This window comes from Rhodopirellula sp. UH5, assembly GCF_056839225.1.
In genome coordinates this window covers 4,465,001-4,522,671 of sequence record NZ_CM166390.1, presented here as the reverse complement: position 1 = coordinate 4,522,671, position 57,671 = coordinate 4,465,001, and the positions used below count along the sequence as shown (strand labels likewise).

The window sequence follows — 57,671 nt, the reverse complement described above, 5'->3', positions numbered from 1 at the left end:
TGCGAACGATCTCGCCGAGCGACATGCCAATGCGAGTGACGGCGATCACACGGCATCTGAAAGACCCGGAGAACATGGTGCACTACATCGACATGGAAGGCGCGATTTGGGAAGCCAACGTGCACTCCTTGGAGGTCCAACGCTTGTTCAAAAAGCCGGTTCCGGGTTGGCACGGGAAGGGTGGCTACACCTCGCAAGGACGTTTGGTGATTTCCAACAACGGGGAATTGCATGTGGGAAGTTACAAGGATGTCTTGGTGGGCGGCGAAGCCAAGACGGAGGAAGAACGCGGCGTGCTGGCGGAGTGGGATGGCGAGACGTGGAAGATCGTCGAGCGGCGGCAGTACACGGAAGTCACTGGGCCCAATGGGATCACCGGTGGCAGCGACGGGGACGATCCGATTTGGACGATGGGATGGGATCGGCGAACCGTTCGGCTGAAGGTGTTGGAAGACGGCAAGTGGCACACCTATTTGCTACCCAAGGCAGCCTATTGCAACGACGCCAGTCATGGTTGGTACACCGAATGGCCGCGAATTCGTGAGATCACGGATGGACGCTGGATGATGGACATGCATGGGATGTTCTTTGATTTTCCCAAGTCGTTCTCGGTGAAGCAGTCCAAGGGAATTCGGCCGATTGGCAGTCACCTCCGCTACGTTCCGGACTTCTGTGCTTGGAACGATCAGTTGGTTTTGGCAACGGATGAGACCAGCATCCAAGGCAATCCTTTGGCGGGCCAACCGCAGAGCAATCTGTGGTTTGGTGACTACCAAGACTTGAAGACGTGGGGACCTGCGTCGGCTTATGGTGGACCCTGGATTGATGATGAAGTGAAGGCCAACGAATGGTCCGATCCGTTTCTCGTCGATGGTTTCCAATCGCGAACCTTGTACTTAGCGGTTGGCCAATTGAAATTGAAGCCAATGGTCACGTTGCGAGCGACTGACCAACAAGAAATCACATCGATGCCGGAGAAATTGAGTGCGTTTCCGACCGTGACGGTACGACGTGGCAACTGGACTCGGCCGGCACCGGGCTACGCCTTCCAGGTCGATCAGCCTGTCACGGTTTACTTGGCCGTGGATCATCGAGGCGACCCGCCCATGTCGTCGGACTGGCAGTTGACGCAGATGGAAGTTCGGTGGGGCAATGGACACCACGATCGAGTTTACAAGCGTTCCTTCCCGGCAGGGGAAATCTCGATTCCAGCCAATGAAACCGAGCACACGCCTGGATCATTTGGGATGCCGCACACCGCGTTCGTTGATGGCAACGCAGCCGTGAAGATGATTCGTGGTGAGGGAGCGACGCTGAATCAATCGCAGGCTTCGCAGCAATCCAAAAACATCGTGGTGCCTGCGGATGCTTCCGTTCAGTTCACGATGCAACTTGATCCAAATGGAACGAACGAGTGGATTGACTTTTGTCAGTTTTCGGTGGCTGGTGAGAACTCGGTTGTCGAGATGCTTCCCGAACAGATGGACGCCGTTTGGGTACGGTTCAAAACGGATCGCGATTGCATGGCGACGGCGTTCTTGCATCAAACATCCGCTTATTCAAATCAGAAGCGTCACGAGGAGCTGTTCGCTGGCTTGGCTGAGGTGGATGATTCACAAGCCATCAATGCATTGGTCTATCCCGCTAAACACAGTCGTGACTTGCGACTGCTGACGGATGATGGAAAGGCATTTGAATTCACAAAGAGCGACTTTCAGTTTGTGGCGGACGAATTGGATCCGGAGTTGGCGGAGAAGCTGCAAGTGGAACCGGAGTTCACGGTGGATGACGCCTCCGTCATTGTTCGGTATCAGGGGAAACGTTATCGACTGCCCAAGGGTGATGCGATCTATGACAAACCCTTTGAGTCGGGTTGGCCTCGAGCGTTGCGAGAAGTGGAATCGGAACGCACCATCGCGAATATTCATGGGACGTTTTATGAGGTCCCGTTGGTGATCAATGGAGCCCCGCCGGCTTGGAATTTGATTCGTCCGATCGCCAGCCATCGCAAACAGATCACCGATTTTTGTTCTTGGAACGGTTTGTTGGTTTTGGCGGGTGTGAAGTCCGACGCGAAAGAGGACGGGCATGTCTTTCGTGATGCGGAGTCCGGGATGGGACTGTGGTTCGGCGGCGTGGATGATTTGTGGAAGTTCGGGAAACCGGTGGGGCACGGCGGACCGTGGAAGGACTCGCCCGTTCAGGCTGGGAAACCTTCGGACGCCTACTTGATGCGAGGTTATGACCAAAAGTCGGTGACGTTGTCGCACGAGCATTCGCAACCGGTTGGTTTCACCTTGGAAGTCGACCTCGATGGAGAAGGGCGCTGGGTTGTAGCCAAGCACCTGGTGGTTCCGAGTGGATCGCCGGTCCGGTACAAGTTTCCCGAGGGCTTTTCAGCGTGCTGGGTGCGGGCGATCAGCGATGCTGACACAACCGCAACCGTGCAGTTGGATTACCAATGATCCGATGGCGTCTTGTTTGACGAGGGTGTTTGATGGCGGGGAATGGAATGGCGAACGAGGCGTTGGATCGAGATGGATTCTGTGTGCTTCGTGGGGCGGTGACGTCTTCCGTGGTCGAGCATCTGTTGCAGGTGTGCACGCAAACTTTGGTCGCGGAATCCGAGTCCGTGCGGGCTCGGTCGAGTCGCGGGCATGTCTACGCCGCACGCAATTTGATCGCCAGCATCCCGGAGGTGACCACCGTTTGGCAGTCGGATCCGTTGCTGTCTTTCTTGCGAGCTGAGTTGGGTGACGGTCTGGGATTGGTGCGAGCGTTGTTCTTTGACAAGCCGCCGGATCGAACGTGGGCGTTGCCATGGCACAAGGACACTTCCATCGCCGTGCGTGACAACTCGGTGGAGTCGGCATGTTTTTCTCGGCCGACGAGGAAGGCTGGCGTGCCGCACTTGATTGCAAGCGACGATGTCTTGCGGCAAATGCTGACGCTTCGCATTCACCTGGACGAAGTCACCTCAGAGAACGGGCCATTGCAAGTCATCCCCGGTTCGCATCACTCGAGCGATTGTGAAGGAGACGGTGTGGAGTCGGCGGTTCCCGTCTATGCCGCGGGTGGTGACGTGTTGGCGATGCGTCCGATGATCAGTCACAGCAGCGGATCATCCCAGCCCGGCACGCGTCGTCACCGCCGAATCTTGCATCTGGAATTCGCGAATTCAGAGAGGTTGCCGGATGGAGTTCAGTGGCATGACTTTGTCACGCCGGGTGTTTGAGTCGCGATGAGTCGCGTGACGTTCACTTGGACTTCGAACTGGGGTGATCGTCAAAGTAGAAGTCGTACCAGTCTCGCTCTCGCATTTTCTTGCCTTGGGGCAAACCGGGCGGATCCAATTCCAAGGTCCAGGTTCGCAAGGAGGCGTGCAATTTGTTCCCAAGTTCTGGGTAGCTTGCGATCAGGTTGCGATGCTCGTGTTGGTCACTTTCCAAATCGAAGAGGTAACGTCGACCGTCGCCAACGAAGATGTACTTCCATTTGCCTTGCCGGACCGCGGCTTGGTCCCAGAAGCGAAAGTACAACGTGCGTGTGGAGGGGATTTGGATGTCGTTCAATCGCGGGATCAGGTTGATGCCATCGAAGGGTTCGCTTTTCGGATCGAGTTTTCCACCGGCGAGCTGCAAGACGCTGGGGGCGATGTCGAGGGTGCTGATGGGCCAGTTGTAAGTGATGGCGCTGGGCAGTTGGCTGGGCAGACTCCAGATCATTGGGACGCGAATGCCGCCTTCGGAAAGCATCCCTTTTTCGCCGACCCAAGGGTCATTGAGGGATCCGTCCCAACCGCCTGCGTCGCCATCGATCGGGGCGTCGACCTTGGTCATCTTCAGTGGTGCGCCGTTGTCGCTGGTCATGACCACCAAGGTGTTGTCCAGCAAACCATGCGTTTTCAATTGGTCAACGATCCGTCCGACGCCGTCGTCGATCGCGGCGAGCATCGCGAGTGCATAGCGCCGTCGCTTGGGCATCGATTTTGGGAACCGATCGAGGTACTCCTCGGTGGCCTCGAGAGGCGTGTGTGGTCCGTAGTAGTTCAACTGCAAGTAAAACGGTTGGTCATGATTGCGGTCGATGAAGCTCACGGCGGCATCGGTTTGTACGTCGATGCGAAATCGTTCGTCGCGAAGTTGCTTCATCTGTGGCAGCAGATCACCCGAGGCGAGGTCAAAGTTGGTGCGATAGTTCGTCATCGCTCCCCAGTAGTATTCGTCGAAACCTTGTTGAGCCGGAGAATACGGTTGGATCTTTGGCCATGGGATTCGGACTTGTCGTCGTGGTTTGTTCGCCATCGCCGGTAGTTCGCGGCGGATCCAGTCGGCGCAGGTGACGTTGGGTTCCAAGTGCCATTTGCCGACCATTCCAGTGCGGTAACCAAGTGGTTGCAAGTGCTCGGCAATGGTCACGGCTTCGGTTGGCAACGGCATGTCTGGGATCGTGTCGATGCCGAGACGTTGTTGGTAACGCCCGGTGATCAGCCCGGCACGCGATGGGCTGCACTGTGGCGAGGTCACGTAAGCATTCGTGCAGCGAACCCCGCGAGCGGCCAGGGCATCGATGTGCGGCGTTTGGATGTCGTCGACGACGTCCTGGCAACTCAGGTCGGCCCAGCCCTGGTCATCGGTGAGGATGATGACGACGTTGGGTTTGGTGGCGGGAATGACGGCTTGGGCGGTGCGGTCACCGACGCGAAAGTAGCCCAGTGGTTTGCCGGTGGCAGGTTCTCGGACCATCCACACCGCACCGGGGCGAGTGGATTGGGTTTGGGTTTGACCTGGTTGGATCGTGCCGTAGGGTTTGGGATTCGCTTCTTCATCCATCCAGCAGAGTTCGACCGGGTCACGTTGCTGGTTGAGGAAGTGCACTGGGAACTTGTTCCCGGCGGGTTTGGATGCCGGAGCGGCATCGTCATCGATCGGATGGAAAGAAAGTTTCGCGAGTGACTTCACCGATGGTTCGATCCGTTTCGCAAACTTGCTCGGTGCGATGGATCGAAAGTGGGTGAGTTGTGTGAGGGCAGTGGGCTTGCTCGCGAGATTCTCCCATTCGTAGGGATCAGATTGGATGTCATACAGTTCTTCGCTGCCGTCGGGGTAATGAACGTAACGATGAGTCCGTCCGCTGATCGCGTAAGCTCCGGGTTGGGAGAGATACGTGACGGAATCACGCGTCCAGTCCTTTGAGTCCGGATCGTGAAGCAACGGCAGTAGACTTGGTCCGTCGTTTTGCGGCCGCGAAGGCAGTTCACACAAATCGAGGAGCGTCGGGAACAGACTGAGTGTGTTCACGGGGGCATCGCAGACGACGCCGGAGGGTGTGCCTTCGGGCAGCGATGGGCTGAGCGATTTAGGCACGCGAACCATCAAGGGCACGCGGGTCACCGCTCGCCATGGGGTGTACTTTTGCCAGTGTTCTTTTTCGCCCAGTTGCCACCCGTGGTCCGACCAGAGAACCACGATTGTGTTGTCCGCGTTGGGGCCGGATTCCAAGGCGTCCAGGACGCGGCCCAGCATGGCATCGGCAAAGTGAATCGACGCGAGGTAGCCTTGGATGCCTTGCTTCCATTGGTCTTGTTCTTGAATGTGAGCGAAGTAGCGATTGCGAGCGGCGCGTTGGCCGGCGGCGGGCACGTCGTCCAAATCATTCTCAAGGTATCCCGGTGGAAGCTGGATGCTCTCGAGCGGAAATGGCTCGAAGTATTTCTTGGGAACAAACCAGGGTTCGTGCGGTCGGTAGATTCCACAACCAAGGAAGAACGGTTGGTCATGTTCGGCGAGAAGTTTGTCGCCAATCCACTGGCTGACCGCCCAGTCGCCACCGAATTCTTCATCCGTCACGTCGAGCGCGGCCCAGTCGGTTTCAACGTATTGCCACGGACCGCCTCGTTTCAAGCTGACGGGACGTTGGGTGGGGTAGAACGTTTGTGGCAAGGGATTTTCCGATTCGGCTTTGGGAAAGTACTCGTCCCAAGAATCGGCGTCGATGAAGTAGTGAAGCAGTTTGCCAGAACCCGAGGCGTGATAGCCATGATTGCGGAAGTACTGTGGCAAGATGACTTCGTCCGGCATGATCTCTCGCATCTGTTGGCGATTGTCATACAGCCCGGATTGATTGGGAGCTCGGCCAGTGAAGACGGCGGAGCGGCACGGGTTGCAAGCCGGTGCCGGGCAATGAGCGTTGGAAAACAGCACGCCGCTGGCCGCCAGTCGATCCAAGTTGGGCGTGATGGTTTGTGGGTGTCCTCCCAAGCAACCAATCCAATCGTTCAGATCGTCCATTGCGATGAACAGGACGTTCGGTTTTGTAGGCGATTGGGGGGACTCTGCGAAAGCATGCGGAATGGCGAGCAGCATCCAAAGCAGCAAGGTCGACAGTGGTCGATACATCATCGCGGAATTTTCTAGGTGCGAGTGAGAATGGGCAGCGTGAAAAAAAGTCCCGATTCGTTCCTCTGATTGGAACGCTATCCCGGAGGACGTCGATTGAATGAGTGACTCATTGGAGCGTGCTAGCCTCCATCGGGCGAAGGAAGGAGGCTTTGCGACGCACATCTGGCAATGACTTGCCTGAAGGGGGCGCTCATCTGCCGGAGCAGTGCCAAAGCGGCTCGATCCGGCCTGCCTGTTGAGCGTCGATGATACAATGCGCTTGGCAGCGATGTTTCACCGCAACGCCTGATAGGACGCAAACGCCCGCTAGCGGTGGATTATGCTGCGTTGGGGTGAAGTTTCGTCCCAGGAAGAATCGCTGGGTGACGTCGCTTTCGTTTTGACACCAGCACGAATGAACTTTGATTGCTCCAATGGTATAGGCAAGTGATGAGACGTGATTTTCTAGTCGGTGTGATTTTCGCCGCAGCAACAGTTGGTTGGAGTGGTTTCCAGGGCGGGACGCTGTCGGCGCAAGAGCCCACAGAAACGGCCTCGACAACCGAGGCGAATTCAAAAATTCAGATTGAACCGGGCGAGCAAACCGAGAACTTCTTTGCGATCCCGAAACCTGCGGAGGGGCGACCGGATCGGCTGCCGTACCTGCTGTACACGCCCGAGGACTACGATCCCGGTCAGCGCGTGCCGTTGTTGTTGTTCTTGCACGGGTTGGGCGAGAGCGGCGACGGGAACTTTCAGCAGATCGCAGTGCATGGGCCACCCAAGCGAGTCGGGAAGGAAGGCAAGGAGTTGCCCTTTGTGATCGTTTCACCGCAGAGTCCGATGCCGGGAAGAGATCGCAAAGAGGTCGTTGAGTCATGGAAAGCGGATGAGTTGATGGCGTTGTTGGATCATGTCGAAGGCCAACTCTCGATTGATACGCGGCGCGTTTACGTGACCGGTTTGAGCATGGGCGGATTTGGAACCTGGCGATTGACGGCGACTCATCCCGAACGCTTTGCAGCGGCGATTCCGATTTGTGGTGGTGGCAAAACGGAGTGGGCAGACGAACTTGCCAAGACTCCAATTTGGGTCTTTCATGGTGGCCGGGACTCTGTCGTGGCACTCAGCGGGAGCGAAGAGATGGTCACCGCGATCCAGCGAGCTGGCGGGGACGTGAAGCTGACGATCTACCCCGATGCGGGGCATGACAGTTGGACGGCAACGTATGCGAACCCCGAGGTCTACGCTTGGTTGCTGCGGCATCAGTTGGAGCAATCGAACTGAGCGTTTCGAAGTTGCTCAACCGTTTGTTTGTCGAAGAGCTGTTCGGAAACAAGCTTGGCAGTCCAGCGTTAGCCCCGGTTCTGTGACGGCGAAGCCGAGGCCAACGCCGAAGCGGCTCACTCAACCAACATCCCGCGAGCCCTCCGGTCACGCAGCGTATGGCTGGCACTGTATTGCGAAGTCGAGTTCCATCCCCCACCTGTTCCAGAGAGTCCCGTGAAAAGATTTGTCTTCCTATTGGCGTTGTGTTTCTTTGCAACGGCGACGTTGGCTGATCGCCCGAACGTGTTGCTTTTTTACATTGATGATCTGCGTCCGCAGACAAGTGACTACGGGCATTCGTCGATGCAAACTCCGAACTTTGATGCGTTGGCGGCGGCTGGTGTTCGGTTTGAAAACGCATACTGTCAGGTGCCGACGTGCGGTGCTTCGCGGGCCAGTTTGTTCACGGCCTTGTATCCCACGGTGGAGCGGTTCCCGAACTTCTTCACTTGGGCGGAACGCGATGCAGCGGATGTGAAAACGTTGCCGCAGCGATTCAAGGAAGCCGGCTACACGACGATCAGCAACGGCAAGGTCTTTCATCATAAGAAGGACACGGACGATCGGTCGTGGAGCGAGCCTGCTTGGCGGCCCAAGACGAGCGGTCGCACGTTCTACAATGACGCCACCAAGGAATGGAAGAAGAAACGTGAGCAGACGATCAAAGGCAAGAACGCTCAGGAACGCAAAGAAAAGGTGCCGATGTGGGAGGCCGGCGAAGTCGATGTGATGGACACGCACGACGGAACGATCGCCGCAAGAACAATGGCGGATTTGGAACGTCTGTCGAAGCAGGACCAGCCGTTTTTCTTGGCATGCGGGTTGGCGAAACCGCACATGCCGTTTTACTCGCCGAAGGAAACCTACGACCGGTACCCGTTGGCGGAGGTGAGGCTGGCTGAAAACCGGCGATTGCCACAGCCCATGCCGGACGAGTTTCGTTTGGTGCGGGAGCAGTTTGCATACGTCCCGATGACGCTGGATCTGTCACGCAGGGTGGAATACAACAGCGACGAGTACCATCAACGGATGCGTCAGGGGTACTACGCTTCGGTGACGCAAGCGGATGATTTGATGGGACGCGTGTTTGCGAAAATGCGAGAGCTCAATTTGGATCAAAACACCCTCGTGGTTGTCTTGGGGGATCATGGTTGGTTGCTCGGTGAGCACAATTCGTGGGCCAAGAACCAACTGCTGCACGATGCGCTTCGCACCGCGATGTGGATGAAGGGGCCAGGGATCGCAAAGGACGCGGTGATTCCTTCTCACGTTGAGTTTGTCGACGTGCATCCGACGTTGTGTGAGCTGGCGGGCATTGAAATCAAAGACGCAATTCACGGAAAAAGTTTTGCTTCTTTGTTGTCAAACCCAACCCAGGTTCATCGTGAAGACGCGTACACGCGGTTTGGTCCGGGGGATGCCTTGACCACGGAGGATCACTTCTTTGTGCGATGGCGAGCCGATGGGGCGAGTGATAGGGCAGGCGTTGAGCATGAATTGCTGGTTGATCGGAAAGCGGATCCGCTGCATCAGCACAACGTCAGTGGCCAGCCTCAGTACGAAGCGATTCAGAACCAGTTGCGGGAAAAGTTGATGGCCCGGATTGAGTTGGCAGAATCAGCGATGCCATAGACAACGCTGCCATCGGCTCGGAGGCTCGATTCCGGTGGCGGAGAGGCTCTCGCAAGGATTCGCGTTTGATGGTGAAATCAGTGATTTGGTATAGTCCCGTGAGCATTCATGGCGGATTATCGACGCTGGTCTCATTCTTTTCAACGCAACCCAGACGAAGCCACCCATGACAAACCGGCCTTCACGAAGCAACTCGGTTCAGGACGCCTGTTTGCTGATTCTCACCGCGATCGCCTTGACGGCGGCGGTGTACTGGCTGCGCTCGGTGTTGGTTCCATTTGTGGTGGCGTTGTTCATTGTCAGCGGAATCACGCCGATTTTGGATTTCCTGCAAGCGCGATTGAATGTCAATCGTGTGGTCGCGGCAGGCGTCACGTTCGTGTTGGCAATCGGTGGCACGTGTTTGGTTGGAATGAGCATTTGGTTGTCGATCGCCCAAATGTCGGAGGAGGGCAAGTTGTACCGGATGCGGGTGTCGGAGATCGTTTCGAACGCGGAAGGCTGGCTGCACGACAACGTTGCCGAGCGATTTGATTCCAAGGAAGTGACGGAGCGATCCGAAGCCGCGGTCGCCGATTTGGTGGAGGGAGTCGAGGCACCAGTTGTCTCGACGAACCAGGCGGAACCCGATGAGTTGCTCGCCAACGCAGCGGCGGATTTGCGGGCTCAACTCGAGGAGTTTTTGCGAAACGGTGTCGCGTCTTTGTCGAGCGAACTGTTTCAGTTGGGATCGACCAGCATCGTGATTTTGATCTACGTGTTCTTCCTGCTGCTGGGCAACTTGAGCGGCTACGGCGAAAACACGTTGGCGTATCAAGTCAATCGGCAGGTTCGCTCGTATCTGTTTGTGAAGACGATGATCTCTTTGGCAACCGGCATCGTCTTTGGGATGGCGCTGTGGTTGTTTGGGGTGCCGATGGCGCTCACGTTCGGACTGCTGGCTTTCTTGCTCAACTACATTCCCAACATCGGTCCGATCTTGGCCAGCATTCTGCCACTGCCGTTCATCTTGCTGCATCCCGACGGCAGTCTGACTTGGATGATTACCGCGATTGCGGTGACCTGCTCGATTCAGGTTGCCAGCGGCAATTTGCTGGAGCCGAAGTTGATGGGGAACTCGGCGGATCTGCACCCGGTGGTGATTCTGTTGGCATTGATGTTTTGGGGAACGCTTTGGGGCATCACCGGGATGTTCTTGGCGACGCCGATCACAGCAGCGATCAAGATTGCCTTGGACCGGATGGATGTCACGCGTCCGGTGGCGCAAGTGATGGCGGGACGCTTGGGACCGCGTTCCGACGACCCGATCGTGGCGAACTGAAGACACCGTGGACGATGCCATCCAAGTCGGATTGTCGGGCCGTGAGATCAGCTGTCGGACTTGCCAGCCATGCGTTCGGAGAGTGTTCGGAAGACGACGAAGAACGTGGGGACGAGCAACAGTGCAAAAATGGTGGCGGCGATCATGCCTCCCACCACGGCGGTGCCGACGGCTTGTCGGCTGGCGGCGCCTGCACCGGAGGCGACCAGCAACGGCAGGAAGCCCAGAATCGAGGAGAACGCTGTCATCAAGATGGCTCGGAACCGGAGTTTGGCAGCTTCTGTCGCGGCTTCTCGAGGCGATCGACCCGCGGAACGCAGTTCGCTGGCAAACTCCACGATCAGGATCGCGTTTTTGCTGGCCAACGCGACCAACAGCACGATACCGATTTGCGTGTACGTGTTGTTATCGCTTCCTCGCAGCATCAATGACAGGGCGACACCGAGTGCGGCGAGCGGCACCACGGCAATCACGGCCGCGGGGCTGGTCCAACTTTCGTACTGAGCGGCAAGGACCAAGAACACAAACAGAATGGCCAATCCAAAGATCAGGTACTGGCCACCGGAGGCCTGTTTCTCTTGGAATGACATCCCGGTCCATTCATATGAGAAGGACGCGGGCAGCGATTGGTCAGCGGTCTGTTCCATCAGTACCAGAGCCGAGCCTGAGCTGACGCCTGGGGCGGCGGACCCGTTGATCGCGGCGCTGGGATACATGTTGTAGCGTCGCACAACATCGGGACCAAAGTCATCACGGACGGTCACGATGGAGCCCAGCGGCACCATGTTGCCGTTGCTGTCTCGAACATCCAGTTGCGTGATGTCGGATGCCGTTCGGCGGAACGGAGCCTCGGCCTGCGCGCGAACTTGGTAGGAACGGTTGTTGAGCGTGAAGTCGTTGATGTAGGCCGATCCGAGGGAGGTCTGCAAGGTCGAGAAAACGCTGCTCAATGGGATGTTCTTCGTCTTCGCTTTTTCGCGATCCACATCCACATAGAGTTGGGGAACGGTGGCTCGGAAGGAAGTGTTCAGGGCTGCCAAGCTGGACTGGGTGGAGGCGTTGGCAACCAGTTCTTCGGTTGCATTTTGCAGTGGCAGGTAGCCGTTGCTGCCTCGGTCTTGGACTTCCATTTGAAATCCGCCGGCAGTTCCTAAACCGTCGATGGGTGGAGGAGCAAACGTGAACAACATGGCCCGTTGTTCGCTCGCAAATTTTCGTTGCAGGTATTGTTGAATCGCAGCGACACTCTCGGTGGTTGCATCGCGATCATCCCAGGGTTTCAGGACCAGCACCGAGAACCCGACGTTGGGCCCACCGCTGCCGCCCAGCAAGGAATATCCCGTCACGGACAACCAGCCTTGGACCCCTGGGGTTTGCGAGTAGACCTCATCCAAGTGTCGGATCACTGCATCGGTGCGTTCTTTGCTGGCCGCATCAGGCAGTTGGACGTTGACGAACAGCACGCCTTGGTCTTCGTCCGGGACGAAACCGGTTGGCAATTGGGTGAGCATCCAGCCGGTTGCCATCACCAAGGCGATGGAAGCCACGGAGACGATCAATGTCAGTCGCACCAAACGTGCGACCGTCGCACCATAGATGGCGGTGGTTCGGTCAAAGATTTGGTTGAACCAACGAAAGCCAATGAATCGCGTTTCCGTGGCGGGGCGCAGGAAGATTCCGCAGAGGGCAGGGCTGAGTGTCAACGCGTTGATCGTGCTGATGACGACGGCCGCGGAGATGGTCAGAGCGAATTGCCGAAACAGCTCGCCGGTGATGCCGGGCATGAACGCACAGGGCACAAACACGGCCAGCAGCACCAAGGTGGTGGCGATTACCGGGCCGGTGATTTCGGACATGGCTTTGACGGCCGCGTCGCGGCTGGACAAACCATTGGCGATGTGTCGAGAAACATTTTCGACGACCACGATCGCATCGTCCACCACGATCCCAATGGCCAACACGATGCCGAACAACGACAGCATGTTCAGTGAGAATCCAATGCCTGCCATGATGGCGAAGGTGCCGATCAGCGACACGGGGATCGCTGCGACGGGAACAATCGTGGCACGCCAGTCTTGCAGGAAGATGAAGATGACAAGCACAACCAGTGCGATCGCCGTTGCCAGCGTTTTGTAGACCTCGCTGATGGAGGCGTTGACGAATTCGGTCGCGTCGTAGGCGATTTGATACGCGACGTCGTCGGGCCAGTTGGATGCCGATGAAAGCTCTTCCATTTTGACATGGATCGCTTTTGCGGTTTCCAAGGCGTTGGCACCGGGAAGTTGGTAGATCGCGATGGTGGCGGCAGCGTCGCCGGAAAAGGAACTGGAGTACGTGTAGGCTTCGGAACCGAGTTCGACGCGAGCAAGATCGCCCAATCGCAGGACTTCTCCATTGTCGCCGGTGCGGACGATGATGTTTTGGAATTGTTCGACGCTGGAAAAGCGACCTTGCGTGTTGACGGAAAACTGAAACGAGGTGCCGGATTGAGCGGGGGGAGCGCCGATTTGTCCCGCCGCGACTTGAACGTTTTGTTCCGAGATGGCCGCGACAACATCTTCGGTGGTGAGTCCACGTTGTTTCAGCAAGCGTGGGTCCAACCAGACCCGCATGCTGTAGTCGCCATCGCCAAAGGATTGGACATCGCCCACCCCTTTGATGCGGCTGATCTCGTCTCGAATGTCGAGCGAAAAGTTGCTCAGAAACAATCCATCATGGCTGCCTTCAGGGGAAGTCAACGCGATGAACTGAAGGGTTTGCGTGGAACGTTTCTTTGTCGTGATGCCTTGTTGCCGGACCTCCTGTGGCAGGCTGGCCTCGGCACTGCCGACCAGGTTTTGAACCAGCACCGAGGCAATGTCCAAATCCATGCCCAGCTCGAACGTGACCGTGAGCGTGTAGAGGCCTTCGTTGGTGCTGGTGGAAGACATGTAGATCATGCCTTCGACGCCGTTGACCGCTTGCTCGATGGGAGCAGCCACGGTTTCGGCGACGGTTCGAGCGTTCGCACCGGGATAGACGGCGGTGACCTGGACCGTGGGCGGCGTGATCGGCGGGAACTTTTCAATCGGCAGGCCGAAGAACGAAACCGCGCCGGCGATCACGATCACGATGGAGATCACCGTGGCAAAGATCGGACGGTAGATGAAGAACTTTGACATGGATCAGTCCGCAGTGGATGAATCGGAGACGGGTTCATCGTCGGTCGGATTGACCGTGGGTGTCGGTTCAGCAGCGGCTCCCGAGGTGGGGGCTCCCGAGGCAGCGGCTCCGGCGTTGGAATCGATCGCGGCTTGCAGCATGGGGCTGCCTTGGGTCGACAGTTCCGTTGGCTTGGGAGAGACCGTGCTTCCCGGTCGGGCTCGCTGCAGACCTTCCAACACAAAGGTGTCGTCGGCGGACAGTCCCTCTTTGACCAACGCCCATCCATCGAGTGTTTGGCCGACGGTGATCTCGCGTTGCTCAATTTGGTTTTCGGAGCCCACCAGCATCACGTACGATCCCGTTTGATTTCGAACGATGGCACGTTCAGGGATCAGAATGGCGTTTTCAATTTCGCGAACCGGCAACCGGATGATCACGAACATCCCCGGCAGCAACTTGCCGTCTTGGTTGTCGAAGTCAGCACGCAGTCCGAACGTTCCCGTTTTTTGGTCGATGCCACGTTGGTCGACGTAGTCCAGTTTTCCAGACAGCCATTGCCCGGAGTCCCCGTCGCGTTGCAGGTAGACCGGGATCTTCGACCAATCTTCGGGTGAGTCGGCAGGTTCTTCGGTTTCTGGTCGAGCTTCGACCAGTTCCAGCAGTTTGCGATCACTGATGCTGAAGTTGGCAAAAATCTTTCGTTGGTCCACGATCGTTGCCAGGGTGCTACCGACTTGGACGAGGTTGCCGAGTTTGACTTGTGTTTTGGAGACACGGCCTTCGATCGGGGCACGGACCACGGTGTATTTCAGATCCAATTCCGCTTGAGCCAGTTGGGCTTGGGCCTGCAGCAGTTTGGCTTTGTCTGCCTCGATGTTGGCTTCGGCTGCTTTCGCTTGAGCCATGGCCGAGTCTCGAGCTGCCACTGCGGCATCGAAGGTCGCTTGCGATCCCGCGTTGGACGCTTTCAAACGTTGTTCGCGTTTGAGATCGTTTTCAGCTTTTTGAACGGAGGCGAGTGCGGATGCCAGCGCGGCTTCGCTGACTTGGATGGAAGCCTTGGCGGCTTCCACCGAAGCGGCGGCGGCATTGCGATTGGCTTGATAGGTATCTGGTTCGATTCGGTAGAGCTCCTGGTCCTCATTGACAAATTGTCCGGGCTCAAAGGACAGCTCTTCGACGAATCCGCCGACGCGGGCCCGCACATCCGCCTGCTCCACCGCTTCGGTTTCACCATTTTCTTCGATGAAAATGGTGAGGCTTTGTTGAACGGGGTTTGCCGTTGTCACGTCGGGAGGCGGCGGGGCTTGGTACTCGTTGACGGCGGGGGTGCAGCCGATCAAGGACAGCCAGCACAGCGGGGCCAACAGCAGGGACGCCAGCGAGCGAAGGCCATTTGCCTGACGAGCAGCCATGCTGACCCGAGCAAGCATCCGGAGGGCTGGTGAAGGATGGATTTTGTTCATGCGTCAAAAGGGGACTGCGTGATGAACCATTGCAAAGAAAGGGAGCGGCAGGAGCCGTGACCCTTCGTATTGGGAAGTGGGGAAACCTCACGAAACGATGTGAAATCGGCTGGGTGGCGGGATCCCCGTAGCATCCTACACGACGGGGAATGAACGTCCTACGCGAGAAAGTCTCCGCTGGAGAGTTCTCACACTACAATTTGAGACCCACTTTCCTCGTTCCACGATCCGTCTGCATGATTCCTACGCTCCAACCTGAAACGCATCGCTGGCGGGGACGACCTCGTCACGGGGAGTTGTTGCTCGCTCTCGTTTCCCTGATTTTCATTCAATCGTGTTTGTCGTCCGAGAACATGATTCATCGAGTGGCCCTCAACGCACTGTTCTTTCTGGTGGTCCTTTCCGCGATTCGTTCGCTGACCGGATCGGCGTCCCGAATGTGGTGCACCTTGCTGGCTGGGGGTGTGGCCTACGCAACCTCTTGGGCCAACGAGATCACGGGGGCGATGTGGTTGGCGATCGTCAGTGATTCGTGCTTCGCCCTGGTTTTTCTGATTCTGATCTACGCTGTTGGAGAACACGTGTTTGGTGAAGGGCCGATCGATGCCAATCGAATCATTGGCGCAGTGTCGATCTACTTCTTGCTCGGGTTGCTTTGGGCTTTTCTTTACACGTTGGCCGAACTCGTTCAACCCGGCGCGTTTTTGTTCCCGGTTGTGAACACGGGATCTGTTCAGAACACTCGGTTGATCAGCGAGTTCATTTACTTCAGCAACGTGACGCTGACAACGCTTGGCTACGGTGATGTGGTGCCGTTGTCCCGTCCTGCGAAAATGCTATCGGTGCTGCAAGCCATGGTGGGGCAGCTCTACGTGGCGATCGTGATTGCACGGATGGTTGGCCTTCAGGTGTCACAAAGGTCGGCCGAAAAAACTGCCTGAGGTGAAGGTTGGTTGCTTCGCAAGCATCGGCTGATCGCTCAAGCTGCGAAACGTATTCAATCAACAGCCTGTTAGATCAGGACGCCGTCGATTGGTTGCAAGACCGCCGGTGTGTCGGTGTCGCCAAGCATCTGGCGGGCATCAATTTCGATGTTTCGGCACAAGGCCAGCATGGGGGTGCACGAGGGCGTGTCTGCAAACGGCGTTTCGAGAACCTGGGCGACCTTCTCCATTGCCAAAAAGACAATGGAGACAGGGACGGTGAACGCGATCAGTCCCAACGCAGGCATTTCCAAAAGTGCAAACGGGAGAATGATGATGAACGCAAACACGAGATAGTGAATGAGCATCGCGTACATCGGTGGGAACGGTGTATGACGAATGCGTTCGCAACCACCCATGTGATCGGTCAGGCGACGAAGGCTGCGGTCCAGTTCCAAGGCTTGCCATCGGTCCAGTGCTTCGGACTGGTGGAGTTGTTGCAGGTCAATGGCTTGTTGCAGAAGAATTCGGTTCGCTGCGTTGCGGCACTGTCTATAAGTCTGCAGTTCGTAGGATGCGATCTTTCCTTCGGGATTGGAGGACACGTCTTCGTCTCGCAACGACGCGGCCAACGTGTGGCACCAAAGAATGTGTCGGTTGACGATGCGGCGTATCGTTTCGCTGTTGTCACCCGGGGAAGTCGCAGGCTTCGTGAAGCTGATCAATTGTCGGGTGAATGTCCTGGAGTCATTGGTGATACGCCCCCACAAGATCCGAGCTTCCCACCACCGCGAATAGCTGGAATTGGTTCGGAATGCGAGCACGATGCCAAGGAACGTGCCGGGGAAAGTGGCGACACCAGGCGGCAGTTCGTATGCATCCAGCGGCACCCAGTAGTCCACCGCCGAAATTGCAAGCGAATAGAACATCGAGAAGGTGGCCACCGGCCAAATCGCTTGAGTCAAGCGACTCCAAGGAATACGTGGGCGAACTAGCAAGGCATCAAACCAGCAGAGGGAATGCTTGGATGGGGTCAGTTGGAGCTGGGCGGACCTTGGTCGGTGGTGCGGCGAGTTGTCAGGGCGTACATGGTTCCGCCGACCAAAAACGTGAGTCCGGTCGCAATCAATTGTTTGGGATCATTGGATGTCATGATGCCTGCCGATACGATTGTCGCCACGACATAAAACGCAGGTGCGATCAACCACAATTTCGGAGCCGCATGAGGTGAATTGCGGATCGAGGGCAAGAACAAACAGCAGACCGAACAGGCGGCTGACAACGACAACGTCAGTCCGAGATACGACAGCAAACCTTGCAGGTCCGAAATCAAAACCAACGTGACCGCCACCACGATCTGAACCACGGTGGCTGCAAAGGGTGCTTCGCCGCGGAAACGCATCCAGGCGGGCAACATGCCATCGTCCGCCATTTTCGCGTACACGCGGGGGGCCGCCATCATCATGCTCAGCACCGATGTCAACAAACACAGGGCAATGGTCCAGCGAACAAAGTGTGCGAAACCGTTGCCTCCCAGACTGGCTGCTGCGATGGCCGCCACATCGGGTTTGCCAACGATGCTTTGCATGGGAGGTGCAAAGACAAAGACGGCGTTGAGGCAGAGGTACAGGATGGTCGTGGCCAAGGTTCCAGCGACCAGCGCTCGGGGGACCACTCGCTTGGCGTCAACCACTTCATCGGCCACATAGACCGCCGCATTGAAACCGGAATAGCTCAGGGAGATCCAAACCAGGCTTCCCGCAAAGGCGGTCCAGTGCGACCAAGGGGTGGCATCGGGGGATGTTTCGCGTGCGGGGCTGTGGGCGACCAAGTCTCCGCTGAACCACTGGTAAGCGGCAAACACCAGGATCGTTCCCAAGAGAACCAGTTTGACGCTGACGGCGATGTTCTGGGTGGCGGCTCCAATGCGCGGGTGCAAACCATGGAAAAAGCCCGCCAAGACAATCGCCATGATGGTGACGATTCCCGCGGGCATCCACTCAGGACGCAATTGTTCGGGAAGCAGGTAGCCTTCCAGTGCTGTTGCCGCGAACGCGATTGCGCCGGAGAACCCTGCGATCAGAGAAACCCATCCGGCGATGTAGCCGAGCAACGGGTGCGCCGCCCGAGAAAGAAACAGGTACTCGCCGCCGGATTGCGGCATCACGCGGATCAGCATCGCGTAGCTGATGGCCCCTGTGACAGCGATCACGCCGCCTGCCAACCACGCCCAGAGGACTTGTTCAGGAGATCCCAAATCGGCCAGTGAATACCCGGACGTCGTGAACACGCCAGCGCCGATCATGTTGGCGATGACCAGGAACGTGAGGGTCCAAAATCCGTATTTGCCGCTCAAACGACTGCTTTCGTGGTGATGGTTCCGAGCTCGATTCGATCCCGGCGGAAGCGTGGGAACGGATCAAATGGGGGCTGTGATCGCTAATGTAGCCCAATCCTCGGAGGACTTCATCGCTACGGAACCGCAATCACCCGCGAGGGTGTGCGGGGGCTAAAGAATGGGGCCCAGCGTTGCCAGCACGTTGTTCCACAACCGCCTGGGGAGCGACCAGGCACCGACGATTTCCGAGGTGATCACGTTGGACCGCTCGATGTAGGTTTGTTGGCGATCCTGAACGGCAGCGGTGAGTTTGGGATCGTGGAACAGAATGTTGTTCTCGTAGTTCAGGTCAAAGCTCCGGCGGTCCATGTTGGCGGAGCCAATCAGAGTGACTTCATCATCGAGCGTCACCGATTTGGTATGCAGCAAACCGCCGGTGTATTCGTGGATGAGAACACCCGCCTCGAGAAGTCCGGCGTAGTAGCTTCGACTGGCTCCGCCGACAACTTGGGAATCGTTGTTGGCTGGCATGATGAGCGTTGTCTTGACCCCTCGCCAAGCTGTTGCGCAGAGGGCTTGCTGCATGGATTCGTTGGGCACGTAGTAGGGCGTCGAAATGGTCAGCTTGCGCCGCGCCGTGTGGAACAGTGTTTCAAAGACCTCTGGCATCGCTGAGTCACGAACGGTCGGGCCGGTGCCGATGACCTGCGCAGGGAACCCGGACCCTGTATCAGGAAGCGGTTGGTCCAGCAAATCGGTCAGGTCGTCGCTGGTGCAGGACATCCAATCGGCGACAAAGAGTTCTTGGTTCTGACGGACAATGGGACCCTCGAAACGAATCACGGCGTCGACCCAAGGGGCGTACTTGGGTTTGACCCGGAACTCAGGATCGGCACAGTTTTGGCTGCCGCAATACGTGATGCTTCCATCGATCACAACGATCTTGCGGTGATTGCGGAGGTCGATGCGACCACGCAGAGCACGCAAGACCAAATTGCCGATCGGCAATGCTCTGGCAACATGCACACCCGCGTCTTGCATCTCTTTCCAGTGAGCGGATCGAATGATCGTTCGTGAGCCGAGGTCATCTGCCATCGCCCGGCAGGTCACGCCTCGCTTCGCCGCTCGTTTGAGTGCCTCGACCATCTTCAGACCATTGTTGTCTGGCAGCCAGATGTAGAACAGCAAGTGAACATGGTCTTTGGCTTGATCAATGTCCGCGATCATCGATTCAATCGCGGCGTTGGAATCGTCCATCAGCGTTCCAGAATTCCCGCCAATCGCTTCGAATCCATTGATGGATTCACCCATTCGGAACAGGTGTTCGTATCGGGCTGGCACATTTGCCAACGCGTGACGAGATTCTTCCGGGTTGATGTCTGGCATCGTGGGCAAGCGTTCCATGACTTGCTTCATGCGGTCCATTCGTCGTCGTCCGATGTTCGTTTCACCAAACAGCACATACAAAAGCACGCCGAGGAACGGCACCGCCGCGATGATGGTGACCCAAGCGACACGTGACGCGGGTTCCCGGTGCGGCCGCGTCATCACACGAATGATCGTGACGGCTTCGATGGCGACGTGCGCCACCAAGGCGATTGAAACAGCATTGATGCGAACTTGAAAGTATTGTCCGAGATCCATTGGCAGAACAGTTTGATGTCAGGTGCCGCAGATGTGCGGGGGAACGATCGGGGAGCGAATGGTTGCGATTGACCAGTGACAATGAATCGGCCCACGAAAAAAGCCGATCGACAAGACCCGTTTGAATCTGGTGCCGATCGGCTTGGATAGCGTCCGCAGGATTCCGTTCGATGCTTAGAACTGCATTTTGAATTTCTGTGTCATGTCACGACGCATCGCAGCGGTCAGTTTGTCAATCTGATTGAGAGCCTCACGGTAATTACCGTAGGCGTTGCCTTGGGCGATGGCGCTGGTGACACGTTGGTAATCCGTGGTGCTGTTGGTGTTGTAGTAACCATAGCCGTCGTTGTAGTAGCCGGTGTCGAGGCTCTGGCTGGCTTTGACCTTTCCAGCATCGATGTTCGTTTGACGAACGGAAAGGGCGTTGCCGCGAAGCAGTTCCGCCACGTTGGTTCCGTATTGGACCATGTCGGGGTCGACGTTGAGCGTGCCGAGTTCATCGATCTGACGAGCGCGTTGGTCGCTCCATTTTGCCATCGCACCAGCGGTTTGCGATTTGTGATCGCGGGTGTGCTCGATGATCGAGTTGACTTCATCGAAGTAGTGCTTGGACTCGTAAGCGATTCGCTGTTCTTCGCTTTGTTCCGACAGGCTGGCACGTGCAGCGGCCTGTTGGGCTTGGCTCTGCAGGCTGAAGATGCCCATCAATCCGCTGAGGCTGGACTGGGTGATGGGGCCTTTGAGCGAGAGGGAGTTCCCGTCGACGGAGACTTCCCACTGTTTCACTTCAGGGGCACCGGTGCCATTGCGTTGAAGAATTTCAGCGAGCAATTCCGGGGCGATCAATTTCAAGGATGCAGGTGATTTTGAGAACTCAAACTTGGCGATGCATTCATTGAGGCTGCGTCGGCCGACGATGAGGCTGCAGCCTTGAATCGATGCGAGGGTACCGGCGACGGATTCCGGCGAGTTGGATTTGAGAGATTCCAGTCCCGTCAGACGAGTCGTCAAAGGGATCGGTGAGAGGACGTTTGCCAAATCGATTGCCATCATGAATGACAGGTAAGATTCAGGTTGCTTGGCATGAGCGCTCAGGAACGGCGTGTACTTCACATCGATCACCGGGGTCAACCATCCTGCCAAGAGCGATCGGTCGGTGGGGCGAAGGATGCCCAAACGTTCTGGGTGTTCGTCTCCGGGAACGAAGTAGGTTTGATTGGGAGCGTGAACGACGTCGTGATCGACAACGTTGTCGACGTACCCACCGAGTCGTTCCGCCAACTTTTTCGCGTCCACCGGGGCGTTGAGGACTGCGTAACCGGCTTCCCATTTGGGACGGAGGGTCGCAATTTCGAGATCGGCGAGAAACCAGACTTCGCTCACAGCCGACGAGGCGGCTGGGGAGAAGCCAGCGTCTTTCATCAGCTTGTTGAGCGCAGGAACATTGACATAACCGATGGCGTTGCCGGGAGCCGGTGACCGATCGAGCAACAGTTCGATCTTGGCCTTTTCTTGTGCATGAACGACAGATGAAGAAATCGAGAAAAGAAGGGCCAGGGCCATCGCAGGGCCTGATTTCAGCAACGTTCGCATGGTATTGGCTCGGTTCGTCAAAGGGTGTGGATCAAAGTGTCGATCCGCGACGCGATTAGAAGAGATAATTCATCCAACTATTCGCACGGACAAGGAACATGATAGGAATTCCGGCAATTTGGACGTCGCCAGTATAGACAGCGGCCTGTCCCTGTGCACCGCCGGGCAACGGATGGGAATCGATCTCATCGAGCCGAATTCGGACCACAAATTGAGTGGGTGTTCCGTCGACCAGGGCGGTGGGGACGCCACCGCCAGCGACAATTGGCCTTTTCCTGAGACATCGATGGCATTGATCACGCCCGGTTAAAATTTCACCTGGATAGGCGTCCAATCTCCTGAGTCGCTTTGTTGGCGTTAAAACCGAAGGAATCGTTCAAGTTTGCCAGGTTGCCGTGTCGAATCTAGGAAGGGTGAATCGCCTTTTGTGGCCATTGCGATGTGCGGACCGCGAGCGAGTGCGGTGACTTGTTGAGAAGCATTCGTTGAGCAAGATTGTGATGGGGTTGTACCGAACCAAGTCGAATGAGTTGCAAGACCCCCGCACGAACGATCTTTGACCGCGCGACCCGGCAATGGTTCTTGCTTGCACTGCCGTTGTGGTTTCTCACTGTGCCCTTGAAAGCCGAGGAAAGCCTCGCGTCGTTTCTACAGACGGCTGAGGCGGAGCATTTTGACGAACCGTTGTTGTTGGCTCAGTTCTCTGAGTTCAACGAGAGTTTGGACGCGATTGAGTCGCCCGTGACCGAGGTGTTGGATCAGTTGGATACGATCTCGCTGGATCGTTCGCTGCAGCAATCGTTCACGACCGAATCGTTCGACAGCCGAGCGGGAACTCAGCAGCCGAACAACTTCACCGCGTTTCCTGATTTCAATCGCGGGATTGTTGTGATTGGTGAAGAAGCGGCCTTGAAGATCGGTGGGTTTGTCAAAGCAGATTTCATCACTGACTTTGACCCAATTGACTCGGTCGATTCCTTTGACACCAGTCAGATTCCCGTTGGGGCAGCCGAACGGAAAAACTCTCGGTTCCACGCTCGGTCTTCCCGTTTGAGTTTTGATACTCGATGGAAGGTTCAGCAAGAGGTGGTTCGGGCGTTCGTGGAAGCGGACTTCTTTGGTGGCGAAGATGGTTCCAATGGATCGCTCAGATTGCGACATGCTTATGGGACCATGGGGTATGTCACGGCGGGGCAGACGTGGACCACTTTCACGCACCCATCGGCCGTTCCTCAGACATTGGATTTTGAAGGTGCTGTTTCGAACGTGAACCGACGGCAAGGGTTGGTGCGTCTGGATTTGCCATTGGGCAATTGGGGATGGTCTTGGGCGGTGTCGCTGGAAGACCCTCGGATCGAGATCGACATCCCCGTCGGTGTGACGGGAGAAGGGCGAACGGAATCACCCGATGTGATCACTCATTTGAAATTGGAACGACCCCGAGGCGATTTTCAAGCGGCGTTTGTTATGCGAGAACTGGGCTTTCAACCGGTCGGGGATCCAGTCATCACGGGCACCGCCTGGGGATTCAACTTCACCGGTTCAGCGAAGGCCACGGAAGACACGCGGCTCTATTCCCAAATCACGTTCGGAGAAGGGATCGGCAGCTATCGAGGGTCACCTGATGTGGTGTCCACTGGCCCAAGCAGCGCGGCCATTTTGCCGATGTTTGGATGGATGGTCGGTTGCAAGCATGTTTGGAATGATCGGCTGACATCAAACTTGACGTACAGCGAACTCTTTCTGGATCCCATTGCGGGTCAGGATCCGACCAACCTGCGTCAAACCAACTACCTCGCCGTGAACTTGATTCACAATCCGGTCGATCGGGTGTTCGTGGGAATCGAATACCTGTACGGGATGCGAGAGAACCAAAACGGCAACCAAGCCGACGCAACCCGTTTGCAAATGAGCTTCGGGTTTTACCTGCCGTGAGGATTCGTATCCTCGTCCACGACGACCACCTGACACTCATTGATCCAGCGCTGCTTAGCAATGCACGATCAATTACTGACGTAGTGGATGAGGCCACGAATCCTGATTCACGGGACTCGTTGCCTCATCCACTACGAAATCCGCTACTTGGTGATCAGTAGCTGAACTTGCGTACGCCGACCATGAAATAGCCCGGGTAGTTCGGCAGGACCATTTGTGTGGCCGTCAAACTGTCTCGGGCGCTCACCATGATGCTGGTGGGACGACCGTAAACACCTGGGTTGGGCGCAATTCGGACTTCCCAGATCGATGTCAGTCCAGTGCGAACGGCGGCCATGTTGAACTTGAGGACTTCGAGCTGTTGCCGCTGTTGCTGCTGAGCCATGGTTTGTTGGTAATGCGAGGCCTCGGACCGCATCATCAAATCTTCACGGGCTCGGGCTACGTCGTCGGCGTGGTACTTCTTCCAGTTTTCCCAGCCTGCTTGCAGGACCTCGAGATCCTTTTCGCTGAACATGAAAAACGGGACCGCGATTTGGTCGCCGGAGGCCAGTTCCATCAGCACGCCTTCGAGGGTGTAGGACTTGGGTTGTCCTCCGAAGCCGGCCACGAATTGTTTGAGGTCCGTTTCCTTTTCCAAGGATTCGTTTTCGAGGACGGAAAGAACTCGAAGGATGAGCTTTTGGTGCAGCGGATCAAAGGTTGAAAATGCTTTGCCGTTGATGGTCACGGCGCCCAGTTTTCGATCCAGCGTGTATTCCTTCTTCCCGTAGGCAAGGATCTTCGCCTGAATCTTTAGCCCATCGCGAGATGTCCAGGTGTGCATTTCAAGGTCGCCACCTGATTCCCTTTCCGATTCGCTTTTGGTCAATTTCGTGACGAATTCGCGGTCTTCGTCCGACAGGTCTTTCAGCTCGACCGCAGCAAGGCGGCCCGAACCACGACGTTTCAAGATCGCCGTGGTGTCGTTGGATCCAATCAGTTCGCCTTCCAATTTGTAGGCACCGTTGGCACTGGTCCAAGTACGAGGTTTGGCGCTGGCAAACGAAGCGGTCGAGAGGACCGCGACAACAAGTAAGAAGTGACGGAACATGATGTGGTCTAATTCGAGTGATTGAGAAAGGATCAGTTGTTGTCGTTCGATGAATTGTCCGATTCCTCGGTCAATGAATCGTCAGTTGAATTGGCCGACTCTTCAGAATCCTCAGGGCTGGGCAAGCGAACGAGCATGTAGGTGTCTTGTGTTTCGGTTCCAAAGTGAACCAGCACGGATGCTTCATCTTGCGTCAAATTATAGAGGCCGGTCTCCACCACGATATCTTCGTTTTCGCCAATTCGCATTGCAACTCGCTGAGTTTGCTTGTCGACTTGGCCTTGGATGGCCTGTGTTTCATCGGTTTTTTGATTGTGGAGCGTTCCGGACACGATCCCTTCTTTGTTGACCGCCAACTGGACAATGCGGTCAGGGTCGACATCGTCGGCATCGGTTGTCAACGCGAAGGTTCCCAAGGGAAGCCACTCTGATTCTTCAGCGATCTCTTCGCTTTCAGGGGCGTCCACCGTCGCGAGGTCGGCCGCTGTTTGGGCGAACTCCTCGGACGTCGCCACTTCTTCACCACCGATGTAAACGCGATTGTCTTCGTAGGTCACGTTGCCTTCGCTGCTGTAATCGTAGTAGACCGGTTGCTCCATCGATGGAGCGGGGGCACTCCAGGTGAACCAGTTGGTCACCGTGGGGTACGTCGGTGTGCTCCACCAATACGAGGAGGGGTAGTACCTGTACGAATAGAAGTAGTGCCAACCACAGAAGCGGAATGGGTGTCGTCCCCACCAATTGGGACCGAAGCCGTGATAGTGGCAATGATTGCGAACTTGGTTTCCCCAGCGATGGAAATGGTCATAGCGATGGGGCGGAATGGCTGGCCAATTGCTGACGTTGTTCAAGCGGTTTTGCCACCGGTTGTTGATCTGGTTGACTCGGTTGTTATCCAGATTGGCCCAGCCCATTCTGTTGTTGATGATATTGTTGTTGCCAATGTTCACGTCGCCGATGTTGATGTCAGGGCGGCGATTGGGTGGCAGGCGATCACCGGGATTGGGGCGGCGGTCGAGGCCGGGACGATTCTCAAGCCCTGGGCGTGTTCCGGCGCCGGGGCGATCTGCGAGGGAGGGACGATCGGCGGTACCAGGTCGATTTCCGATTCCAGGTCGGTCTCCTGTTCCGGGGCGATCGGTGCTACCGGGGCGGTTGGGGCGTTCATTTCCACTGGGACGCAGGGGACCATCGAGTCCCAGGAAGTTGCCGACGTCGCCCGTGGAAGGACGGCCACCGGGGAGCTTTCCAAAGTCTGGCATGTCGGGGCGATTCGAGCCGCCAGGACGACTGGGCCGGTCACTGCCGGGAAGATTTCCTCCGGGCCGATTTCCACCCGGCAGATTGGGGCGAGAAGCACCTGGGCGATCTGATCCGGGCCGATTGCCGGGAAGGGTGCTTGGTCGATCAGGGCGAGTGGGCAGGTTGTTGCCTGGTCGCGTGATCCCGGGTTGGGTGGAACCGGGACGAGAGGTTCCTGGTCGCGAATTGTTGGGCAGTGAGATGTCCGGACGCGAAATGCTGGGGCGAGAAACGTCGGGGCGTGATGGTCGTGTTCCGGTGCTGGGTAAACTTGGACGACTGGTGTTGAAGTTCGGCCTGCTCGTGCTGGGGCGGCTGAAATTGTTCCCGCTCACGTGGGGCATGCTGGTTTGAGGTCGGCTGGTGGGCATGCGGTTGCCGCCGCCCATGCTTCCGCGATTGAAGTTCGAAGCGCCACCCATGCTGGGCCGTGCTCCTCCGCCTCCACCACCAAACGAACGGCCGCCTCCGCCGCCACCTCGTCCTCCAAATCCGCCCGCTTCAAGCGACGGCAATGAAAGGGTGGTCAGGGAAAGTGCGACGCAAACCGACACCCAGCGCCAAGGCTGCATTGGATTGATCGAAAGATTCATTGGTTGGCTCCCGATGGGGTCGCGGTATTGGGGGAAGGTTCGTCGGTGGCTGTGGTGTCCGTTTGTCGCTTGAGCGTGACGGCTTCACCGTTGGGAAGCGGCTCGCCGTTGAGCACTCGCGAAATGATGCGAACCGTCATCGTGTCACGATCAATGGGGCGGACAATGCACGTCGCGGTCGCTTGCCCGCCATCGGCCAGTGTTTGAGTCATTTCCATTCGCCAGTGATCTTCTTCGCCTGCCCAGTAGCCGTTGCCGAAGCTGCCGTCGGCAAAGTAGGTCCAAGACTTCACACGGTTGGATTGTGGGTCGTAGCCAATCATCTCGTAGCCGACCGGCTCTGTTTCGGATCCCACTTGAAAAGTGCGACGTATGAAACGACGCCCTGGCAAGAAATCAATTTTACTTTGGAGGCCGTTTTCCGAGTCTTCGTTCCATGTTCCAACCAACCATCCCAGTGCTTCAATCGGGTTGGCTGAATCGACGGAAGAGGCTTCGTCGGTGGCACGTTCGATGATGGTCGTGATGACCCAGTCCGCGGAGCGCTTGGACAGTGTGATCTCGAACGAAGATGTTTCTTCAGGAGCTTGATCCGACGTCAGCGTCGTGGTTCCGCGAACCGTTGCTTGATTGGTCTCCGTTTGTTCGACTTCTTCGACGGTCGCGCTCAGCTTCAGAGTGGGTTCGGTCTCGACGGCAGCTCGGATCTGATCGATCAGTTCCGTGGCGGAATTGGCTTCTCGTCCCGACGTCTGGTCCCGGTAGCGAACATCGGCTGCAACGAATTGGGGCAGCGAATCAAGTTCTCTGTGATTGAATGCGTCGGCGTACTGTTGCAGACGTTCCTGGACCGCCTGGCGAGAGTTGGAATCCACGGCCGCCGGTTGACCGTCTTGTGCGATCACGTCCGAGCCGACGGATCCGAGGATTGCGGCGGTGAGGCATGCACCGAGCAAAAGTGTTGGACCTGTATTCATTTCAAAGTGTTCCAGCCGACAGGTGAGAAGAGATTGGCGGTCAAGCAAAACGAAGAGCATTCGAAATTGTCCTCTCAATCTTAGAGAGTCGGGTCGCGAATTGCTCCCATCGAACCCAGATAATCCGCAGAAGTTGGCCTCGAAACGAAAATTTCGGCATGTTCAATTTTCTGGTGCCAGGAAAAGAGCGGGGTGGGGGGGAGTGCGTCCGAAAAGGTGGGTGTGGGTTGTCGAAACCAGGAAGTCATTGTCGAACGAAATTCGAGGCACCTCGATGGACCGAACCGAATTTACAAGAAAACTGAACGTCAAAACGATTCTGCTTGGCGTCGTTTTCATACTCCTGGGATCGTTGACTCAGGTTTCGTACGCTCAGGTGGACGATTGTTCTGCTTTTTCCGCCTGTGATTCCGCGCTCGGTTGCTGCGACGATTGTTCGAACGACCATTGCATTTGCAAGGCAATCCGTGAATGTCTGGCGGAAAGCGGCATCACCTTTTCGAACAATCTGACGCAGTATTACTTCGGAACAGCCGGTGGTGGTCTGGAACAGACCGCTCGCTATGGAGGCCACGGGGACTACGTGGCCAACATGGACCTTGGAAAGCTCGGTGTGCACGAAGGTTTGTTTCTGAAGCTGCGAGCTGAGCATCGGTTCGGTCAAACGATTGGCGCGTCAGCCGGTGTCATTTTGCCGCCGACCTTGGCCGCTGAGCTGCCCGTCGCGGATAGCGAGAGTTTGTATCTGACCAATGTGTTGTTCACCCAGTTTTTGTCCGAGCGTTTCGCGGTCTACGCCGGCAAACTGGACACACTCGATGGTGATACCAATGCCTATGCGAGCGGTCGCGGTGTCACGCAGTTTTCCAATGTTGCTTTTGTGGCCAACCCAATCGTGTTGCGATCGGTGCCTTACTCGTCGCTTGGGTGTGGTTTTGTTGTTCTGGGTGACGAGGGCACACCGGCCTTCAATTTCGTGGTGATGAACCCCACGGACACCGCCGACTCAGCTGGCTTTGACGAGCTGTTCGCTGATGGCGTTGTGGTCTCGGCGGAAATGAGAATGGCAACGGACTGGTTGGGGACGCCCGGTCACCAATTGGTCGGGGCCTCCTGGAGCAGTCGCGACTACGTTTCGCTCGGCCAAGATCCACGGATCATCCTTCCCAGCGTGCCGATCAACCGAGCCTCGGATTCCTGGTCGGTGTATTGGAACACGGACCAAGCCTTGTGGGTCGACCCCTGCGATTCAACTCGACACTGGGGATACTTTGCCAGAGCCGGGATTGCCGACAGTGACACCAACCCGATCAGCTATCTGCTCAGCGCTGGTTTGGGCGGCGCAAGTCCGATTCGCGATGGGGACACGTTTGGTGTTGGGTACTACTACAGCGGAACCAGCGACGAGATCGGGCCGTTGTTGACCGCAGCCTTGGGCCCCATTGGTGACTCGCAGGGCGTGGAGGTCTTCTATCGGACTCAGTTGACCAAATCGATTTCGGTGACGCCCGATTTTCAGTGGATTGATCAAGCTCGCGAGCAAGTCGCCGATGCGTACTTGTTGGGGCTACGGATGAACGTTGCGTTCTGAGCAGGTTGGGGCCAAACGCATCCGGCATGAAGCGGTGCAGTTTCTGGTGACGCGGAGTGCCCTCCCCGGAAATCTCGCTTTCCGACCCTCCCTAACTGCGTTTGGGAGGGTGAATTGATGTTCGCGATCGTAGGGCTTCGAAACTGCACAACTACTCTCAAGCGATGGGGTTGAGAGGCGGCAAGTGTTCCTCGGGTGTGTGGTGCTTGGAACGCCGCTGGTGCAGGTGTTGCTGAAACGCTTGGGCAAGCGACTCGCCTTTCCAGGCTGAATCGGTTTGCGTTTTGACCGAGGGAGCGGAGTTTGTCGCGGCAGCGTGACTGTAGAGCAATCGATGCAGTTCCAAGACCAGCGATCGCAGTCCGTCAGAGAGACGGACGTTTTCGGGTTGCGTGTTGAGCCATTGGTTCCAAGCGGTTTCTGCGGCGTGAGCATCGTTTGTCTGGCAAGCCCGAATCAGGCGGCGGGCGGCGATACGGTCGGGCGGGTTGAGTCGATGTTGGATCGTTCGAAATCCAACTGCGATCCGGTGGGACTGCGTTGCGATCAGGATGGCCAACGCGCCCAGGATTGAGAACGTCCATGCCAAGGGTTGCCAATTGGGCTCTTCCACCGTTGCGAGTTGAGGCTGAGGAGCGGCAGTCACGTCGAACGTGGCTGCGGGCAAGGTGTGCGACCCGAAGGATTCGTCGTCGGGATTCCACCACACGTATCGAATTGCTGGCAGCGTGAGTTTTCCCGAACCTTTGAATTGATACGTCACCGTGTCAATTCGTTCGCCTGTGAATTCGCCTCGCTCGGTGTGGTCGTTCACTTGGGGTGACTTGACGTAGGCTTGGATGCCATCGGGAACGTTGGTTGGCGGTGGAGCGAGCACCATGCCCGAAATCTGGTCGGCTGTTTGGGTGATGGTGCGGTGAACCACGTCGCCTTGTTTGGCTTTGCCCGGCGGTGGATCCCACGTTTCTTGGATGTCGATTTTGTCAGCCGTGACCACGAAGACATCGGGATCGTAGTCCGGTGGTGCTTGGATCTCGACGGTCACTTCGGTGGTCTGCTGAGTGTGATCGGTCGTCGGTCCTGTGAACCCTTCTCGGTTGGCGTAGCGGACCTCAAACGAAGGGATTTTGATGGTGCCGAAGGTTTGGGAATACAACGCGAATTCGTGGGTTTGCACAAACCAGGACTCGTCCCCAACTTCTTCGGAGGACACCACGGGTGATCCGACTTGCAGGATCACTGTGCGTGGAATCTGCGGCAGTGAGAACGACGTGGCACCCACAAACGATCCAGGGGCACGGACCTGCACCGAGAATGGCAGTCGTTGTCCCACCCAGGCCTTCGGAGTGGGGACTTTGATCGTGACCGGTTGGGGCGGATTGTCTTGGGCGATGGATTGGGTAACGGTCAGGCAAAGCGTCAACGCTAGGAACGTTGCGGAGAAGTAATGGAGCTGTTTGAACACGTTTTTAGCGGAGCGGCGCGAGCCGCCCGGTGCGTTACCGGAGGGCTTGCGCCCTGCCGCTATCATTTGGAATGTCGAGCCTGCGTTCGAACCGCAGTCCGACGGAGATGCAGGAAAAGCATGTTGCGAAGGAGCGGTCATGGTTTGTCTCCATCGCTGGTCTTCGCTTCGACAGGTTGGTCTTGGGATTCCTGGTCGCGATTGGCCATTTGGTAGCGGAACTTGGACTTCAGGAAATCGGCCGGTTTGGTTTGCACTTGACGCAACCAGACGGCTTGCACGGAGGCATCGTTCACAGCTTGTTCTGCGGTGATGTCGGTGTCTTGGCCTTCGTCTTGCTTCTTCTTGTCTTTGTCAAACACGATTTCATCGGCTCCCAGACGTTGGTCACCGGCGTCCCCGCCTTTGGCTTCGGTCGCCATTTTACGAGCCGTTGCGAGGTCCAGGTTCTCTTGGGCTTCCTTCCAGTTCGGGCGTGCTTTCAATGCGTCTTGGTAGCTGGCGATGGCTTCGTCGTACTTGCCTTGCATCAGCCAGCAGTTGCCCAGGTTGAAGGTGGCCTGTGGGCCGGTTGTTCGTGAAAAGGATTGTGCCGCATCGGCGAACTCGCCGGCGCGATACCAAGCGACTCCTTGCCACATGGGATCGTCGAAGGCGTTGGCCGCGTCGGTGTATTGTTCTTGATTTAGCAGACGCTGACCAAGTTGGTCCGGTGTCCACCACCAAGTTGACCATCCGATCACGCCTAGAATCAGCCATGTTTTCATCAGGAGGCGTCCTCATGGGAGGTGCGTTCACGTCGAAACGACCACGCCACCATGGCGGCGAGGAGAGGGGACAGCCAGTAGCCAGATTCTCGCCAGCGATCGCTCTGTCCCGCGAGGCCGGACGACGAGCGACGCTCGGCGTACTGCACGATCGATTGGATGTCTTGGTCGTCGATCGTCAACGGGATCCGCTTGCCGCCGAGTGTTTTCGCGATCGCTTGCAGCGATTCGGTTTCTTGAGATTCCTCGGGTAGCAAACTCAGGATTTCGATTGGGGGCGATCCAATCGCTTGGTGAGCGGCGGCGACTTGCTGAGGATCCAGAATGGCTTGATTCGCGATGATCAACAAAGTCGCTCCGCCTTCTTGGCGGTTGATCAAGCGACCTGCTTCGGTGATCGCTTGGTCAAGCGCATCGCCCGCGACGGGCATGATGGCGGGGCTGATTTCTGCGGCCATGTCGGCAACAACGGAGGTGTCTTCGGTGGGCGGCAAGACGGTGTGAGCCGATCCGGAATAGGCGATCAAACCCAGTGGGTCACCTGGGCGTGCTTTGGCCAAGTCGGCGACTTTCAACGCGGCTCGTTGGAGAGGCGTGGTGGTCTGGGCAGCCGACGCCATCGTTTCGTCCGCTTTCATCAAGATGATCAAGGGTTGAGCGTCTTGTGCGAACGGGTTGGCTTCCACTCGCCACGTTGGCCCCGCGATCGCGACGACGCTGACAATCCATCCCACCAGCAGCCAAGTGAATGCCGGGAGGCGTTGCCACCCATGCTTGGATGGTGCCCCACTTTGGTGAACCAAGGCGTCCAGTAAATTTGAATCGATTTGGTTTCGCCAACCCCGAAGCGGATCGTGACTGCAATGCCAAGCCCATGCCAAACCAAACGCAATTGGAATGAGAAATAAGCAAGTCGGACGAATGAAGTGAAACGCGTTCCAGACATCGATCATGCGACCACCTCCATCTCACCCGTGATTGGGTTGACGTGGATTCGTTGGTCTTGTTCGACAGGAGTCGTGTGTCGTCGACCTCGCCAAGTCGCGATTGCCTTGGCAAACATTGACAGCAGCAATGCAACTAGAAGCGGCCAGTAGTAAATGTCTGTGCGAGGACGGTGGCTGATGGTTTCGATGATCTTCGTTTCGATCTTGTCGAGTTCGTTGTAGATGCCAGCCAGGTGTTCGCGGTCGGCGGCGAAGAAGTACTTTCCGCCCGCTTCGGAGGCCACGTCCTTGAGACTTTGTTCATCGAGTTTGGCTTCGCCAACCGTCGTCGGGTCGCCGATCGCGACGGTGTAGATTTTGATGTCTCGCTGAGCTGCGACGCGAGCGGCTTCGACCGGAGGGACTTTGCTTTTGGTGTCATTGCCGTCGGTCAGTGCGATGATGGTTTTGGCTCGTTCGGCGTTTTCGTCGAACAAGTTGACGCCCAATCCGATGGCGTCCCCCAACGCGGTCCGTGGGCCAGCCATGCCGACTTCGCACTCGCCGAGCAGTTCCTGGGAAAGCTGCAAGTCGGTTGTGAACGGAGCTTGCAGGTACGCTGCATCGCCGAAGACGACCAAGCCCACCCGGTCACCTTTGCGTTTCGCGAGGAAACCATCCAAGACCTCTTTGACCGCATCGAGCCGGGAGACCTCTATTCCCGCATCATTTTGAAAGTCTTCTTGTGACATCGAACCCGATAGATCCACGAGCAGCAGCAAATCTCGCGTGGGGATCTCCTTGGTGATCGGAGGCTCCAGCCATTGAGGTCTGGCAACTGCAGTCAACACGGCAACCCAAATGGCAATCGCAAGCACGCGGCGAGACCCGCTTTGCGGCCGAGTGTTTGCGGATGACGTGCCATCCAAAACTTGTTGCAGCCGATCACCGAAGGGAACAAGGACGGAAACTTGGTGTTGTTGTTTCGGTGGCAGAATCAGTCGCACCAACCACGGCAGCGGCAACAACAGGAAGCACCAGGTGGAGGCGAAGGTCAACATGTTGGCTCCTCGCAGGTGGCGTTTGAGTCGGTCGGGTTGGATGCGTTGGAAGAATGCTGGGCAATCCAAGCGGCCGCGAAAGCTCGCAGTTCATCGAGCGATTCTTCAATTGCGTGGTCGCGATAGGCCGCGGTTGCCAACTGCTCGCGAACGGTTGGCGAAAGCGATGGAGACGGCTCCGTCGGAAATTGTTGCGACAACCATTCGGGCCAGCGGTTGCCAGTCATCGTTGCCAGTTCGGATCGCGGTTTGATTGCCAAAGCGGTGCGTCGGAGGAGTTCCGAGATGGCAGCGGCCGTGTTTGCCGACTCCAGTTCGTGAATTGCTTCGCGGCGGTAGGCATTCGCTTTCCAAGTCCGCCAGTTCTTCCATGCCAGCCAAACACCCACTGCCAACAGGACGGCAAACAGCACGTACCATCCTGGCGCGAGTGGCCACCAGGAAACCGGCGCGGGCACAACAATGTCGTTCAGCCGGTCGAGGCTGGCTGGGTCGCTGGCTTGCATCACGCGGTGTTCCCAAAGAGAACCCGGATCTGCTCCGCGACGGGGTTGGCCGTGGAAAGTGGCATCAGAGGAATTCGCAGGGATCGAAAGACACTTCGCCAGTGCGAGAGGACTTGACCAAATGCGGCTTGGAAGTCCTCGGGAAAGGAGGCGTGGTCCGGGATTTCCCAGGTTCGTCCGCCGTGGCTGGCCAGCATGCCGGGGGCGCCGCTCAATCGAATGCCAAGTGGATCGTAGACCGCCGTGACAAGCACATCATTGTGGGCAGCGATCCGAGTCACGAGGCGACTGGTTTCTTCGTCGGCTCCGTCGAGGTCGCTGACCAAGATCACCAGATGATCGTGCCGAGCGATTCGCGACGCGTTCTCGAGAACCTGGTTCAACGTGATCGGTGAGGCGGGAGGCGGCGCTGACGAAGCCGATGGCTCAGCGAGGTTCTGATTCAGTCGAACAATTTGATGCAGCAGGTGCAGGACTCGAGTTTGACTGCGGTGGGGACGGACTTCCGCGATTTCGGTTTCATTGAACACCAGCCCGCCGACTCGATCGCCGCTGGCAAGCGAACGCCAAGCACCCATCGCGGCCAGTTCTGCCGCTGCGACGGATTTCATCGCGCGTTGACTTCCAAAGAACATCGGTTTGCGTTGGTCGACCAACAACAACACGGGACGTTCGCGTTCTTCACTGTAAACACGGATGTGGGGTGAACGAAGACGAGCGGTCGCCTTCCAGTCCATTTGGCGGATGTCATCGCCCTGTCGATACTGGCGAAGTTCTTCAAAGGACAGACCACGACCACGAAGCCGCGAGGCATGACGTCCAGCGAGAAGCGATCCGACGGGTTGGCGAGGTAGAAGCGAGAACCCGCGCGCGTCGGCTTTGCATTGCAGCAGATCTTGAAACGTGATGGTGACTCGGGCGGACATGGGCGGCCTTCGTTCAAGGTGGGCAATCGAAAGCAAACTCAGTTCAGACAGGAACCACGTTCTTCAGCAAGGCATCAATCACGTCCGTGCGGGTCACACCGGCCGCTTCGGCTTCGTAAGTCAAGTGAACTCGGTGAGCCAAGCAAGCCGGTGCCATGGCGCGGATGTTGTCGGGCGAAACGAAGTCTTGACCGGCCAACCAAGCATGGGCGCGTGCCGCGGCGTCGAGTGCCAGCGTGCCACGAGGGCTGGCACCAAGCCGAATCCACTTGGGCAGGTCGCCTTCGTAGCGATCCGGGTGACGGGTCGCCATGATCAAATCCACCATGTACTTCTCTGCGGAGTCGGCGACATGAATGGCACCCACTTCCTGTTGGGCGTCGAAGATCAACTGTTGCGAGATCGCATCGGTTGATGCGGCGGCCGCGCCCGTTTTTTCGCCACGCACCAGTTTCAAGATGGCTGCTTCGTCCGCGTCCCCGGGATAGTCCACGCGAACATAAAGCATGAAGCGATCCATCTGGGCTTCGGGCAGTGGGTACGTGCCTTCTTGCTCGATCGGGTTTTGGGTGGCCAGAACCATGAACAGTTCCGGCAGTGTGTGCGTTTGGGAGGCGACCGTGACCTGTCGTTCTTCCATCGCCTCCAAGAGGGCGGATTGGACCTTCGCTGGGGCCCGGTTGATCTCATCGGCCAAGATCAGATTGCCAAAGATCGGGCCCTCTTGGAATTCAAATGTGCCGTTTTGTTCACGATAGATTTCAGATCCGGTGACGTCGGAAGGCAACAGGTCGGGAGTGAACTGAATGCGTCCGAATTGGCTGTCGACCAGCTTCGAAAGAGTTTTGACAGAGCGAGTTTTGGCCGTGCCCGGAAGGCCTTCCATCAAGACATGCCCCTTGGCCAACAAGGCGACCAAGATTCGTTCCACCACGGATTGCTGACCAATGACGGCCGCATTCATCGCGTTGGCGATCTGTTCGATTGTTTCCCGCGGCGTCATGCAATTGTTCCAGTGGAGAAGAGGAAGGATTGGTTGTAATGGCCTCGCTTGCACATCGCAACGTCGTGGGGTGGACGCCATGGAAAACGGCCTCGTCCCAGGATCGGGTTGAGGCCGTTGATGCAGAGTTTCGCGGCTCAGCGGATGAGTTTCAGCCGATCGCGATCAACGAGAGCCGACCTAAGCAGGTCGGCAGGAATGATCGGGTATAACCATGTGAGCCGTTTGGGCGTTAGGCTGGGCTGCGAAATGTTTGATGTTGGCGTTCGGATAGCGAATGCAATTTTTCTTCCGGCTCGCTGTCTTTCTTCATCCCGGTAGGGATGTCAGATGGTAGCCGGGGGTTGCTGCGTAGCAGCGTACCCCCGGAAACCGAGCGTCCCAAAAACACTCTCCATCCCGCCGTGGCCAATGGCCACGGCGGGATGGAGAGTGGTGGCGTGGGGGTTGCATGTCCGTCGGTGGCGCTATCGCTTACCGACGGCTACCATCTGAAATCCCTACCGGGATGAAAACTTGCGCAAACGAATGTGTTCCGTCACACCAAATATTTCGGAGCCCAGCGCCAGCCCCGGTTTTGCGTGGGAACCGTGGCGAACGCCAAACGGCTCACTTGCCCGATGACTCATGCCGACCTGCTTAATTGCGTGGCGGAGAGATCTGTTCGAGTTTCTTGATCCACTCTTGGGCCTTCAACGTTTGATAGTTGATGCCCGCCGCGCTCAGGCTGGATCCCGATTGCCAAGGGTACTTTGGAATGGTTGCCATGAACTGCTCGATGTAGTTCTGCACGGGGACGAAGGTCCACATGTTGTCGGCGTACCAACGGAAGTATCCCAGCGTGCCTTCTTTCCACATCTTTTCGTAGGGGTCGGCGCGAAGGTTGATGATCAACGGCCAGCCGGGAACTTCCCGTGTGCCTGTGGCGATGTTGCCATCGATGGTCGCGAAGTGGATCTTCCAGTTCTGGACACGAACGGCGTTCAGGTCACCCCCTTGGCTGAAGTAGTAGATCTCTTTTCGAGGACCCTCTTTGGCATCACCCTTGAAGAAGGGCAAAAAGTTGTAGCCGTCCGGGTGGACTTTGAACTCTTTTCCGTTGGCACTGTAACCCTTCTTCATCTTTTCGACCAATTCAGGCTCACCGGCGGCAGCGGCGAAGGTTGGCATCCAGTCCTCTTGCGAGATGATCTCGTTGACGACGGTGCCGGGCTCGATCACGCCCGGCCACTTGACCAACAAGGGGACGCGGAAACCGCCTTCCCAGGTCGTGCCTTTTTCTCCATGGAAAGGCGTGATTCCTCCGTCGGGCCAGCTGAACGTTTCGGCTCCGTTGTCCGTGCTGTAGACCACGATCGTGTTGTCTTCGATGCCGAGGTCTTTGATCTTTTGCAGCACTTTGCCGACGTAGTCATCGTGCTCGACCATTCCGTCGGGATACAGCCCGATGCCGGTGCGACCCTGCGATTCTTTCTTCAGGTGAGTCCACACGTGCATGCGGGTCGAGTTGTACCAGAGGAAAGCAGGCTTTTCGGATTTGGTCGCTCGTTCGAGGAAGTCCATCGCTTTGGTGTGGACCTCCTCGTCGATCGTTTCCATGCGTTTCTTGGTCAGCGGCCCGGTGTCTTCCAAGCGGCCATCGGCGAACGAGTGGATGACGCCGCGGGGTCCGTATTTCTTTCGGAACTCAGGATCCTTGGGGTAGTAGTAGGTTTCGGGTTCCTCTTCGGCGTTGAGGTGATAGAGGTTCCCGAAGAATTCATCGAACCCGTGGTTGGTGGGCAAGTGTTTGTCTCGGTCGCCCAAGTGATTCTTGCCAAATTGCCCGGTGGTGTAGCCTTGCTCCTTCAGCACGTCGGCAATGGTCGGTGTCCAATCTGGGATCCCGTGTTCACTGCCTGGCATGCCGATGGTCAGCAGTCCGGTGCGGAATGGATGCTGGCCAAGGATGAACGAGGCGCGTCCGGCAGTGCAGCTTTGTTGAGCGTAGGCATCGGTGAACATTGCGCCTTCTTTCGCAAGGCTGTCGATGCTGGGCGTCTTGTATCCCATCACGCCGTGGTTGTAGGCACTGATGTTGTGGACACCAATGTCGTCACCCCAGATGACAACGATGTTGGGTTTTTCCTGAGCTTGCGATGACAAGGCGGGGAGAACCGCTGCCATCAGCAAGAGGCATCTTGAAAGAACGGGCATCGAGGGGCTCCAGGAGAAGTCGAAATGGAGAAGACGAGAGATCGGAGAAGCTGCATTGTTGGTGTTGGTCAATTCACGGGCAACCTGATGGAGGAAAATTCACAGACGCTTCTTCCCTCCGAACCTGAACGAATCAGGAGTGATTTTGTCGTGGTGTCCTCGGATGTGACGGAAGGGGCAAGCGATCAAATTGGGAGACGATGGTGTTAGAAAAACGTGTGAAAGCGTATAAATCGAGGTGAGTCCGCCCGCGAATCGCTCGAAAAGCGTCGGTTTTCGGGGGATTTTGCTCCTTGAGTCAGCCTCCATCGGTTTCCTGACATGACTCCTGGATGAAAGCCACCTATTAGCACCAGTGAGTGAAAAAACGATGGGACAATTTCAAGGGTTGTGGCGAGACACGAAGATCGTGTGGATCGTGTTCGTCTCAATCATCTTTGCATTCTCGATTTTTGTGTCTTGGTACTACTTGTTGCTGTTGCCGTGTTTGCCGGTTTCGTTCGTGTATTTCGCGTTCATTCGCTACGACGACGAGGGCAACGAGAAAGGTGATTTCACCTGAGCGAGGCGGGAGACTTGTTGCTGCTTGGGATCTCGCGTAGAAGGGAGTGAAATCGGACGTCGCACGCGAGAGAAATGCAATGAAATCGATTCAGCGAATCATTCGTGACGTTCCGCAGCACTGGGTGGGCGACGGTTTCCCGGTACGAAGTTTGTTCTCCTACGCCGGTGGCAATGAGTTCGATCCGTTCTTGTTGCTCGACTATGCCGGGCCGCATGACTTTGCACCCGAGGAAGCAAAACGCGGTGTCGGCGAGCACCCTCATCGCGGTTTTGAAACCGTCACGCTGCTCTACCAAGGCGAATTGGAACACCGTGACTCCAGCGGCAGTCAGGGCACAATCGGACCCGGCGATGTGCAGTGGATGACGGCGGCCTCTGGCGTCGTCCACGAAGAATTCCATAGCCGCCGATTCGCAAAAGCGGGCGGGACGCTGGAGATGGTCCAGCTCTGGGTGAACCTGCGCTCAACGGACAAGGCCGCACCACCGAAGTACCAAGATCTGCGGGACGAACAGTTCCCTCGAATTCCATTGCCCAGGGACGCTGGAACGGTTCGCGTGATTGCGGGCGAGCTGGGGGAAGCGAAGGGGCCAGCCAGCACGTTTTCGCCCATCAATTTGTGGGATGTTCAGCTCACTGGAAACGCGGCGGCCACGTTGACAGTTCCTGAAGGGCACACCTGCGTGGTCATCGTTCAAAGAGGCAATGTTCGCGTCAATGAGAGTTCGATGCAGGCGGTTGAGTTGGCGCTGATGGAACGGTCTGGCGACACAGTGGTTTTGAATGCGGAGTCAGAAGCTCGCGTTTTGCTGATGACCGGCGAACCACTTGGCGAGCCCGTGGTGGGGCAGGGGCCGTTCGTGATGAACACGCGAGAAGAAATCCGAGCCGCCATCACCGATTACCAAGCGGGCAACATGGGCCACTTGGACTGAGCGATCTCGTTCAGTGCGGTGGTTGATTGTGAGCGTTGAAAAACCACTTCGGATCACGCGGTTGCGGGGGCTTCGTATCGCAAACGCAGGACGGGGTGGCCGGATGGCGGATGTGGTTTTTGTTCCAATGAAACGAAACCGTAGTGTTCGTAAAAGCCACGTCCAATGGAATTGTCGACGAAGACCTCCAGTTCCAAATCACCGCGAAGCGAAACGGCGTGGTCCATGAGTTGCCGACCGATGCCGCGTTTCTGATGCGTTGGGGCGACAAAGATGCCGCCGACTTCATTGCCCAGCAGAGCCAAGAATCCAACGACAGCCCCGTCCACTTCGTCGACCCAGGTTTCTGCGTTGGGAAGGTAGGTCGTCGCAATGTTTTCGCGTTCTTGCGCGAGAAACTCAGGGCTGAGAAAAGGATGAGCCACGATCGAGGCCGACATCCAAGCGTTCAGTAATTCGTCCAAGTCCGTGGGTTCGTATTTGCGTATCACTGGATTCATTCCATGGACCGTTGCAAGCGTCGTTGCACCAAAGACCGGCTTCGGTGCGATACGGCGGTAGTGACAAAGGCCGAACCTCGAAGGTTCGGCCTTTGTTTGGATGACTTGCAATGCAGCCAACGTTATCGGTTGGGGCGATTGCTTTCCTGGCGGAGTTCTGCCAGACGGTGCTTGGCCAGGATGTCGTCCATGACGTCCAGTTCTGTGTAGTACATCGCACTGGGGTCGATGCCTCGGTCATCCAGCCATTTCAAATGCTGACGCATTTCGGGCTGGCGAGCGTACGCGGGAAGGACGACCAGCCAGATGATTGACAGCAGTGCAATCAATCCCGCCAGTCCGCCGATCCGGTAGCAACGTTGACGAGCAATCATGGCGACACCGTGTCAGCGAAAACGACTTTGAACATCAAGTAAGCCATTGCCAGTGTCAAAACCAAGTTGAGCGATTGACCGCACACGTACAAAACAAGTGGCTTGCCGCCTTTGAGTTGCGGTAGCAGTTGGCGGAAGTTGGTTTCCAATCCGATGCTGACAAACGCGAGGCAGAAGAACCATCCCCGAAGCGTTTTGGTGGAGCCGCCGATCATCGCGTTGATGAGTTCGGGGCCATTGGTCATCGAAGAGTAAAGCACCGAGAACAGGATCGACATCGAGACAAACCCAAGCACAAATTTCGGAAAGCGGTACCAGATTTCGGAGATCCCGATCTTCGGACCCGTCGGATCTCGTTCCACAAACGTGACCCAGTAGATCGCCACGCAGAACGCGGTCACACCGATCAAAATGTTCTGGATCATCTTGACCGTGGCGGCGACTTCGAGTGCTTCATCACCCAGCACCGCACCGGCGGCAGCCACGGCACCGGTGGCGTCAATCGTGCCACCCAACCAAGCACCTCCCAGGATCGGGTCCATTCCAACTGCGGTGATCACAGCGGGCATCACGGCCATCATGATGACGGTGAATCCCAGCGACAGACCGATCGAAAGGGACAGCTCTTCTTTCTTGGCTTTGCAAGCCGCGGCGGTGGCGATCGCGGCGGAGACACCACACACGGACATGTCGGCGGAGATCACCATGTTGAGCGATTTGGATTCAATTTTCAGGACCTTCTGGCCGAACCAGTACGTCGTGATCAAGACGAAAGGCGTGACCAACCAAGCGACGAACACGCCGGGCAATCCCAGTGCCAGCAAGCGGCTCATCAGCACTTCGGCACCGAGCAGGACCAAGCCGGTCTTGATAAAGAACTCGGTCGAGATCGCTGGTCGTAGGAAGTCAGGTGTGCCGACCGTGTTGCTGATGATCAATCCCACCAGCAGCGCCCACAAGGCATATTCAAGGTTGTAGGCTTTGACCACCGATTGCCCGGACATCCAATACGCCAGCGTTGCGAGCAAGAACACGACGGGGAAAGCGGCCAAGAAAGCCGAGGCGGATTTGCCTCGCATTTGATTCGCGAAAGCAAACAGCGAGCCGATGATCAAGAAGACTCCGAGGATGCCTTGCCAGCTCGATGAGACAGCGTCGAGCGGGTTGTCGGTCCACTTGCCAGGTTTTGCCAGGAACGGTTTCAGTGGGCTGGTGACGCTCACGGATTCACCCGCCGCGATGCTTTCGCTCAGACCCTCGGGTTGGCCAATCCAAACGGCTGCGAACGCGATCAGAAGCAAGAGGGCGGCACACCAAATTGCCCACCAGTCTTCGTTGGTCGTCATGTCTTTCCAAAGACTCGGCCGCGGTGGCGGGGTGGCGATGGCAGAGTCATCGCCAGCGGATTCGAGGTCGCTGTTCTCGGAAGAAGGTGAGTTGGCGTTCATTGGCGGGAATGCAGGTAGGAGGGAAAGGGCGGGAAAACGGTTCGTAGAAAGCAGAGAGTGACTGAGACGAGATCAAAGACCGGAGCTGGAAAGCGATTCGCTGGCGCGACGTTCGACCGCTTTGTTCATGCTGGTTCGCACCAACTGTAGCAGGCGAATCAGCTCCTTCTGTTCGCGACGTTTCAGTTCGCTCATGACTTCATGTTCGAGTTCGCGAAGGTGTTCGACAATCGGGGTGACCAGTTGGCGGCCCTCTTTTGTGATCGCAACATGGACCGTGCGGCGATCGGTCTCGGATCGCTCACGCGTGACGAGTTCACGTTTGAGCAGTCGGTCAACGATTGCTGTGATGGCTGGGACGACTTGGACCAGTCGCTCGCCGATTTCACTGCACGTCAACGGGCGGTCTTCCATGTCCAAGATGCGGAGCAGGTTGTACTGCGAGAAGGTCAGGTCGTGCTGGCGAAAGAAACGTGTCAAATGATTGTCGAGTTGGTCGCCCGTGCGCACCAAACTCACAACGGCTTCTTGATCCACGCTCGCGAAAGGTTGGCAGCGGTGAAGTTCTTTTGACAGGTCGTTCATCGTTGGAACCAAGCAGGGGAGTTGGCAAAGGCGGGAGAAGGACCGGAATCAGTCGGCGGCTCGTCGCTCAAATGAGCGATCAGGCGCTCGCCGTCGGTGACAGTGAGCGAAACCGTTGACCCAAAAACACTTTATCGGTAAAGTATTTGCGGATCAAGCTCTGATGCATCCTGTTTTTCGCCGATGCTGTCGAGATGGTTCTTCCCGCCCTCGCAATTTTATTGCTGTGCAATGCGTCTCCCTTGGATGCATCGCGTCCTAACCTTCTCCAAGAGTTTGTCGTTATGCCAACCACGGCCATTATCGGTGGCGGGTTCAGCGGAACGCTGGCCGCCGTCAATCTTGCTCGCTTTGCCACAACGCCTCAGCGAGTCGTGATTGTGAACTCGGGGCGTCCGTTTGGTCGCGGGACCGCTTATGGAACCACGCGCGGGGAGCATTTGCTGAACGTCGCGTCGCGGAACATGTCAGCGTTTCCGGATCAGCCGACGCACTTCTTCGATTGGTTGCGTTCGCGGTGCGAGTTCGATGCGATCGATGATCACACCCTGCGAGAGATGTTCATCCCCCGTCGGGTCTTCGGTGATTATGTCCGCGGAATGGCAACTCACTATTTGGGGACAGCGGACCCGCGATCGAAGGTGAATTGCGAGGTGGTGGAGGATTCGGCCGTCGATGTGATTCCGCGTGGCGTCGATCCCGGTTCGAACCAAGGCGGCGTCGTGATGTTGGAAAATGGCGAGCCGATCGAGGCGGAATCCATTCTGCTGGCGACCGGCAACCAACCACCGGCCGGGTTGCCCGGTGCGAAGAGACTCGCCAATGATCGACGTTACTGCGGCAACCCTTGGAAGGACTGGCACGAGAATCTGCCGAGCGAAGACCAGCACATTGTGATCCTGGGAACCGGCCTGACCGCGGTCGACGTGATCGTGACGCTTCGCAACAAAGGGTGGAACGGGAAGGTCACCGCGATTTCGCGAAACGGCATGCTGCCGCAGCGACATTTTCGCGGCATCGAGTGGCCGCACGCGATTCCCGATGACGGGCAAACACGTTCGCTCAAGGAATTGGTGAAATTGATTCGCCAGGATTGTGAGCGTCTGCGAGGTGTCAGTCAGAACCCGGCGATCGCGGTCGACAAATTACGGGGGCGAACGCAGCAGTTGTGGAAAGCATTGACACTGGAAGAACGCAAGTTGTTCTTGAAGAACTATTCGGCGGATTGGAACGTGATTCGGCACCGCATCGCGGGACCCATTCATGACGCGATCACTGATGCACTGGATTGCGGTCAGTTGACGATCACACCGGCGACGATTGAATCGCTGGCGTCGGGTGAGCATGGGATCGAGATTCAGATGGTCGATCGCGAGGGAACGGCCCAGCAGATCGAGGGTGACTTGGTGATCAATTGCACGGGGCCGAAGTCTCGGTTCTCCGATTCGGCGTTGCCGCTGTATCGCAATTTGTTTGAGCGAGGTTTGGCGCGACCGGACGACATGGACATGGGAATCGCGGTGACGGATGACTTCACCGTGATTGGGAAAGACGACGTCCCCACGCCGTTCATGCATGCGATTGGCCCGATTTTGAAGGGCACGTTGTGGGAGAGCATTGCGGTGCCTGAGCTGCGCCAACAAGCGTATTTGGTCGCGCAGTCGATCTTGCATCAAGAGCCAGTCGTTGTTTCTGGTCCGGACACGACGGAATACTGCATCTGATCTGTCTTCTCGAACGATGATCTCAGGTTCTGGGCGAGCAAACCGCCGCGTCACTTCTTTTCGCGAGCGGCCAGGACAGCTTCGGGGGTGGCGGTCTTGATTGCCAGCGATCGTCGTCCGACGGTGGCGATGGAGAGCAAGATGGCGATCATGCCGCAGGTCGCCAAGGATCCGATCAGCAGGTCGGACACGCTTCGTTCGACAATCATGCCGATGGTCCAGACCCAGTTGGTGATTTGCCAGGCGGAGTAATCGTATTGGCGGTAATCGTTCAGATGCAGCCCGATGGCGTAGGGCACCAGCGCGGTCAGCACGGCGACCACAATGAACGCGGCCAATCCAATTTCGACTCGCGGGTTGTTGTTGATCCGGACCAACGCCACGATCCAGCGGACGCAAAACAGGAACACGACCAAGTACGACGTGTAGGCGATGACCAAGTGAAACAGCATGTTCATTGCACCGGCCGGGGCTCGCATTCCCACGACTGATTCGGTTCGATAGGCAGCGAGCAACAGCACCGATGAGACCAGGACCGATCCAAGGCTGGCAAACACGAGTCCCGTCGCCGGGCCGGGGGTCAGGAAGGTGAGTGTCAACCGACTGAGGAAGTTGCCAGGCAGTTCACGTTGAATTCGCGGGGTCAGGCTGTTGGATTCAGCCGCCATCATCGATCCTGCGCCGGTCCAGACACCTGCCAGTGTCAATGCGACCGGGAGCCACAGGATCATTCCTTCCTGGTTTTCGCCCGGGTTCCACTCCATTGCAAAGGTCGCCAAGCCAACGAGCGTGGCAGTGAGCACCAAGATCGACCAGCGGATACCGCTGGACCGGTTTTCACTTTCGGGCGTGAGTTGCGCGGCGGTGGTCGTGAGCAGCAAGTGGCTGATGCAGGCCGCGGTCAGCAGGCTGGCGACGAAAATGAACGCGGTCCAACCTGCATCCAAGGGATTGCCATACCAAATCAGTGCCACCGCAGCGGCTCCGACCAAGTACTCACACAGCATCAAGACCATCAACACCACGAGCAACGTTGAGATCCGTCCGGTCCGACCGCGAGCGAGCGGTGCAAACGACAGGGCAACCACAGTCAGCAGCAACCCGCTGGCGATCAGCATCGCCATGATCAGTCCCACGGTGGGCAAGTCGATGCCACGCAGCGTGTAGGCGTAAGCCACGCAGGGAAACAGCGTGATCAGGTACAGCATCATCTGCAGCGAGGCGCTGGCCAGTTTGCCCATCACGATTTGCCAGGCACTCAGCGAGGTGATCGAAAGCAGTTCCAGTGTCCCGTCGTCGATTTCGGCTTCGAGGGACCGGTAGGCCGCCAGCGGAACGATCAGCAGCATCGGCACGGCGAGCACGAAGTAGTAGCCGATCAACAACCGAGGTGCTGAGGGCGACGTGTAGATCTGGGGCATCAGCATCAGACTGCCGATCACGGTCCATGCGAAGGCGGCGATCAGCAGGACGGAGAAGGTGACGACAAACTGCCGGCTCTTGAGGGCTTGGCGAGTTTCTTTGATCAGGATCGGATTGAGTTTGTCGCCTGTCCGCTCGGCCCACTCGTCTAAACGCAGCAACCACGAGGCCACGTTTTTTGAGACGGACGCATTGGGTTCCGAAAGCGATGCGGTGCTCATGCGATTTCAACAAGAGAAGAAGGATAGGTGTCGCCCTGAATGATACCGGGTTTTGCCGGTGAAGAGGGAGTTCGAGCGGATGCTCTCGCGTTCAGCACGTTCATCCGCGAGCAGGGTAGAATTTCGACAGCACTTCCAATCCTCGAACTTCGAGCTCGTCATGTCCGGTTCGCCTGATCCCCTCGTTCCTGAGAATCCCTACGCCGAGACGATGCCGGTGGAGGCTCAGGTGGTTGGGCAGAGCGGTTTCAACTCGGGATGTTGGATCGCTCCCCTCTTGGGGTTCGCGTTGGTGGGGGTGCTTGTCTGTGGAGGCGTCTTGGTAGGCCTCATGCTTCCAGCGGTTGAGGCGGCACGTGAGGCGGCTCGACGAATGAGTTGCAGCAACAACATGAAACAGATTGGGCTGGCGCTGCACAACTATCACGCCGCGTACAAGCAATTGCCACCCGCGTACACAGTCGACGAGGATGGCAACAAACTGCACAGTTGGCGAGTGGCGATTCTGCCCTTCATGGAGCAGCAAGCCCTGTATCAACAGATTGATCTTTCGAAACCATGGGATGCGCCGGAGAACGCAGGGGTGGCATCCACCGTGGTGTCCGCTTATGCCTGCCCTTCCAAGGTGGGCGATCCGTTGATGACCACTTACGTTGCGGTGGTGGATCCTTCGGGCATGTTCGAGGGCGCGATCCCGACAGAGTTCAAGCAGGCGACCGATGGTTTGTCCAACACCATTTTGTTGGTCGAGACCGAGCATGAAAACGAGGTCCACTGGATGAGCCCTGAGGACATCGACCTGCAAACCTTGTTAGCTCGATCTGAGGACGATTCTCACCAGGGTGGTGGGCACGTCGTGCTAGGCGATGGGGCCGTGCAGTTCATCACCAATTCCATCGAGGTCGGGCTGTTGGAGGCCTTGGTGACCAAGGATGGGGGCGAAGGATTTTCAGGCCTCTGAGGAACCGTTCGGAATTGAGTTTGGCTGTTGCGAAGCGGCGCGAGCCGCCCGGTGTGTCACCGGAGGGCTCGCGCCCTTCCGCTATCTTTTGAAATCCCGAAGTTGTTTTCGAATGGTTCCTGCGCCAATTTGTCAGCTCGTGCGAGTGATTCGCCAGCACCGGTGAATGCGTCGATTGCGGAAGTCTTCCGGGACGGTTTGCCGGCTGATTTCGTGGACTTTGGTTCCCGGGAAAGCGGATTCGTCCATCTGAAATTGTCGGTAGTTATTCGAGAAGTAGAGAACGCCGTCTCGCGAGATGTGCTTGAGGGTTTGCTGCAGCAGATCCTTGTAGTCGTCTTGCACGACCCAATCCTTTTGGGTGCGTTTGCTGTTGCTGAACGTAGGTGGGTCGACGAAAGCGACATCGAAAACAGCGGTGGCAGGAAGGTTTTTGATGAATGCCATCGCGTCCTCGGCGATGAATTCGTGTGAGTCGCCTCCGAACCCATTCAGGTGCATGTTCTCTTTCGCCCACGTCAGGTACGTGTTCGACAGATCGACGGTGGTGGTGGATGCGGCACCTCCATCGGCGGCGTAGACCGTGAACGAACCCGTGTAGGCGAACAGGTTGAGGAATCGTTTGCCAGTGACCTCGTCACGGACCATGGACCGCGTGATCCGGTGATCGAGAAACAACCCCGTGTCGATGTAGTCCGACAAATTGACTTGGAATTTCAGCCCGCCCTCGTGAGCTTCGATCTGGTAGTGACGGCTGGCAACGGTTTCGTGCTGGGCGGTTCCACGTTGTCGTTTGCGTTGTTTGAAGAACACTTTGGAACGCGGCACATCCAGCGTCTTTGCGGCAACCTTCACCATGTGTTCCAGCCACACCGTGTGTTCGTCATCGCTGCGGTCGTGGGGGCGTTCAAATTCTCCGATGTGCAAGTGGTCTTCGTAACGATCGACGACCAAGGGGACTTCGGGGACATCACGCTCGTACAATCGGTAGCAGGTGATGTCTTGTTTGGTGGGCCAACGGCGGAGGTGCTTGGCGCGTTTTCGAAGTCGTGCGGCGAACTCTTCGCTTTGTCGCGCGGTGACTTCGGGCGAGGGCAGGGGGGTGACGGGTTTGGGTGGGGTAAAGAAATCGCTCATTGAACCAGACCTTCGGTGACCTGGAGGAAGACATCCTCGAGGCTCTTTTTGTGTGCGGCAACCTCAGCGATGAGAAACCCTTGTCCAATCAACCAGGCGACCAAGTTGGCTTGATCACGAACATCACCTTCGAATTCGAATCGCACGAGTTCGCCATCGACGACGACTTGGGATGCGGGAGGAAGGGATTGATCGCCGCTGTTGGCGGATGACGTTTCGACGGAGGCGCCGTTGGAATTCGACGTTGGGGTGGAATTGGACGTGGGGGGTTTAGAAGATTGTTCGGCGAGATGCTGGCGGATCAAGTCCCCCGCTTCGCCTGCGCGTTCGAGCACTCGCAGAGTGAGTTCGCGATGTTGGGCGCGTTGACGTTGGATGTCTTCGACGCTGCCGGTCGCCAGCAGTTGGCCTTGTTCGATGATGCCGACGCTGTCGCACATCTCGGCCAGTTCAGTCAGGATGTGACTGCTGATCAAGACTGTTTTTCCGCGATTGGCCAATTGGCGAATCATTTGTCGCAATTGAATTCGGGCTCGCGGGTCCAATCCGGCGGCCGGTTCATCGAGAATCAAAACGGCGGGGTCGTGGACCAAGGCTCGGCCGAGACAAAGACGTTGCTTCATGCCCTTGCTCAAGCCCCGAATCGGTTTGTCTTTCATGCCGACTGTGCCGGTGAATTCCAGCACCTCTCGCAACCGCCGGGTGCGATCGCGACCGGTCAAGCCGTAGGCACGAGCGAAGAAGTCCAGGTACTCCTCGCAATTGACGTCGCGGTAGGTGCCGAAGCTGTCGGGCATGAATCCCAATCGGCTGCGGACGAGTTCGGGGTCGTTGACGACGGAGAACCCATCGACGAACGCATCGCCAAAGCTGGGCAGATCCAACGTCGCGAGGATTCGCATCGACGTGGTTTTTCCCGCACCGTTGGGGCCGATGTAGCCAAACACGTGTCCCCGACGAACCGAGAACGAGATGTCATGGACGGCGTGTGTCTTGCCAAAGTAGCGGTGCAGTCGGCGGAGTTCGATGCAATCGGCGGTGCCGGAGTGGACTCCGGACATGCTGGGGTTGTTCGGCGACGTGTTCGCGGGTTGCGAGGTCGATTGGGAGTCTTGCGAAGTCGTGCTCATGGCAGGTCTCCCATCACAAAGTGGATGCTGTTTTCGATGGAGATCCCCTCGATCGCTGGGACGTCGTCGGACAACTCTGCGAGGGCGATGTAAGAGCGATTGGGAAGTGACTTGCCCAATTGCATTCGTTGCTGCAGTTCGTACTCAAACACACCATCGGTGGGTGCGGCGGTCAGGCCGAGTGTCGATCGGATTTTGTTGATGACGTCAAATGTCTCGGTCAGCAAGCGGCGACGCGCTTGGCCATTTGTGGAGTCGGATTGACGGTTCGTTTTGGAGTTCACTAACCATTGGCGTTTGTACCAATCCCCCATCAACTTGGACGCGTCGAGGGAGGTGACCAGTTTGGCACGAGCGGATTCGCCCGAGCTGACATCGTCCGCCAGGAAGAACAGCCCATCCTGGTCTCGGATCAAGACGCTTTGCAGGTCCAGTTCGCATTCGTTCTTCAGTTCCACACTGACTCGTTTGACGGCGTCCGATTCCGATTTTGTGATGCGGACCGTGCCAAATTGATCGCGGGGTTGTTCGACCACGAACTGGCGTTGTTGGCGACTGGGGAGCAGTCGGCTGGAGAAGCGGATTTCGTCGTCGGTGACGCTCACTGTTCCGCGGGGATCGAAACGTTGGTTGATTCGGTCTTCCCAGCTTGTTTCTTCATTGTCGAGCAACAGCGTCACGGACGCATTGGCTGGGAAACGCAGTCCGTTGGAGGGACGAATGCCGGCGAAATAGGTTGAACGCGTTCGAGACATGGCGTCGCCGTCGGCGTTGGCCCAAGTGATTTGTCGGGCTCGCAGTCGCGTGCCGAACCCATCCGCGATGATTCCGTATCCCATCATCGCGACGGTGGTGGCAATGGCGAGTACGGGAGCGATCAAGAACATCAGGTAGCTGCGTCCGCTCTTGGTCGTTTTTCGGTAAGCCACCGGTCCGACCAGGATCACGAACAATCCCAGGAATCCCATGAAGGTGTAGACCGGGGGTTGCGAGACACCGGGGATCATCCATTCAAAGAAGCGTTGGGTGCCGATCATCGGATCGACACCGCGACGCAGGGTTCGATGGGCATGGAACCCGAGGAGGTTTTTCGTGGTTCGCCAATCCAAGATGCTGACGGGTTCATCGTCTTCATGAGCGGGCAGTTGGATGAGCAGGCCCGCTTGCAGTGGAAAGGCCTGCATGCCCATTTCCGTTCCCAGTCGAGTGTTGGCATTGTTGGCAAAGGCATTCGCGAATGAGCGACGAAATTTTTCAATTGCGTCGATGCCTCGCTGAGTCGCCTCGTCGACTTGTTGGTTGACCGCATACATGCGGCCCCAGTTGTTCGACATTTCTGCTGCGCCGGTGCGAAGCGATTGCAACGCGGAGATGGCGTAGGCATCGATGGTGGCAGCATCCAGAGTCGAGGCCGAGGAACTGATTCTTTGAATGTCGTTTTTTTGCTCTGGTGGCGTCCCACGGATCAGGACCACGCCGCCACCACGGACCCACTGCATCAGGGGTTTCCACCAAGACGGTTGTTCGGCCTGGAACTTCAGGTAGTCCTCTCGGTGAATGACCACCGCATCAAAGGGGAGCCACGAACGCCAATCGAGAGGCAGTTCATCGGGAGCGTGTGACTGGACGGCAACAAACGGTTCGTTGACTCGGCCGTCTTCATTGACCCGGAGTTGTTCGGGTTGAAGCACGTCGGCGTCCCACTGCATGTCGAAGGTTGATTCGATCAGCGATTGCAGGGATTTTTCGCGGAGGTCCTGGTCTTGCTCGGAGTTGATCCAGATCAATCGCCAGCGCAGTTCGTTGCGAATGCCTTCATTGATCGCGGTGTATCGCTGGAGGGACTTGCCGATTTCATTGGGGACTGGGGTGATGGATTGCCCGTTTTCCAAGATCGAAACTTCGTAGGCGTCCCCGTAAGATGTTTTGGGAACGTGCCGGACGATCGTTTGCTGGGTCGACTTTTCGGGGATTTGGAATGGGATTTCCACTTCCAACGCCGACTGCGGTGGGCTGTGCCCGTCTCCGCGAGGACTCAGCAGCAAGGTGAAGTTGAGATCGGCCGTGGTGGGGCCGCCCGTGGTCATGAAATCGATCTCGACACGCTGTGTTTCAGGGATGTCGGGGGCGGAAAGACGGACGTTGATTTGGTACCCCAGCCGATTGACGCGGCCACGCGGGAATGCCGTGCCGTTGTTGCCGTCGTTGATCCAGAGACTTTGACCGCCCGGGGAGGGCTGTGCCAAGGCGTTGGGCGAAACAAATCCGGTCAGCAGGCAGGCAGCCATGACCCCGAAAGCAAGCGTCGAGCGATTCATAGTTCTCTCTCCCGAGGCTTGAGCAACTGCGGCGGCAATTCGTCTTTGGCGAACGGGCTGCCTTGTCGAGATTGGTCGACGCGACCGATGGTCAGCCGCGCGACCAGCCAAGAAACCAGAAAGGCAAACGCGGCGATGGCGAAGAAAGCGGCGAAAAAGCCGAACGCAGCAAGAGCGGCTTTCGCAAAGACGGCTCCGTTGCCCGCCGCTCGTGTGATGGCGGCAAGGAGGGCAGCGACTGCCGTGATTGCCATCATCATGCGGAAGGAAATGCGAGGCAGCACACGGCTGCGGATGACCGGTTGGATCGACGGCGTGGGCGTGATGATCGGTTCGGGGGCAGACATGCGCTGTGTCAATCAGAGACGAGATCAATCAGGACGATGAGTTTCGAAAGTCGATTGCGAGTCCTGTTTGGCTGCTTTTCGATTTTCGACCACCTGATGATACAGTGTCTCCTGAACCCGCATGGGGGCCTGGTTCTTGCGAGGCCTCAAACGCTGGTAACTTCCGTCCGGCTGCATCCGCCACGCGTTTTGGTTGTCGCGGAAATACAGTTGCAGGGTTTCGCGAAGACGTTTGCGGGCTTCGGGATCGATGACGGGAACCAGGAGTTCAACGCGGCGGTCCAGGTTGCGAGGCATCCAGTCGGCACTGCTGATGAACATCTCGTGATCGCCACCGTGGCGGAAGTAAAACGTTCGGGCGTGTTCCAAGAAGCGGTCGACGATGGAAACGACTTCAATCGTTTCGCTCATCCCTGGCACGCCGGGTCGCAAGCAGCAGACGCCACGAACGTTGAGGCGGATCTTCACGCCCGCTTGGCTGGCCAGGTACAACGCGTCGATGACTTCGGTGTCCACCAAGGCGTTCATCTTGGCGATGATCTCGCCCTTTTGTCCTTGCCGGGAACGTTCCGTTTCGCCTTGGATCAGCTCCAGGATTTGACGCCGCAGCGTCAGCGGTGCCATGCCGAGTTGTTGCAGTGGTTGCGGTTGGCTGGCCCCCGTGACGGCGTTGAAGAACATCGTCGCGTCGGTGCCCAAGATTTCATCGCAGGTCAGCACCGAAATGTCGCCGTACAGGTTGGCGGTGACCTCGTTGTAGTTGCCGGTTCCGAAGTGAACGTAGCGGACCAGTCCCTGGGGTTCGCGGCGAACGATGATGCACACTTTGGCGTGCGTTTTGAGGCCACGGATGCCGTAGATGACCTGCACCCCGGCCTGTTCCATTTCGCGAGCCCATTCGATGTTGCGGGCTTCATCGAAACGAGCTTTCAGTTCCACGATCGCGGTGACGTACTTGCCTCGCTCGGCCGCTCGCATGAGCGCGGCCACGATTGGGCTGTTGCGGCTGGTTCGATACAGGATTTGCTTGACGGCCAGGACGTCTGGGTCGACCGCGGCTTCTTCCAGCAATCGCACCACCGGATCAAAGGACTCGTAGGGGTGCATCAGCATGATGTCCCCTTCGGAGATCGACGTGAACATGGACTCGGCGGGATTGATCTTGGGGCTTCGTTGCGGCGGCCATTCCTCGTCGCGAAGGGAGTTCATGCCCTTCAGGCCATGCAGCGAGAACAGATACGTCAGGTCCAGGGGGCCATCGATGTCGAAGACAAACTGCGGGTCAACCTGGAAGCTCTTGATCAGATAGTCGCGAATATCGGGATTCGCGTTGGCATCGATTTCCAGTCGAACCACGTCTGACAAGCGTCGACTTTCGAGGACTTCTTCCATGCCGCCGAGCAAGTCACCCGCACCGTCTTCGCGGAGTTCAATGTCCGCGTTGCGAGTGATCCGGAACGGTTTGCACTGAATGACTTCGCGACCGGGGAAGAACTCGTTGACGAAATGTGACACCAGATCTTCCAGCAGCGCGTAGGCGTAGCCTGATTCGGTGGGTGATGTGTCCACGCTGTTTTGGGGAGCAGTTGCCTTGTCGATCGGGGCCTTTTCGATGGGCAGTGGAATGACACGTCCGAGGGTGCGTCCGAGTGGAATGACCGCGAATTGAGTCTCGGGAGCTTCGTCTTTGGAGGCGGATGAATCGTGGGCGAGCGAAGCTGGTTGCTTGGACGATTCGTGCTGTTTTTGGTTTGACTGGACTCGATCCGCAAGGGAGTCCGTTGCCGCTGGTGTCGGTTGAGGGCCGATCTCATCGCCCGGGCTCAGCTGCACACACAGATGGATTCCTAGCCCGGGCAGCATGGGGAAGCGTCGGTCGTGCAGGGCTTGGGGGGACAGGACTGCCAGCACGTCGCCGCGAAAATGGCGTTCTGCCGCCGCAAGCGAGCGGTCGCTGCATTCGGCCGGGTCGATTTGGTTGATGTGATGTTCGCTGAGCAACGGCAGCAGTTCGTTTTTCAGCAACTGGTACTGCCGGTCGACATGAGCTTGGCAGCGTTCTGAGATCGCTTGCAACTGTTCCGTCGCGGTGCGGCCGGATGGGTCACGCCGTCCGCCACCGCTCATCGCTTGCAGTTTCAAACTGCCCACGCGGACCATCATGAACTCATCCAAGTTCGAGCTGGTGATCGCCAGGAATTTGGCTCGTTCCAGCAATTGCACCGCTGGATCATCGGCTTGATCTAGGACACGAGCGTTGAATTCCAGCCATCCCAGTTCGCGATTGATGAACCGAGGAGCGTCAGCGAACGAGTCGTCGACCTTTCGCCGCGACGTGGTTTTGGAGCTTTTGGAAGGGCGTTTGCCGACGGACTGGGAGGGCTCGGGGTCGTGGGACAACGTCAAACTCGCAATGGAAATGAAGTGAACTGGGCGTCAGGGAAATCGAGCCGACCGACTTGGGCGGTCGAGTCCGTCGGGGCGGCTTCCCCCGTGATTTCGGGCGAGGCTTCTTCAAGTGAGCTCTCGGGGATGGTCTCCGCGGCCTCTTCGGGAGGCCAAGGTTGGCCCAGCAAGATGCTGATCGCCTTGGGATAGAAGTCTTTCCCGTAGGTCAACTCGCCGCCTTGGTGTCCCACCGCACCCACCATGCCAGCGACCACCAATAAACCGATTTTCCAAACGTTTGTCAGGCGTTGGTGGCTCGCTTCGTCGTCGCTTCGCAAAGATTTCAGAGCGATGATCGCGAAGATGCTGGAGAGGACCGTCACGATGATGGCGGACCAGCGATGCCAAAACAGCTCCGAGTCCAAGTTGATTTTGGTCCAGGAGCCGTAGCCTTTTTCGACCGAGAAAGACCATCCCATCATCGTTGCCACAATCGCGGTCGCGGCACCCAGCAGCAGGCAAACCAAGGGGACTTGGGTGCCCAGTGTGGGCCATTTCCAACCCAGCACGACAAACAGTCCGCCGACCAGGAACAAGGCGATGGGGAAGTGAACGGTCGCGGGGTGCAGGAACCCTTGGAACGACCAGACCCGAGCCAGCAGCCCTGCCTGGGTCGGATCGATTCCTTTGCGAATGCCATCGGCGAGCTCAACCGGTTGCCCCGAGCCGTCCAGGTCAGGTTGAACCAGGTGGGCATCCTCCGGCCAGTTCGCCCCTTCTTCGATCCAGATCCGAATCAAGGCCAGTTCCGCGGGGGCAAGCGGGCCGCCGTGGCTGCGTGGAGGCATCAGCATGTCGTCGTCTTCGCTGACCAGGTAATCGATGTACATCGAACTTGATTCCAAGTCCTCTGCCTCGACATAGCCAAAGACCGTGTCACGATCATCGACCCGGAAATCGGCTTTGGCTTCTTCGGCGCCGTGGCATTCCAAGCAGTGCTGCCGGAAGATCGGGGCAATGTCGCGTTCGAAGTTCACCACCAGGCCCTCTTCGTCGACCGCCATCCGGATCGCAGCGGCCTCAGCGGAGTCCTCTTCGGCGGCGTTCGCCACGTGGGGCCCCAGTTGCAGGCAAAGCAAGGGCAGGAGGGATAGCAGCAGGAACAAATCGCCACCGCGGGTGGTTCGTCCGGGGCGGGTGGCGTTGCGGCGGAGTGGAGATTTGAGCATCAGCAGCAAAGAAGAGGTGATGGACATGATGGAAAGCAGAATGGAGGGCGGGACTCATTGAGAAATGAGCGAGAGGGGGGCGGCTCATTGTACCGGCGAACGAGCCGCCGCCAAACCAGGATGGCGTTTCAGGCATTCCTCCCGTCCCTTGATGAATTCATCGCGGCCGCGTTCCATCGGGCAAGCAAAGGGGAGCCGTTTTGCCGTCTGAAGCTTTGCCGTCTGAAGCACTGGGCAACGGCCTCGCGCAGAAGCTACATCACGGAGAAGTAGTTGTCGCAAGCGAAGTCGAAGTACTCCTTTTTGAGCTCCACTTCGAGGTTGTTGTAGAGGCAAAAGTTGCGAACTTGCAGCAGTAAATCTCGCGGTTGGCAGTTGCGGAACGGGCGGTCGACGGCCAAGTAGTGAGTCTTGACCAAGTAATCAATCGCCTCCGCGTTGTAAGGAATCTTGGTGACTTTGCACATGATTTCAAACAGCTTGCGGAAGTCGGCCTCGGGCGGGTTCTCGACTTCAATTTTATAGGGGATGCGGCGGAGGAACGCGTCGTCGACCAGGTCTTTCGGTTCCAGGTTGGTGCTGAAGATGACCAATTGGTCGAACGGGACCTGGATCTTCTTGCCCGATGCCATGTTCAAAAAGTCATAGCGTTTTTCCAGTGGGATGATCCAGCGGTTGAGCAGCTGGTCAACGGACATCTTTTGACGGCCAAAGTCATCAATCACCAGCGTTCCGCAGTTGCTTTTCATCTGCAGGGGAGCTTCGCTGATGTTGCTGGTCGGGTTGTTCAGAACCTCCAGCATCTCCATCGTCAGTTCCCCACCGGCGACGATGGTGGGGCGTTTGATCCGCACCCAGCGTTTGTCAAAGCTGCCGGAGTTCAGCAGGCCGCCGGAGGTTTCCGGCATGGCGGCTTCGTGGTTCATCGGGTCGAAGACACGCAAGATGTCGCCGTCGATGTCCACCGCCCGCGGGATCCAGATGTACTTGCCAAAAGCGCCCGTGACCCGTTCCGCAATCGAGGTTTTGCCGTTGCCGGGGAAGCCAAACAAGAACATCCCGCGACCGCTGGCGACCGCGGGGCCCAGTCGGTGAAGCATTTTGGGGTTGATCAAAAGGTCACTGAAAGCCCGCTGCAAGTCGTTTCGTTTCGGGTATTGCCCCTCAATGGTTTGAAGTTTGACGCTCTCGATGTAGTCGGCCAATCGAACGGGGCAGCTTCCATGGTAAGTGGAGTCATGGAGGTGATTGCGGGCGATCGCACGGCCGGATTCAGTGAGCACATACACGTAGTCATTGGTGGCGGTCGCACTTTTGTAAGCGACGGACTGATCCATCTTCAGCCGTTCCAGGATGGGCTCGATCAACCGAAAGGGCAGTTGGACTTGGTCCGCGATGCGACGTCCTTCCGATTCGCCAGCGTTGAGAATGAAGCGGAAGATGATCGATTCGACGAGAGTTTCGTTGATATGGCCAGTCACAATCGAATCAGGTTCCACGGGCCTCCACGGTTCGTCGCGATTGGGCTGGTATCCAGCCGGCTGGGTCGGACGCGGGCGTGCGGGGCTCGGCCGGTTCTGCTCCGGGGAGCGATTTTGTCCCTGCGGCTGGCCTGGAACGGGAGCGGGGCCGCGGGATGCGAGCGGCGCCGCGGGATGTGGCGGACTGTTTCCGGCAGCAGCTCGAGGGGCAGCGGAAGATCCAGGACTCGGGGCAATCGGGGAGGGGGTGCCAGCGGCGGCGGAGATGGAACCGGGTGTGCCTGCCTTGTTGGGTGAAATTCCGGCGGACGGGTTGGTGGCCGATTCCGAATTCGCAGTTCGGCCGCTGGCTGCCGCCCCGGGATGGCCCGCCCCAGGTGACTCCCCGCCACCTCGGGTTCCCCCTGCTTTCTCCCCGCTCAACGCGTGAATGCGATTGATCAGAGTATCCAATTGGCTGTCGATGTTTCCGGAAGACGGGATTCCCGAGGACTGACTCATGGCAGATTCGCTGTAACTGACGTGAAAGAACGAAGAGAGGGCCGAACGGGCTGGAACCAACTGGGCTGTCTCGACTCAGGCACAAAGGAACGTGGCGTTGCCAGTTGTTCGAAGGGGAGCCTGGAACCGGCTGCTGCTCGCGGTTTGTGGAGAAGCAACAGTCAATTCATCGACCTTTGCTGCGGTCACACGCTCTTGGAGAGGGGGAAAGCGGAACAATCGGCACGAAACCGGAACCGTTCAAGGCAACTGGACCAACTTCTGGAAGATCTCCCCAAAGATTCTTTTGTTGCTC

43 protein-coding genes (1 of these 43 cut by a window edge) are annotated in these 57,671 nt (G+C 57.4%); 13 read left to right on the top strand and 30 right to left on the bottom strand.

Annotated features, from left to right (window positions below; all coding sequences use genetic code 11):
* Together UH5x_RS15970 and UH5x_RS15965 are read left to right on the top strand one after the other, a co-directional pair.
* Positions 1-2,465, top strand: partial view of a hypothetical protein gene (locus UH5x_RS15970; RefSeq protein WP_482632991.1) — the 3' portion only. The gene continues 415 nt to the left of window position 1, outside the view; only the last 2,465 of its 2,880 coding nucleotides appear in the window; the start codon falls outside the window, past its left edge; the stop codon is at positions 2,463-2,465.
* Positions 2,466-2,512: 47 nt separating this feature from the next.
* Positions 2,513-3,235 (top strand): phytanoyl-CoA dioxygenase family protein, encoded by a 723-nt coding sequence (locus UH5x_RS15965; RefSeq protein ID WP_482632990.1) that lies wholly within the window; start codon positions 2,513-2,515, stop codon positions 3,233-3,235.
* Between the two features lie 22 nt (positions 3,236-3,257).
* Here UH5x_RS15965 and UH5x_RS15960 read toward each other — a convergent pair whose 3' ends face one another.
* Complete coding sequence (locus UH5x_RS15960) at positions 3,258-6,401, bottom strand: sulfatase-like hydrolase/transferase (protein WP_482632989.1); 3,144 nt, start codon at positions 6,399-6,401, stop codon at positions 3,258-3,260.
* Between the two features lie 429 nt (positions 6,402-6,830).
* Here UH5x_RS15960 and UH5x_RS15955 point away from each other — a divergent pair, with 429 nt between their 5' ends.
* The 3 genes from UH5x_RS15955 (at position 6,831) to UH5x_RS15945 (ending at position 10,662) form a co-directional block, all read left to right on the top strand.
* Positions 6,831-7,667: a carboxylesterase family protein gene (locus tag UH5x_RS15955; protein ID WP_482632988.1), complete on the top strand. Its 837-nt coding sequence runs from the start codon at positions 6,831-6,833 to the stop codon at positions 7,665-7,667.
* 216 nt (positions 7,668-7,883) lie between these two features.
* Positions 7,884-9,341, top strand: coding sequence for a sulfatase (locus UH5x_RS15950; RefSeq protein ID WP_482632987.1), 1,458 nt, complete (start codon positions 7,884-7,886; stop codon positions 9,339-9,341).
* 166 nt (positions 9,342-9,507) lie between these two features.
* Positions 9,508-10,662: an AI-2E family transporter gene (locus UH5x_RS15945; RefSeq protein WP_482632986.1), complete on the top strand. Its 1,155-nt coding sequence runs from the start codon at positions 9,508-9,510 to the stop codon at positions 10,660-10,662.
* A gap of 47 nt (positions 10,663-10,709) precedes the next feature.
* Here UH5x_RS15945 and UH5x_RS15940 read toward each other — a convergent pair whose 3' ends face one another.
* Positions 10,710-13,823 (bottom strand): efflux RND transporter permease subunit, encoded by a 3,114-nt coding sequence (locus UH5x_RS15940; protein ID WP_047816843.1) that lies wholly within the window; start codon positions 13,821-13,823, stop codon positions 10,710-10,712.
* A gap of 3 nt (positions 13,824-13,826) precedes the next feature.
* On the bottom strand, positions 13,827-15,272 hold the full coding sequence (locus tag UH5x_RS15935) for an efflux RND transporter periplasmic adaptor subunit (RefSeq protein WP_482632985.1): 1,446 nt from the start codon (positions 15,270-15,272) through the stop codon (positions 13,827-13,829).
* Between the two features lie 236 nt (positions 15,273-15,508).
* Between UH5x_RS15935 and UH5x_RS15930 the strand changes: the two genes are divergently transcribed.
* Positions 15,509-16,213, top strand: a complete 705-nt coding sequence (locus tag UH5x_RS15930; protein ID WP_047816844.1) for a potassium channel family protein — start codon at positions 15,509-15,511, stop codon at positions 16,211-16,213.
* A gap of 71 nt (positions 16,214-16,284) precedes the next feature.
* Here the strand turns inward: UH5x_RS15930 and UH5x_RS15925 are convergent, their stop codons facing one another.
* From UH5x_RS15925 to UH5x_RS15910, 4 genes are all read right to left on the bottom strand, one after another.
* Positions 16,285-17,160: a bestrophin family protein gene (locus tag UH5x_RS15925; protein WP_482632984.1), complete on the bottom strand. Its 876-nt coding sequence runs from the start codon at positions 17,158-17,160 to the stop codon at positions 16,285-16,287.
* A gap of 68 nt (positions 17,161-17,228) precedes the next feature.
* The gene (locus UH5x_RS15920; RefSeq protein ID WP_047816846.1) at positions 17,229-18,551 is read right to left on the bottom strand and encodes an APC family permease; all 1,323 of its coding nucleotides are present in this window, start codon (positions 18,549-18,551) and stop codon (positions 17,229-17,231) included.
* 153 nt (positions 18,552-18,704) lie between these two features.
* Positions 18,705-20,177 (bottom strand): cardiolipin synthase, encoded by a 1,473-nt coding sequence (gene cls / locus UH5x_RS15915; RefSeq protein ID WP_047816847.1) that lies wholly within the window; start codon positions 20,175-20,177, stop codon positions 18,705-18,707.
* Positions 20,178-20,351: 174 nt separating this feature from the next.
* The gene (locus tag UH5x_RS15910; protein WP_236696641.1) at positions 20,352-21,770 is read right to left on the bottom strand and encodes a hypothetical protein; all 1,419 of its coding nucleotides are present in this window, start codon (positions 21,768-21,770) and stop codon (positions 20,352-20,354) included.
* 525 nt (positions 21,771-22,295) lie between these two features.
* Here UH5x_RS15910 and UH5x_RS15905 point away from each other — a divergent pair.
* Positions 22,296-23,705 carry a DcaP family trimeric outer membrane transporter gene (locus UH5x_RS15905; RefSeq protein WP_047816849.1) on the top strand — a complete coding sequence of 470 codons (1,410 nt, stop codon included), beginning with the start codon at positions 22,296-22,298 and terminating at the stop codon, positions 23,703-23,705.
* A 154-nt stretch (positions 23,706-23,859) separates the two neighbouring features.
* On the opposite strand, the gene UH5x_RS15900 is transcribed toward UH5x_RS15905, so the two are convergent.
* Positions 23,860-24,798 (bottom strand): SHD1 domain-containing protein, encoded by a 939-nt coding sequence (locus UH5x_RS15900; RefSeq protein WP_047816850.1) that lies wholly within the window; start codon positions 24,796-24,798, stop codon positions 23,860-23,862.
* 32 nt (positions 24,799-24,830) lie between these two features.
* Complete coding sequence (locus UH5x_RS15895; protein ID WP_482632983.1) at positions 24,831-26,060, bottom strand: hypothetical protein; 1,230 nt, start codon at positions 26,058-26,060, stop codon at positions 24,831-24,833.
* Positions 26,061-26,214: 154 nt separating this feature from the next.
* Here UH5x_RS15895 and UH5x_RS15890 point away from each other — a divergent pair, with 154 nt between their 5' ends.
* Positions 26,215-26,454, top strand: a complete 240-nt coding sequence (locus tag UH5x_RS15890; protein WP_482632982.1) for a hypothetical protein — start codon at positions 26,215-26,217, stop codon at positions 26,452-26,454.
* A 235-nt stretch (positions 26,455-26,689) separates the two neighbouring features.
* Here the strand turns inward: UH5x_RS15890 and UH5x_RS15885 are convergent, their stop codons facing one another.
* Positions 26,690-27,670, bottom strand: coding sequence for a nuclear transport factor 2 family protein (locus UH5x_RS15885; RefSeq protein ID WP_047816891.1), 981 nt, complete (start codon positions 27,668-27,670; stop codon positions 26,690-26,692).
* Positions 27,671-27,944: 274 nt separating this feature from the next.
* On the opposite strand from UH5x_RS15885, the gene UH5x_RS15880 reads away from it, so the two are divergent.
* A complete protein-coding gene (locus UH5x_RS15880; protein WP_482632981.1) occupies positions 27,945-29,261 on the top strand; it encodes a carbohydrate porin in 1,317 nt (438 codons plus the stop codon).
* A 157-nt stretch (positions 29,262-29,418) separates the two neighbouring features.
* Here UH5x_RS15880 and UH5x_RS15875 read toward each other — a convergent pair whose 3' ends face one another.
* The 8 genes from UH5x_RS15875 to UH5x_RS15840 form a co-directional block, all read right to left on the bottom strand.
* Positions 29,419-30,726, bottom strand: coding sequence for a BatD family protein (locus UH5x_RS15875; protein ID WP_482632980.1), 1,308 nt, complete (start codon positions 30,724-30,726; stop codon positions 29,419-29,421).
* A 137-nt stretch (positions 30,727-30,863) separates the two neighbouring features.
* Complete coding sequence (locus UH5x_RS15870; protein ID WP_482632979.1) at positions 30,864-31,493, bottom strand: tetratricopeptide repeat protein; 630 nt, start codon at positions 31,491-31,493, stop codon at positions 30,864-30,866.
* Entirely contained in the window at positions 31,493-32,446 is a 954-nt protein-coding gene (locus UH5x_RS15865) for a vWA domain-containing protein (RefSeq protein WP_482632978.1), read from the bottom strand. The genes UH5x_RS15870 and UH5x_RS15865 overlap by 1 nt, the downstream gene beginning before the upstream one ends.
* Complete coding sequence (locus tag UH5x_RS15860; protein WP_482632977.1) at positions 32,443-33,480, bottom strand: VWA domain-containing protein; 1,038 nt, start codon at positions 33,478-33,480, stop codon at positions 32,443-32,445. Before UH5x_RS15860 ends, UH5x_RS15865 begins: the two co-directional genes overlap by 4 nt.
* Entirely contained in the window at positions 33,474-33,986 is a 513-nt protein-coding gene (locus tag UH5x_RS15855; RefSeq protein ID WP_482632976.1) for a DUF4381 domain-containing protein, read from the bottom strand. Before UH5x_RS15855 ends, UH5x_RS15860 begins: the two co-directional genes overlap by 7 nt.
* Positions 33,986-34,912 (bottom strand): DUF58 domain-containing protein, encoded by a 927-nt coding sequence (locus tag UH5x_RS15850; RefSeq protein ID WP_482632975.1) that lies wholly within the window; start codon positions 34,910-34,912, stop codon positions 33,986-33,988. Before UH5x_RS15850 ends, UH5x_RS15855 begins: the two co-directional genes overlap by 1 nt.
* Positions 34,913-34,955: 43 nt before the next feature.
* Positions 34,956-35,915, bottom strand: a complete 960-nt coding sequence (locus UH5x_RS15845) for an AAA family ATPase (RefSeq protein ID WP_482632974.1) — start codon at positions 35,913-35,915, stop codon at positions 34,956-34,958.
* A 639-nt stretch (positions 35,916-36,554) separates the two neighbouring features.
* On the bottom strand, positions 36,555-38,111 hold the full coding sequence (locus UH5x_RS15840; protein ID WP_482632973.1) for an arylsulfatase: 1,557 nt from the start codon (positions 38,109-38,111) through the stop codon (positions 36,555-36,557).
* 370 nt (positions 38,112-38,481) lie between these two features.
* Between UH5x_RS15840 and UH5x_RS15835 the strand changes: the two genes are divergently transcribed.
* Positions 38,482-38,673: a hypothetical protein gene (locus tag UH5x_RS15835; RefSeq protein WP_047816858.1), complete on the top strand. Its 192-nt coding sequence runs from the start codon at positions 38,482-38,484 to the stop codon at positions 38,671-38,673.
* Between the two features lie 79 nt (positions 38,674-38,752).
* A complete protein-coding gene (locus tag UH5x_RS15830; protein ID WP_482632972.1) occupies positions 38,753-39,610 on the top strand; it encodes a pirin family protein in 858 nt (285 codons plus the stop codon).
* A 53-nt stretch (positions 39,611-39,663) separates the two neighbouring features.
* Here UH5x_RS15830 and UH5x_RS15825 read toward each other — a convergent pair whose 3' ends face one another.
* From UH5x_RS15825 to UH5x_RS15810, 4 genes are all read right to left on the bottom strand, one after another.
* Positions 39,664-40,110 (bottom strand): GNAT family N-acetyltransferase, encoded by a 447-nt coding sequence (locus UH5x_RS15825; RefSeq protein WP_482632971.1) that lies wholly within the window; start codon positions 40,108-40,110, stop codon positions 39,664-39,666.
* 122 nt (positions 40,111-40,232) lie between these two features.
* Positions 40,233-40,484 carry a hypothetical protein gene (locus UH5x_RS15820; protein WP_047816860.1) on the bottom strand — a complete coding sequence of 84 codons (252 nt, stop codon included), beginning with the start codon at positions 40,482-40,484 and terminating at the stop codon, positions 40,233-40,235.
* Positions 40,481-41,932 (bottom strand): YeiH family protein, encoded by a 1,452-nt coding sequence (locus tag UH5x_RS15815; RefSeq protein WP_047816861.1) that lies wholly within the window; start codon positions 41,930-41,932, stop codon positions 40,481-40,483. Before UH5x_RS15815 ends, UH5x_RS15820 begins: the two co-directional genes overlap by 4 nt.
* A 72-nt stretch (positions 41,933-42,004) precedes the next feature.
* Positions 42,005-42,517 (bottom strand): MarR family winged helix-turn-helix transcriptional regulator, encoded by a 513-nt coding sequence (locus tag UH5x_RS15810; protein WP_047816894.1) that lies wholly within the window; start codon positions 42,515-42,517, stop codon positions 42,005-42,007.
* 284 nt (positions 42,518-42,801) lie between these two features.
* On the opposite strand from UH5x_RS15810, the gene UH5x_RS15805 reads away from it, so the two are divergent.
* The gene (locus UH5x_RS15805; RefSeq protein ID WP_482632970.1) at positions 42,802-44,241 is read left to right on the top strand and encodes an FAD/NAD(P)-binding protein; all 1,440 of its coding nucleotides are present in this window, start codon (positions 42,802-42,804) and stop codon (positions 44,239-44,241) included.
* A gap of 50 nt (positions 44,242-44,291) precedes the next feature.
* On the opposite strand, the gene UH5x_RS15800 is transcribed toward UH5x_RS15805, so the two are convergent.
* On the bottom strand, positions 44,292-45,884 hold the full coding sequence (locus UH5x_RS15800) for an ABC transporter permease (RefSeq protein ID WP_047816863.1): 1,593 nt from the start codon (positions 45,882-45,884) through the stop codon (positions 44,292-44,294).
* A 160-nt stretch (positions 45,885-46,044) separates the two neighbouring features.
* On the opposite strand from UH5x_RS15800, the gene UH5x_RS15795 reads away from it, so the two are divergent.
* Positions 46,045-46,845 carry a DUF1559 domain-containing protein gene (locus UH5x_RS15795; protein WP_482632969.1) on the top strand — a complete coding sequence of 267 codons (801 nt, stop codon included), beginning with the start codon at positions 46,045-46,047 and terminating at the stop codon, positions 46,843-46,845.
* 132 nt (positions 46,846-46,977) lie between these two features.
* Here the strand turns inward: UH5x_RS15795 and UH5x_RS15790 are convergent, their stop codons facing one another.
* The 7 genes from UH5x_RS15790 to UH5x_RS15760 all read right to left on the bottom strand — a co-directional run bounded on the left by UH5x_RS15790 (position 46,978) and on the right by UH5x_RS15760 (position 57,376).
* A complete protein-coding gene (locus tag UH5x_RS15790) occupies positions 46,978-47,982 on the bottom strand; it encodes a class I SAM-dependent methyltransferase (RefSeq protein WP_047816865.1) in 1,005 nt (334 codons plus the stop codon).
* Positions 47,979-49,112, bottom strand: coding sequence for an ABC transporter ATP-binding protein (locus UH5x_RS15785; protein ID WP_482632968.1), 1,134 nt, complete (start codon positions 49,110-49,112; stop codon positions 47,979-47,981). Before UH5x_RS15785 ends, UH5x_RS15790 begins: the two co-directional genes overlap by 4 nt.
* Positions 49,109-51,430, bottom strand: a complete 2,322-nt coding sequence (locus UH5x_RS15780; protein WP_482632967.1) for a hypothetical protein — start codon at positions 51,428-51,430, stop codon at positions 49,109-49,111. The genes UH5x_RS15785 and UH5x_RS15780 overlap by 4 nt, the downstream gene beginning before the upstream one ends.
* Complete coding sequence (locus tag UH5x_RS15775; protein WP_482632966.1) at positions 51,427-51,777, bottom strand: hypothetical protein; 351 nt, start codon at positions 51,775-51,777, stop codon at positions 51,427-51,429. The genes UH5x_RS15780 and UH5x_RS15775 overlap by 4 nt, the downstream gene beginning before the upstream one ends.
* A 24-nt stretch (positions 51,778-51,801) precedes the next feature.
* The gene (gene ppk1, locus UH5x_RS15770; RefSeq protein WP_482632965.1) at positions 51,802-54,183 is read right to left on the bottom strand and encodes a polyphosphate kinase 1; all 2,382 of its coding nucleotides are present in this window, start codon (positions 54,181-54,183) and stop codon (positions 51,802-51,804) included.
* Positions 54,180-55,421, bottom strand: coding sequence for a c-type cytochrome domain-containing protein (locus UH5x_RS15765; RefSeq protein ID WP_482632964.1), 1,242 nt, complete (start codon positions 55,419-55,421; stop codon positions 54,180-54,182). The genes ppk1 and UH5x_RS15765 overlap by 4 nt, the downstream gene beginning before the upstream one ends.
* Positions 55,422-55,648: 227 nt before the next feature.
* Complete coding sequence (locus UH5x_RS15760; RefSeq protein WP_482632963.1) at positions 55,649-57,376, bottom strand: ATP-binding protein; 1,728 nt, start codon at positions 57,374-57,376, stop codon at positions 55,649-55,651.
* Positions 57,377-57,671: the final 295 nt, after the last annotated feature.

Bases quoted from the DNA above. Each gene is read 5' to 3' on its own strand.
- UH5x_RS15870 (WP_482632979.1), bottom strand. From the start codon at position 31,493: ATGAAAACATGGCTGATTCTAGGCGTGATCGGATGGTCAACTTGGTGG.
- UH5x_RS15940 (WP_047816843.1), bottom strand. From the start codon at position 13,823: ATGTCAAAGTTCTTCATCTACCGTCCGATCTTTGCCACGGTGATCTCC.
- UH5x_RS15790 (WP_047816865.1), bottom strand. From the start codon at position 47,982: ATGAGCGATTTCTTTACCCCACCCAAACCCGTCACCCCCCTGCCCTCG.
- UH5x_RS15905 (WP_047816849.1), top strand. From the start codon at position 22,296: ATGAGTTGCAAGACCCCCGCACGAACGATCTTTGACCGCGCGACCCGG.
- UH5x_RS15945 (WP_482632986.1), top strand. From the start codon at position 9,508: ATGACAAACCGGCCTTCACGAAGCAACTCGGTTCAGGACGCCTGTTTG.
- UH5x_RS15830 (WP_482632972.1), top strand. From the start codon at position 38,753: ATGAAATCGATTCAGCGAATCATTCGTGACGTTCCGCAGCACTGGGTG.
- UH5x_RS15775 (WP_482632966.1), bottom strand. From the start codon at position 51,777: ATGTCTGCCCCCGAACCGATCATCACGCCCACGCCGTCGATCCAACCG.
- UH5x_RS15865 (WP_482632978.1), bottom strand. From the start codon at position 32,446: ATGATCGATGTCTGGAACGCGTTTCACTTCATTCGTCCGACTTGCTTA.
- UH5x_RS15820 (WP_047816860.1), bottom strand. From the start codon at position 40,484: ATGATTGCTCGTCAACGTTGCTACCGGATCGGCGGACTGGCGGGATTG.
- UH5x_RS15900 (WP_047816850.1), bottom strand. From the start codon at position 24,798: ATGTTCCGTCACTTCTTACTTGTTGTCGCGGTCCTCTCGACCGCTTCG.
- UH5x_RS15815 (WP_047816861.1), bottom strand. From the start codon at position 41,932: ATGAACGCCAACTCACCTTCTTCCGAGAACAGCGACCTCGAATCCGCT.
- UH5x_RS15760 (WP_482632963.1), bottom strand. From the start codon at position 57,376: ATGAGTCAGTCCTCGGGAATCCCGTCTTCCGGAAACATCGACAGCCAA.
- UH5x_RS15805 (WP_482632970.1), top strand. From the start codon at position 42,802: ATGCCAACCACGGCCATTATCGGTGGCGGGTTCAGCGGAACGCTGGCC.
- UH5x_RS15780 (WP_482632967.1), bottom strand. From the start codon at position 51,430: ATGAATCGCTCGACGCTTGCTTTCGGGGTCATGGCTGCCTGCCTGCTG.
- UH5x_RS15960 (WP_482632989.1), bottom strand. From the start codon at position 6,401: ATGATGTATCGACCACTGTCGACCTTGCTGCTTTGGATGCTGCTCGCC.
- UH5x_RS15765 (WP_482632964.1), bottom strand. From the start codon at position 55,421: ATGTCCATCACCTCTTCTTTGCTGCTGATGCTCAAATCTCCACTCCGC.
- UH5x_RS15855 (WP_482632976.1), bottom strand. From the start codon at position 33,986: ATGCAAGCCAGCGACCCAGCCAGCCTCGACCGGCTGAACGACATTGTT.
- UH5x_RS15930 (WP_047816844.1), top strand. From the start codon at position 15,509: ATGATTCCTACGCTCCAACCTGAAACGCATCGCTGGCGGGGACGACCT.
- UH5x_RS15880 (WP_482632981.1), top strand. From the start codon at position 27,945: ATGGACCGAACCGAATTTACAAGAAAACTGAACGTCAAAACGATTCTG.
- UH5x_RS15955 (WP_482632988.1), top strand. From the start codon at position 6,831: ATGAGACGTGATTTTCTAGTCGGTGTGATTTTCGCCGCAGCAACAGTT.
- UH5x_RS15835 (WP_047816858.1), top strand. From the start codon at position 38,482: ATGGGACAATTTCAAGGGTTGTGGCGAGACACGAAGATCGTGTGGATC.
- cls (WP_047816847.1), bottom strand. From the start codon at position 20,177: ATGGATCTCGGACAATACTTTCAAGTTCGCATCAATGCTGTTTCAATC.
- UH5x_RS15840 (WP_482632973.1), bottom strand. From the start codon at position 38,111: ATGCCCGTTCTTTCAAGATGCCTCTTGCTGATGGCAGCGGTTCTCCCC.
- UH5x_RS15935 (WP_482632985.1), bottom strand. From the start codon at position 15,272: ATGAACAAAATCCATCCTTCACCAGCCCTCCGGATGCTTGCTCGGGTC.
- UH5x_RS15910 (WP_236696641.1), bottom strand. From the start codon at position 21,770: ATGCGAACGTTGCTGAAATCAGGCCCTGCGATGGCCCTGGCCCTTCTT.
- UH5x_RS15795 (WP_482632969.1), top strand. From the start codon at position 46,045: ATGTCCGGTTCGCCTGATCCCCTCGTTCCTGAGAATCCCTACGCCGAG.
- UH5x_RS15965 (WP_482632990.1), top strand. From the start codon at position 2,513: ATGGCGAACGAGGCGTTGGATCGAGATGGATTCTGTGTGCTTCGTGGG.
- UH5x_RS15885 (WP_047816891.1), bottom strand. From the start codon at position 27,670: ATGAATACAGGTCCAACACTTTTGCTCGGTGCATGCCTCACCGCCGCA.
- UH5x_RS15800 (WP_047816863.1), bottom strand. From the start codon at position 45,884: ATGAGCACCGCATCGCTTTCGGAACCCAATGCGTCCGTCTCAAAAAAC.
- UH5x_RS15850 (WP_482632975.1), bottom strand. From the start codon at position 34,912: ATGTCCGCCCGAGTCACCATCACGTTTCAAGATCTGCTGCAATGCAAA.
- UH5x_RS15845 (WP_482632974.1), bottom strand. From the start codon at position 35,915: ATGACGCCGCGGGAAACAATCGAACAGATCGCCAACGCGATGAATGCG.
- UH5x_RS15785 (WP_482632968.1), bottom strand. From the start codon at position 49,112: ATGAGCACGACTTCGCAAGACTCCCAATCGACCTCGCAACCCGCGAAC.
- UH5x_RS15860 (WP_482632977.1), bottom strand. From the start codon at position 33,480: ATGTTGACCTTCGCCTCCACCTGGTGCTTCCTGTTGTTGCCGCTGCCG.
- UH5x_RS15895 (WP_482632983.1), bottom strand. From the start codon at position 26,060: ATGCCAGACTTTGGAAAGCTCCCCGGTGGCCGTCCTTCCACGGGCGAC.
- UH5x_RS15825 (WP_482632971.1), bottom strand. From the start codon at position 40,110: ATGAATCCAGTGATACGCAAATACGAACCCACGGACTTGGACGAATTA.
- UH5x_RS15810 (WP_047816894.1), bottom strand. From the start codon at position 42,517: ATGAACGACCTGTCAAAAGAACTTCACCGCTGCCAACCTTTCGCGAGC.